A 56,737-nucleotide genomic window follows, 5' to 3' on the forward strand; every position below is an offset into this window, starting at 1 on the left:
ACGGGGTCTCCGACGGCTTCGGTGGTCCTGGGGGGCGCGGGGGGCCAGGTGCTCCCGGCGGTCCCGGTGGTACCGGTGGCCGTGGTCCTGGCGGACCTGGCGGGCCTGGTGGTCCTGGCGGGCCTGGTGGCCTGAGCGGTCCCGGTGGGCCCGGCGGTCAGAGCGGCTTGGGAATGCACGGCGCTTCCGGTGGCCCGGGTGGTCCCGGCGGTCCGAGCGGCCCGGGTGGTCCCGGCGGCCCGAGCGGCGCGGGTGGCCCGGGTGGACCTGGCGGACCCGCTGGCCTGAGCGGTTCCGGTGGGCCTGGTGATCCGAGCCGTCCTGGTGGGCCCGGTGGCCCCAGCGGTCCCGGTGGGCCCGGCGGACCGGGTGGCTCCGGCATCCCCGGCGGCCCGGGCAGCGCGGGTGCCCCGGGCGGACCTGGCGCCTCGCGCGGTCCCGGTGGGCCTGGTGGCCCCAGCGGTCCCGGTGGGCCCGGCGGACCGGGCGGCTCCGGCATCCCCGGCGGCCCGGGCAGCGCGGGTGCCTCGCGCGGTCCCGGTGGGCCCGGTGGCCCGGGCAGTTCCGGTGCTCCGGCCGGTGGCGCCGGCCGTCCCGGTGGCGGGATGAGCGACGACACCGCGATCCTCACCCCGCAGAAGCCGGCGCCCGAACCGCCCGGCTACGGCGGCGCCGGTGACAACGTCTCCGGGCACACCGTCACCAGCGGCATCCCCGTCGTCCCGTCCCACCAGAACTCGCCGTTCGGGCCGGGCGCGCACTCCGACGGCCCGCTGCCGCACCAGCCCCCGAAGCTGCCCGAGCCGGTCTCGCCGACCGCGCCCGCCGCCGCGAAGCCGAAGAAGAAGGGGCGCAACAAGCTGGTGCTCCTGGGCGCGGGTGTGGTGGGTATCGCCGGTATCGCGTACGGCGCCGGGCTGCTCATGAACCACTCCGACGTGCCCAAGGGCACCACCGTGCTCGGCGTCGACATCGGCGGCGGCACCCGCGACGAGGCGGTCAGGAAGCTCGATGACGCTTTCAAGGCTGATGCGGCCAAGCCGCTCCAGCTCTCGGTCGACGGCGACACCGTCGCACTCAGGCCGGACCAGGCCGGCCTCCAGTTCGACAGCCAGGCCACGGTGCGTGCCGCAGCGGGCAGTGACTACAACCCCGTGTCGGTGATCGGTTCGCTGTTCGGCGGCGAGCGCGTCGTCGAGCCCGAGATGCCCGTCGACGAGGAGAAGCTGCGGGCCGCCCTGGAGCGCGCAGCGGGCGGCACCGGCACGGCGGCCGAGGGTACGATCAAGTTCGAGTCGGGCAAGGCCACCCCCGTGTACGGCAAGGCGGGCAAGGGCATCGCCATCGCCCAGTCGACGCAGGCCGTCGAGGAGGCGTACCGCGCGCAGGTGGAGACCGGGAAGCCGGACCCCGTGCAGGTTCCCACCACGACCAAGGAGCCCACGGTCAGCAAGGCCGAGGTCGACCGGATGATGAAGGAGTTCGCCGAGCCGGCGATGTCGGGGCTCGTCACCGTCAGGGCCGGTTCCGCGGAGATCCAGTTCAGCCCGGAGAACTCGCTCTGGAAGTTCCTCGGAGTGAAGGCCGTCAACGGCAAGCTCGTGCCGCAGTACGACCTCGAAGCGCTCGAGGAGCTCTACGGCACGACGTTCGACGGCGTGACGATCCAACGGGGCAACGGGAAGAAGACGGCGGTCACGCCCCAGGACGTGGTCGGCGCGCTGAGGCCCGCGCTCCTCGGCAAGTCGGCGGCGGACCGCGTCGGCGAGATCGAGACGAATCCGAACTAGTTCGGACTAGTCCGAACTAGTCCGAACCAGACGGTTCGATGTCCACGGCGAGCCCGGTCGTCGCAACGTCGACCGGGCCGTCGTACGCCCCGGCGGCCGCCCGCACCGCGGTCGCCGGATCCGTTCCCGGCCACAGGTGGGTCAGGAGCAGCCGGGCCACGCCCGCCTCTGCCGCGTACCGCCCGGCCAGGACGGCGGTCAGCAGGTACGGGGCGTCCTCGTCCGGGACCTGGTGGGGGTACGTCGCCTCGGAGAGCAGGACGTCGGCGTCGCGGGCGAGGCGGACGATCTCCGGGCTCGGACCGGTGTCCCCGGTGTACGCCAGGACGCCGTCCGCCGTGGTCAGGCGCAGGCCCGCGTTCGTGACGTGGTGCGGGAGCGGCGCCGTCACGACGGTGAAGGGGCCGGCCGTGAGCACGGCGCCCGGCGCGAAGTCGCGGCGGCTGTACGCGGGCGCGAGCATGCCCGGCCGGTCGAGCGCCAGGACCGCGTCGAGGGCGCCGGAGGGCGCGTACAGGGGCAGCGCGGGCGGTGGATCGTCGGCGAGCGCCCGGGCGCGGAGCAGGGGGTTCAGGTCGGCGCAGTGGTCGGGGTGCCCGTGGGTGACCAGGACGGCGTCGACCGCGTCGGCGGTGATGTGATCGAGCAGGCGCGGGAGCGTCGCGTACCCCGGATCGACGAGCAGCCGGAAGCCGGAAGCCGGACTGCTCCACGAGGTAGCCGCTGCATCCCTGGTCGGCCGTGGGCCACGCACCGGTGCCGCCGAGCACAGTCAGTCTCATCCCGCCGCTGCCCCTCCGCAGCCGTGCCGACGGGCGGAGTCACCGTACCCAGCCGTGACGGCGGCGTCACCGTACGGGGTACGCGGATCTGATCAGTTGAGCATCGCGCGGGCCGCGCGGGCCTGTTGGCGTACCTGGTCCGCGGCCGGTTCGTCGACCGGGGCCACGACATCGGCGTACGCGTCGAGTTCCGTGGCGCCCGTGAGGAAGTCGCCGCGCTGGACGAGGAGTTGGGCGCGGTCGTAGCGGAGGCGGGCGGGGTGGGACGGGAGGAGCAGGGAGAGGTCCACGGCCCACAGGGCGACGTCGCCGCGTTCGGGGCGGGCGGCGGCCCAGGCGCGGATGTTGTTGAGGATGCGCAGGACGACGTCCAGCGGGTCGGCGGGGGTGAGCATCGAGGGGTCGAGGGGTGCGCCGGTGGCGCCCGCCACGAGCAGCTCCGTGTCGGTACCGGTCAGGACGCGGCCGCCGTCGAAGGGGTCGGCCAGGAGCTGTTCCTCCGGGGAGCCGAAGCCCACCACGAAGTGCCCGGGCAGGGCGACCCCGTACACGGGCGCTCCCGCCCTGCGGGCGACCTCCATCCACACCACCGAGAGCAGGATGGGCAGCCCGCGCCGCCGCCGCAGCACCGCGTGCAGGAGCGAGGACTCCAGCCGCTGGTAGTCACCGGGCGTACCGCGGAAGCGACAGCGCCCGCCGAGATGCTCGGCCAGTGCCGTGGCCCAGGAGCGCGGCCCACCCGGCCGGAACGGCAGCGCCCCGGCCAGCCGGTCCAGCTCGATCTGCGCGGCGTCGATGCCCGCCTCGTCCAGCGTCCCGTCCGCTTCGGCGCCGATGAGAAGGCACAGCAGCGACAGATCGGGCCGCTCGGCCCGCGCCTCGTCGGCGAACGACCGCCGCCAAGCGGCACTCAGTTCCGGCTCAGGAGGATGAGGGGGACCCATAACTGCCTCGTGCCCTTTCACGCCGATCGATACCGCTGCGTGGCCCTTACCGACAGTTTCACCGCCCTACCCGCCTCCGGCGCGCCCGCCGGCGGTGCTGTCCGGCGCCTCCGGCTCGCGGTAGTGGTGGTACGTGTGATGCGCCGCGAACCCCATCCCCCCGTACAGTGCCCGTGCCCCCGCGTTGGTCGTCTCCACCTGGAGCCACGCCGCCGAGGCGCCCTCGGCCAGGGCCTGGCGGGCCAGGGCGCCCATCACCATGGTGGCCAGGCCCTGGCGGCGCAGCGAAGCGTCGACCTCGACCGCGGCGAAGCCGGCCCAGCGGCCGTCCACCACACAGCGCCCGATCGCGGCGGGAACGCCTGGCTCGGCGCCCGGCTCGACGCCGCCGGGCACCGTCGCGAACCACACCGAAGGCCCGCTGCCCAGCACATCGAGGGCCACGTCGCTTATGCCCTTGCGCTGATATCGGTCCAGCCACGCCTCGTCCGCCGAGCGGGAGAGGACCACCGGGCGAGGGGGATCCGGAAGATCGCCGAGCGGCGCCAGCGCACCGGTCCACAGCTCGGCGCTCACCTCACGCGTCCACCCGCGCCCCTCCAGCTCCGCGCACAGCAGCTCCTGCGTGCCCTCGGCCCCGGTCGCGGTCTGGATGTAGGCGGGCAGGTCACGGGCCGCGTACCAGTCCCGTACGAGCGACAGCGCCTCGTCGAGCGGCAGGCCCGGATCACCGAGCGGCAGCACCGAATTGGCCCGCCGGGTGAATCCGGCGGCGGCCCGCAGCTCCCAGTCGCCGAGGCGAGCGCGCTCCACCGGCTGCCAGGCCCGTGCGGCGACCCGCGCCAGCTCCTCGTACGACGCCGAAGGGCCCCGGCGGCGAGCAGGCGCGGACGGCACCACCTTGCCCGCGACCAGCGAAGCCTCCGGAATACGGACACGCTCCCCGGACCGTCGTGTGACCAGCAGCACACCTTCGTCCCATGATGTGAGAACGCCAACCGTGTCGGTGAACTTCTCACCCTTCGGGGCGTCTTCGTCCAGCTGCCGTACCGAGACACGTTTGCCCACGTCAGCGGGGGTGATACGGACCTCGAGCCGTATGTGCGCGGAGAAATCCACAGCTCAGTCCAACCCTCCTGTTCGGATCATGCCCAAGAACGGAGATACTAGGTGCGGGCATCGACGACGCCGCGCTCCCGCGCGCCAGGCGGCGGAGCCTGAGGAGGCCCGCCAGCGCCCTATCGAGGAGGAACGACAGCGTGACCTACGTCATCGCGCAGCCTTGTGTCGACGTCAAGGACAAGGCGTGCATCGAGGAGTGCCCGGTCGACTGCATCTACGAGGGCTCCAGGTCCTTGTACATCCACCCGGACGAATGCGTCGACTGCGGAGCCTGTGAGCCGGTCTGCCCGGTCGAGGCGATCTTCTACGAGGACGACACTCCGGAAGAGTGGAAGGACTACTACAAGGCGAACGTCGAGTTCTTCGACGAACTCGGCTCGCCCGGCGGCGCCAGCAAGCTGGGTCTGATCGAGCGCGACCACCCCTTCATCGCAGCGCTGCCGCCGCAGAACCAGTAAGCGGTACGTACGAGAGTGTGCCGCCTCGGTCCCGTACGGCACTGCCGCCGCACGGGACCGAGGCGTTTGCCGTACGCGCTCCACGTACACGCGTACGAGAAAGTGAGCCAGAACCCGTGTCCGCAGTCTCCGACCGGCTTCCCGCCTTCCCCTGGGACAAGCTGGAGCCCTTCAAGGCAACGGCCGCCGCTCACCCGGGCGGCATCGTCGACCTGTCCGTCGGCACCCCGGTCGACCCCGTACCCGAGCTGATCCAGAAGGCTCTGGTCGCGGCCGCCGACTCACCCGGCTATCCCACGGTCTGGGGCACTCCGGAACTGCGGGACGCGCTCACGGGCTGGTGCGCGCGCAGGCTGGGCGCCCGCGGCCTCACCCACCGAGGCGTCCTGCCGGTCGTCGGCTCGAAGGAGCTGGTGGCCTGGCTGCCGACCCAGCTGGGCCTCGGGCCGGGTGACAAGGTGGCGTACCCGCGTCTCGCCTACCCGACGTACGAGGTCGGCGCCCGCCTGGCCCGCGCGGACCACGTGGCGTACGAAGACCCGACGGAGCTGGACCCCGAGGGCCTGAAGCTCCTGTGGCTCAACTCCCCGTCGAACCCGACCGGCCGCGTCCTGTCCAAGGCGGAGCTCACCCGCATCGTCGCCTGGGCGCGCGAGCACGGCGTCCTCGTCTTCGCCGACGAGTGCTACATCGAGCTCGGCTGGGAGGCCGCCCCGGTCTCGGTCCTGCATCCCGACGTGTGCGGCGGCTCGTACGAGGGGATCGTGTCGGTCCACTCGCTCTCGAAGCGGTCGAACCTCGCGGGTTACCGCGCCGCGTTCCTGGCGGGCGACGAGACGGTCCTCGGTGACCTCCTCCAGATCCGCAAGCACGGCGGCATGATGACGCCCGCGCCGACCCAGGCCGCGGTGGTCGCCGCCCTCGGTGACGACACCCACGTACGGGAACAGCGCGAGCGTTACGCGGCCCGCCGGGCGCCCCTCCGCGAGGCCCTGCTGCGCCACGGCTTCCGCATCGAGCACAGCGAGGCGAGCCTGTACCTCTGGGCGACCCGGGACGAGTCCTGCTGGGACACCGTGGCCCATCTGGCGGAACTGGGGATCCTGGTCGCGCCGGGCGACTTCTACGGGCCGGCGGGCGAGAGGTTCGTCCGCGTGGCGCTGACGGCGACGGACGAGCGGGTACGGGCGGCCGTGGAGCGTCTGTAGGTCTCGTACAGCGGCGAAATCGTACGTAGGGCCTGAGTCATACGTACGGCGAAGGGGTCCAGGTGGCGTGCACCTGGACCCCTTCGCCGTACGAGCGCTGTATCAGTTGAGCGGAAGAGTCTGCGCCGGCAGCGTGTCCGTGCCGGGGATGCCGCCCTTGGTGAGGCCGTCGGTCGGCAGGGTCCCGCCCGACTTCGCGGTGTCGCCGAGCACCTCGCCCGCGGAACCGGCGACATCCCCGGCGGCCTGCTGTGCGACGGGCGTCGTCTTCTTGACGACCTTGCCCGTGGTCTTGACGGCCTTGCCACCCGTCTTGCCCGCGGCCGGCACGGCCTTCTTGACGGCCTTGCTGCCCGCGTCGCCCGCGAGGTCGGTGGTCTTCTGCGCGGCACCGTCGACGGTGGTGCCCGCGCTGTCCAGGGCGGACATCCCGCCGAGGTCGGGGGCCGCCGGCAGTTGGGGCGCCGCGCTGGCGGAGCCGGCCGCACCGACCCCGGCAGCCGCTCCCGCTGCGACGAGCAGCGCGGTACGGGCGATCCGGCGGGTCAGGGGGAGGGACATGATGCTCCTTAGACGGGAGAGAAACGGTGAAGTGTGCGACCTTGCCCGGCAGTTGGCAGTCGTCGACTGGCTGTCGACCGACCGGCTGTTGATCGTCCCGGGCTCGGACGCAGTGACTACCGCTCGAAGTCCACGAAGGTTGCGGTGGCCCAACGTAAAGAGTTGGCAATGCGTCGCATTATCGGCTGCGGAGAAAACCGGGCAAAAAACGTCCGGTGAGAAAGTGTGCTGAATCCTTACGGCCCTTTGCTCCCATGGGAGTAGGCCGATTCGGGTGTGGCCGGACGAAAACCCGTGCGCGCCGTGGACATGGCGCGCACGAGCGTCCCTCCAACGGGTGAGGATTCGTACTACTGCCCAGTGACGATTCGGACTTCGCCTGTGGAGGCCCGGGAACCCGAGCCGTCCGCGCGCCACTCGCTCCCGGTGTTCCCGGCTATCCAGACCCGGCCCGCGTGGGAGACCTTCTGGATGTGCAGCGCGGAGGCGTTGGCCACGGCCCAGTGCGCCAGCTCCCAGCCGCGCTGCCGCTGCCCGCCCTCGGCGGCAGGGGTGTCCGGGACGGGGATGGTCACCGTGCGGGAGCGCGCGGGACCGCCCGCAGCCGTGGCGGAAGCCGACGGCGTGGCGCCCGCCTCGGCCCTCATCTCGCGCCCCGCGCCCGCCTCTTGGAACGCGTCCTGCCCGAAGTCCCGTACAAGTGCGGCGCGCACCGCGTCCGGACCGCCGGGCCGCACATCCGGGCGCCCCTCGCAGGTCAGTGTCGCCGCCGCGCGCCCCGTCAGGGCCGCGGCCAGCAGGGCGGCGTCCGGCTCGTGCTTCGCGTACGCCTCCGGAAAGCCGCTGCGCTGCACGCGCTGTGCGGCGACGGTCAGCGGCAGCCCCGAGTAGTCCGGCACCTTGGCCAAGTGCTCGTAGAACTCGCTCGCCGCGTATGTCGGGTCCATGATCTGCGTCTCGGTGCCCCAGCCCTGCGAGGGCCGCTGCTGGAACAGGCCCAGCGAGTCCCGGTCGCCGTGGTCGATGTTGCGCAGACCGGACTCCTGGAGCGCCGTCGCGAGCGCGATCGTGACGGCCCGCTCGGGCATGCCGCGGTTGGTGCCGACCACCGAGATCGTCGCTGCGTTCACCGCCTGCTCCGCCGTGAACTCGTACGACGCGCCGTTGCCCTTGCCCGAGGCGACCGTGCAGCGCGGCACTCCCGTGCCACCGGTGACGTATTGGACCGTGAGGTACGCCGCGAGGGCGAGCAGTATCGCGAGGGCCGTTCCGAAACGGGGGAGGCGGCGGCGACGGACGGGACTGACGGGTTCACGCACGAGTAACAAGGTAGCGAAGGCCCCAGAGCCCGGTGACGAGACTATGGACATTTGGTCAACAGGCTGCGGGGGATGGCTCAAAGCGGCTGCTGGGCAGGGAAAGCGGCTGCCAGGCAGGGGTTCGTACAGCTGCCGCGCGATGGCTCCTGTGGGCGGCAGGCCGGCCGCCCGGACCGCCGCGCTAGGGTCGACCGCATGGCCGACACCCCACTTGACCTCACTCTTGACGCCGCCCGGCTCACCGCGCAGCTCGTCGACTTCCCCTCGGAGAGCGGCAGCGAGAAGCCTCTGGCCGACGCCGTCGAGGCCGCGCTGCACGCCCTGCCGCATCTGACGGTCGACCGGTACGGCAACAACGTCGTCGCGCGTACGAACCTGGGGCGGGCCGAGCGCGTCATCCTCGCCGGGCACATCGACACGGTGCCGATCGCCGACAACGTCCCCTCGCGTCTCGACGAGGACGGCGTGCTGTGGGGCTGCGGCACCTGCGACATGAAGTCGGGCGTCGCCGTCCAGCTGCGCATCGCGGCCACGGTCCCCGAACCCAACCGGGACCTCACCTTCGTCTTCTACGACAACGAAGAGGTGGCCGCGCACCTGAACGGTCTGAAGCATGTGGCCGAAGCCCATCCCGACTGGCTGGAGGGCGACTTCGCGGTCCTGCTCGAGCCCTCGGACGGGCAGGTGGAGGGTGGCTGCCAGGGCACGCTGCGCGTCCTGCTGAAGACGCGCGGCGAGCGCGCCCACTCCGCGCGCAGCTGGATGGGCTCGAACGCCATCCACGCGGCCGCCCCGATCCTGGCCCGCCTGGCCTCGTACGAACCGCGCTACCCCGTGATCGACGGCCTGGAGTACCGCGAGGGCCTGAACGCCGTCGGGATCTCGGGCGGCGTGGCGGGCAATGTCATCCCCGACGAATGCGTCGTGACCGTCAACTTCCGCTACGCGCCCGACCGCAGCGAGGAGGAGGCCCTGGCCCACGTCCACGAGGTGTTCGCGGACTGCGGAGTCGAGGAGTTCGTGGTCGACGACCACAGCGGGGCGGCGCTGCCCGGTCTGTCCCACCCGGCGGCCGCCGCCTTCATCGAGGCGGTCGGCGGCACCCCGCAGCCCAAGTACGGCTGGACGGACGTCTCCCGCTTCAGCGCGCTCGGCGTCCCGGCCGTCAACTACGGTCCCGGCAATCCGCACTTGGCGCACAAGCGGGACGAACGGGTCGAAACGGAAAAGATCCTGGCGGGTGAGGAGCGGCTGCGGGCCTGGCTGACGTCCTGACCCGTACGCGGTGGCGGTTCATGGCGGACATGCCGGCGTCCCCCCTCCGTAACCCGCGTAGACCTACGCTGGGGTGGAACGACGGCAAGCGGAGGGAGCGGACATGGCTACTGGTGACCCGGAGGGCAAGAAGCAGCCGCCGGAGGAACAGCAGCTCGGCCCTGTGCTGCGCAGGCGTGGCCAGGTGCAGGCGAGTACGACGGACCAGCGGCTGCTGGATGCGGGCGGGCCCTCGGACTGGGTGCACACCGATCCCTGGCGAGTGCTGCGTATCCAGTCGGAGTTCATCGAGGGCTTCGGCACGCTCGCCGAACTCCCGCCCGCGATCAGTGTGTTCGGCTCGGCCCGTACGCCGGTGGGCTCGCCGGAGTACGAGGCTGGGGTCAAGCTCGGCCGCGGACTGGTGGAAGCCGGCTTCGCCGTCATCACGGGCGGTGGACCGGGCGCCATGGAGGCCGCCAACAAGGGTGCCTGTGAAGCCAAGGGGATCTCGGTCGGGCTCGGCATCGAGCTGCCCTTCGAGCAGGGGCTCAACCCGTACGTCGACATCGGGCTGAACTTCCGCTACTTCTTCGTGCGCAAGATGATGTTCGTCAAGTACGCGCAGGGTTTCGTGGTCCTGCCCGGCGGACTCGGCACCCTCGACGAACTCTTCGAGGCCCTCACGCTCGTCCAGACCCAGAAGGTCACGCGCTTTCCCATCGTCCTCTTCGGCACGGAGTACTGGGGCGGCCTCGTCGACTGGCTCAAGAACACCCTCATCGCCCAGGGCAAGGCCTCGGAACAGGACCTGCTGCTGTTCCACCTGACGGACGACGTGGACGAGGCGGTGGCGTTGGTGTCGAAGGAGGCGGGGGCGAAAACCCTCCCCCTGGCGTCACCCGCGCGGGCTACGCCAACCCCCGCCGGGCAACAGCCGGCGGCCGGTGGCCGGTGATCGACGCGACCATGTCCAGCACCTGGCGCGTCTCCGCGACCTCGTGGACGCGGTACACCCGCGCCCCCAGCCACGCCGAGACGGCCGTCGTGGCGAGGGTTCCGAGGACCCGTTCCTTGACCGGCTTGTCCAACGTCTCCCCGACGAAGTCCTTGTTGGAGAGCGAGACCAGCACGGGCCACCCCGTGGAGACCATCTCGCCCAGCCGACGCGTGGCCTCCAGACTGTGCCGCGTGCTCTTGCCGAAGTCGTGCCCGGGATCGATGAGCACGGACTCCCGCGGCACCCCGAGCGAGACCGCGCGCTCGGCCAGCCCAAGGGTGACCCGCAGGATGTCGGCCATGACATCCTCGTACTCGACCCGATGCGGCCGGGTACGAGGCCGCGTACCCCCCGCGTGCGTGCACACGAGCCCCACCCCGTACCGCCCGGCGACCTCCGCGAGCAGCGGATCGACCCCGCCCCACGCGTCGTTGAGCAGATCCGCGCCCGCCTCGCAGACCGCCTCACCGACCTCGTGCCGCCAGGTGTCGACGCTGATGATCACGTCGGGGAAGCGACGCCGCACCTCGGCGACGAAACCCACCGTGCGTCGCGCCTCCTCCTCGGCCGTCACCTCCTCACCGGGACCGGCCTTGACCCCGCCGATGTCGATGATGGCAGCACCCTCTGACACCGCCTCTTCCACGCGCGCGAGCGCGGGCTCGTCGCGGAACGTGGCCCCTTGGTCGTAGAAGGAGTCCGGGGTCCGGTTCACGATCGCCATGATCACCGGCTCGTGCGCGTCGAACTCACGCCTGCCCAGCCTGAGCATGCCCTGTGATCTCTCCTGTCGTTCTCGGCGGTTGTCGCAGTTCCGCCGCCTGCGACCCTAACTGTCAGAGTCGCATGGCACGATCGGAGCCTGACACTTTCCGAGCCGACGCGTCCCGCGTCGGCAAGAGTCGGCAACGGTCGACAACAGAGCGTGGGGGACCGCAGCGATGTTCATGTTCTTGTTCCTGGTCGTCGCCCTCGTCGTGGTGGTCGGCGCGGTGACCCTCGCCGTGGTGGGCGGCGGCGACAGCGCCGCCCTGCCCGAAGCCCCGCCCGAGCGCTTCGTGGACCCTCTGCCCCTGGACCGCCCGGTGCACCGCGGTGATGTGGAGACGCTGCGCTTCCCGATGGCCGTCCGCGGCTACCGCATGGTGGATGTGGACGACGCCCTGGGCCGCCTCGCCGCCGAACTGGCCGAGCGGGACAGCCGGATCGCCGACCTGGAGGCCGCGCTCGCCGGAGCCAGGGCGGCCCGGGACACCTCCCTGGAGAAGCACACCGAGGAGGACCACCGGTGAGCGACGCCCTGAAGGGCCCCGACGGTGCCTTGCGCTGCCCCTGGGCCCTGTCGACCGAGGACTACGTGACGTACCACGACCAGGAATGGGGCCGCCCCGTCCACGGCGACGACGCGCTGTACGAGCGGCTGTGCCTGGAGGCCTTCCAGTCGGGCCTGTCCTGGATCACGATCCTGCGCCGCCGCGAGGGCTTCCGCGCGGCCTTCGCCGACTTCAAGATCGCGGACGTGGCGGCCTTCACGGACAAGGACAAGGAGCGGCTGCTCGGCGACCCGGGCATCATCCGCAACCGCGCCAAGATCGAGGCGACGCTCGCCAACGCGCGCGTGCTCGCCGACTGGCCCTCCGGGGAGCTGGACGAACTGATCTGGTCCTTCGCCCCCGACCCGGCCACCCGCCCGGCCCCGACAACGCTGGCCGACGTCCCGGCGGTCACGGATGAGTCGACGGCCCTCTCCAAGACCCTGAAAAAGCGCGGCATCCGCTTCGTCGGGCCGACCACGGCGTACGCGCTGATGCAGGCGTGCGGTCTGGTCGACGACCACCTGGCGGACTGCGTGGCGCGCGGCCGCTGAGTCGCACGCCGCGCAGTCCGAGCCGCTATCGACCCAGGTACTTCGGCTTCTCCTTGTTGATGAACGCCTGCACCGCGATCATGTGGTCCTCGGAGGCACCCGCCCGGGACTGCAGCTCGTCCTCCTTCTCCAGGGCCTCGTCCAGGGAGTGCGACAGGGCGTAGGAGAGGGACTCCTTGAGGGCCGCGTACGCCAGGGTCGGGCCCTCGGCCAGCGTGCGGGCCACCTTCAGGCCCTCGGCGGCCAGCTCGGCGGCGGGCACGACACGGTTGGCGATACCGAGGTCGTACGCCTCCTGGGCGGTGATGTTGCGCGGGAAGAGCAGCAGGTCGGCGGCCCGGCCGGGACCGACGACGCGCGGCAGCGTCCAGGAGATCCCCGAGTCGGCGGTCAGCGCCACCCCGGCGAACGACGTGTTGAAGGAAGCCGAATCGGCAACGATGCGATAGTCCGCGGCGAGCGCGAAGCCGAAGCCGGCTCCGGCCGCGACCCCGTTGACCGCGGCCACCACCGGCTTCGCCGACCCGGTCAGGGCCCGCAGGGCCGGGTTGTAGTGCTCCCGCACCGTGCTCATGACGCCCCCGCCGTTCTGGTCGCCCCCCGACTCGCGCGCCGCGAGCAGCCCGCCGACGTGCTCCTTCAGGTCCTGGCCCACGCAGAACGCCCGGTCACCGGCGGCGGTGAGCAGCACGGCCCGTACCGAGTCGTCCGCCGCTGCCGCCTGCGCCGCGTCCCGGAAGGCGACCTTGGTCTCGGTGTTCATCGCGTTCATCGCCTCGGGGCGGTTCAGCGTGATCGTCGCGAGTCCGTCGCTCACCTCGTAGAGCACGGTGTCGGCCATGGTGGGTCCCCTCCGATTTCACGGCTTCGTCGTCGTCTGAGGACAGCATGGCGGAGATCATGAAGAGTGGCTGCGTTCAGACATGTGACCTGCGTCAAAGAATTCCGGCGCCAGAAAGTCGATGCGGTGGCGCAGTATCGCAGTCACATCGGCGAATTGAGTGGTTTTGCTCGAGCGCGTTGCGCAAGCGATGCCGACTGATGTTGGTCATCGGGTCCTGAGATGCGGGATAATGGCTTGGAAGCAATGTGTTCGATGCCGGTGACGCGTGTCCTAGAGGACGTGTGCCCTCCCAGGGGCCGTCGGCGACGATGAGCTGGTTTCAGGAAGGGGAACGAGCATGGCGGCCATGAAGCCGCGGACGGGCGATGGCCCGCTCGAGGTGACCAAGGAGGGGCGGGGCATCGTCATGCGCGTTCCGCTCGAAGGCGGCGGTCGGCTCGTCGTCGAGCTGACTCCTGACGAGGCCGACGCGCTCGGCGACGCCCTCAAGAAGGTCGTCGGCTGAGCGGAAGCGACCATACCCTTTCAGCTCCCCGGCACCCACAAAGTGGTGCCGGGGAGCTGTTTTGTCGAGGGCCACTGCAGCTTTAAAGGGCCAGTGCAACATTCGGTGCCTTACGGCGAGTGAGCCGAAGGGCGCGCCGGTGTCGAGAGTGCATGGGGGTCCCCCCGCTCGAGCGAAGCCGAGAGCGGGGGAGCGCGGAGTGCCCGACGAAGGAGGGTCGAGCACGGTCGTGCTCTCGACACCGGCTTTTGCGCCCCGGAGGCGAACCGAGCCCAAAAAATTAACGTTTGACCGCGCACAGCAGACCGTCGCCCACCGGCAATAGCGAGGGCACCAGGTCCTGGCTCTCGCGGACCGCGCGCAGCAGCTCGCGCTGGCGCAGCACCTCCGCCGGCTGCGGGCCGGAGTCCACGGTCCGGCCGTCCACGAAGACGCCCTCGAAGCAGACGAGACCACCCGGGCGCAGCAGGCGCAACGATTCAGCGAGATAGTCCATGCATTCCATACGGTCCCCGTCGCAGAAGACGAGGTCGTATCCGGAGTCCGCGAGCCGGGGCAGCACATCGAGGGCGCGGCCCGGAATGAAACGCGCGCGATTGCTCGCGAAGCCGGCGGCGCGGAAGGCCTGCCGGGCGAACTGCTGGCGTTCCGGCTCCAGGTCCACGGTGGTCAGTACCCCGTCCGGCCGCATGCCGTGCAGCAAATGAATTCCGGAGACTCCGGTTCCGGTCCCGATCTCGGCCACCGCCTTGGCCCCCACGGTGGCGGCGAGCAACCGCAGCGCGGCGCCCGTGCCGGGCGACACCGAGCGCAGCCCTGCCTCCCGGGCCCGGTCCCGGGCCCAGTGCAGCGCGTCGTCCTCGGCGACAAAGGCGTCGGCGAACGCCCAGCTCGTCTGCCGGTTGCCGGTAATGACCCTCTCCCGTCCCCGTGGTTGCCTGGGCGTGACTGTATCCGTTGGCGTCGGGAACCCGCAGATGGGACCGGGCGTTTAGAGGGGGTGGGGAACGACGCGGGGGTAGCAGATGGATCAGGACACCGAGCAAGTGCTGACGCAATCGCGGAAGCGCGTATCAATTTCTCGTAAAACCGCTTATCCGGAGCTAACGGGCGAGGTGGCTATGGTAGGGGCTCCACTGGACACCACCAGAGCCGACAGGGGAGGTGCGGCTGCGCCTGGGGATCGAGGAGGGGTGCTGAGGCGCCTGCTCAGATCGGTAGGTGAGCCGAAATCCGTGACCAACACCGCTGACAAGTACCGCGCTGCCGATTCCGCTCAGACCGCGACCTTCACGTCCGACGCGGACTCGCAGGCGTGGACTCCCCCCACTTGGGAGGAGATCGTCAGCATGCACAGCGGCCGGGTCTACCGGCTCGCGTACCGCCTGACGGGCAACCAGCACGACGCCGAGGACCTGACCCAGGAAGTCTTCGTCCGGGTCTTCCGCTCCCTGTCGACGTATACGCCGGGCACCTTCGAGGGCTGGCTGCACCGCATCACCACGAACCTCTTCCTGGACATGGTGCGCCGCAAGCAGCGCATCCGTTTCGACGCGCTCGGCGACGACGCCGCCGAGCGACTGCCCAGCCGCGAGCCGTCCCCGCAGCAGGTCTTCAACGACACGCACTTCGACGCGGACGTCCAGCAGGCACTCGACACGCTCGCACCGGAGTTCCGCGCCGCGGTCGTCCTCTGTGACATCGAGGGGCTTTCGTACGAGGAGATCGCCGCGACCCTGGGCGTCAAGCTCGGCACGGTCCGCAGCCGGATCCACCGCGGCCGCTCACAGCTCCGCAAGGCCCTCGCCCACCGGTCGCCCGAGGCCCGCGCCGAGCGCCGCGGCCTCGTGGTGACCGGAGTGCCCGCTCTGGGAGGAGGGGGCGCGACCGCGTGAGTGGATCACGTCCTACGCCGGCAGAGCAGCACCTGGGAGACCGACTCTCCGCCCTGGTGGACGGAGAGCTCGGTCATGAGGCGCGCGAGCGCGTCCTGGCCCACCTCGCCACGTGCGCGAAGTGCAAGGCCGAGGCCGATGAGCAGCGACGACTGAAGAACGTATTCGCGGAAGCGGCTCCACCACCACCCTCCGAGAGCTTCCTGGCCCGCCTTCAGGGGCTGCCCGGGGGAAGTGACTCCGACGGGGGCGGCTCCCGGCTGGGCGGAGGAGGGTTCGGATCCTCCGGAGCCTTCGGAGTGAAGCACGACCCGTTCGAGTACGTGCCGTCCGGCCCGCATGCCGCCGTGCTGCCCTCGGAGCAGCACGGGTTCCGTATCCATGACATCACCAGGCGGGAGGCCGACCGATCGGCCTCCCGCGGGCTGCGCTTCGCGTTCGTCGCGGCCGGCGCCGTATCGCTGGCCGCGGTGGCGCTCGGCGGGGTGTCGACCGGCGTGCCCGACACCGCGGACGCACGGGGCGGGTCCGGCTCGGGCAGCAATGTGACACCGATGCGTACGCAGGGCACGGGCGCGGCGACGCCCGAGCAGCGTCGCCGTGGCTTCGGGCCGCTGATCGCACAGGGGCAGCGTTCCTTCACCGAGGAGCAGGTCGCGCCGACCGAGGTGTCCGCGCCGCGGCTTCCCGGAGGGGCCCAGTCGGCCGGGCAGCAGGACTCGCGGTCACTGGACGCGCTGACGGCCCCCGTGGTGGCCGGCGCTGCCGCGATGTCCCCGCTCATACGTCCCCTCGACACAGCCCCGCCGGTCACGCTGACCGCATGGTCGACGGCGTCGCAGTTCGCGGCGCCCGGGCTGTCGACCTTGCCGCTGCCCGACTCGTCCGCCTGGCCTCCGCCTCCCTCCGCCCGCTGAACCCGACCTCTGCGCGGCGGCCCGTGAACCTGGTTGAATCCAGGGATGGGCCGCGCCCGCCGGAGGGACCCAGGGCGCGGAGTCGACAATCCGCGGCGACCGCCGACGCGCTGCGCCGCGGGCCAGGTGTGGGGAGAGCATGGACGAGGCGAAGCGCTCCGCTTCCGCGGGGGACGGGACGGGGGCGGCCGCGACTGACGGCGCCCCGGCCCCGGACGAGCACGCGGAGGACGCTCCGAGCGGGGTTCGCGGGGATGACACCCAGGGGGACTTCGAGCTGGAGCGGCCCGCGCGGGCTACGCCTGTCCGGGACAGCGCTGACGGCGGTTCGTACGGCGGGCTGTACGAGGCGGAGCCCACGCCTGGGGGTGGCCCGGTGTCCGGCGGTTCGGTGTCGGGCGACCCCATGCGGGATGGTCCGGTCTCGGCCGGCTCGGTGACGGACGCTCCGCTGCCCGACGGCTCGGCGCCCGGTAACTACGCGCCGGACGACATGCGCGGCGGCGCAAGCGGCGCGCCCGGTGACCGCGGACCCGCTGAGCGTGCTTCCGGTGAGCGGCCCAAGCCCCTGCACGATCCGGACCCGTACAGCACACCTCCGTACGGTGAACCCGGTCCCTACGCGCCCGCGCCGCCGGTGCAGCATCCGGCGACAACTCCCGCGCACGGTACGGCCGCTCCGGCGCCGACACCGACGCATGGCGCCCCCGCACCCGGGGTGACCCCGGGTCATGGTGTGCCGGGGCAGGCGGTGAGTCCGCCGCCGCAGGGCCCGGTGGGGGCCGCGGCTCCGGGGCACGGCACCGCCGCACCTGGGGTGACCCCGGGTCATGGTGTGCCGGGGCAGGCGGTGAGTCCGCCGCCGCAGGGCCCGGTTGGGGCCGCGGCTCCGATGCACGGCACCGCCGCACCTGGGGCGGGCCCCGCCCACAGCGCCCAGATGCCCGCACCCGCGGCGCCGGTGCCGCCCGCGGCCCCGGTCCCGCCCGGCCCTCACACGGCCCAGACCCAGGCCCACCAGCAAAGTCCGGTCCAAAGCCCCCAACCCCCAGCTCCAGCCCAAGTCCCTCAACCTCCAGCCCCTCAGCCCTCACCCCCCTGGCAGCACTACGACCCTTGGGCCGCCGCCCCCCTCCAGCAGAACGGGGCCGCCGTCGACAGCAAGAGCAGGCGGCGTAAGCGGATCAAGCGAATGCTGGTCCTCGGAGCCGTACTCATCGCCTTGGTGTCCGGAGGCGTGGGCGGTGCCATCGGGGCGTATCTGGAGCGGAACGGCGGGATCGATGACGTCGTGCTGCCGCAGGCCGGTACGGAGGCCAAGGGCCGGGCGCCGGACAGCGTGGCCGGGATCGCGGCCAGCGCGCTGCCCAGCGTGGTGACCCTGCATGTGCGCGGGTCGGAGGCACAGGGCACGGGCACCGGCTTCGTGCTCGACGAGCGAGGGCACATCCTCACCAACCACCACGTGGTGAAGCCCGCCGGAGCGAGCGGCGACATCTCCGTGACCTTCAGCGGTGGCCAGACCGCCAAGGCCGAACTCGTCGGCGCCGACACGGGTTACGACCTCGCCGTCGTGAAGGTCGGCGGTGTCAGCGGCCTCAAGCCCCTGCCGCTCGGCAACTCCGACAATGTCCAGGTCGGCGACCCCGTCGTGGCCATAGGGGCACCGTTCGACCTCGAGAACACCGTGACCTCCGGAATCATCAGCGCCAAGGAGCGGCCCATCACCGCGGGCGGGGAGTCGGGCGACGGAAGTGACGTCTCATACGTCGACGCCCTGCAGACCGACGCTCCGATAAACCCTGGCAATTCGGGCGGCCCTCTCGTCGACTCCAGGGCCCGCGTCATCGGCATCAACAGCGCCATCCGCTCCGCCGACAGCGGCTCCGACCTCGAGGGCGGCCAGTCCGGATCGATAGGTCTGGGTTTCGCCATCCCCATCAACCAGGGCAAGCGCGTGGCCGAGGAGCTGATCAACACCGGCAAGGCCACCCACCCCGTCATCGGCGTCACGCTCGACATGGAGTACGCGGGCGACGGCGCCCGCGTGGGCACCAAGGGCAGGGACGGTGGCCCGCCGGTCAACAAGGGCGGTCCCGGCGACCGGGCCGGTATCGAGGCGGGCGACGTCATCACCGAGGTCGACGGCCAGCGCGTCCGTTCCGGCGAGGAGCTCATCGTCAAGACCCGCGCCCACCGCCCCGGCGACCGCCTGGAGCTGACCCTGGAGCGCGACGGCAAGGAGAAGAAGGTCACCCTCGTCCTCGGCTCCGCCGTCGGAGACTGACAGAAACTGACAGGAATCGCACGACAGACTGACACGAACGGCACGAACGAGACGCCGGGACAGTACCGGACAGACAGGAACGGCGGGTACCGTGGACCCGGCCCGGACCACGGAAAGACCCGCCGCGGGCCGAGGACATCGCTAGGAGCTGCAAGGTGTTCAATGACATAGGACCGCTCGAGCTCGTGACGCTCGTTGTCCTTGCCGTGCTCGTCTTCGGCCCGGAGAAGCTCCCGAAGATGATCCAGGACGTCACGCGCACCATTCGCAAGATCCGTGAGTTCTCGGAGAGTGCCAAGGCGGACATCCGTGAGGAGCTCGGCCCGGAGTTCAAGGACTTCGAGTTCGAGGACCTCAACCCCAAGACGTTCATCCGCAAGCAGCTGGACAACGACGACCTGGGGCTCAAGGAGATCCGTAACGGCTTCGACCTGAAGAAGGAGATGGCCGAGGTCACGGACGCGGTACACGGCCGAGAGTCCGAATCCGCAGCGTCCGCCGCGTCTGTCGCGTCCTCCGCCTCCTCGGCTTCCTCCAGCGGCACCGTCGACATGACGAAGAAGCGCGAGAAGCCCGAGCCGGACGAGCGCCCCCCGTTCGACGCGGACGCGACCTGAGGCGTACGCGACCTGACGTCAACGCAACCTGACGTGTACGCGACCTGAGGCGTGCGCCCCCTGGGCCGTTTGCCCCCGGGCTTCAAGAAGCCTGCGCCACTGAGTTCTGCCTGCTCACAGCGGCCGGAAGCTGACGCGTACGCGACCCACCCGCCGACCGGTTTCACGGCTCGCCCCGGACCTGTGGCTATCCTGCCTAGTTGTTGTGCGGACCGGAGGGACGCCCGAAGGGGGGCGGGCCGTTTCGGTTCGACGAGAGCGAGGAGGCGTCCGGGCAATGGAGACGACAAGTCGGGTAGGCGCGAAGGCGCCGGACGCGGAGGGCGGACAACAGGTCCCCTCCGCCCGGAGCACGGTCGACGGCTACCTGCTGGCGCCCTTCCCGTGGTACGGCCTCGATGAGGCCTTCACGGGACCGCGCTGGCTGATGCAGGTCGGCACCGCAGCTGACGGTGCCGTCGAGCACGGCTCGATCGGGCACGGCGACGAGCCGTCCGTACGCAGTGAAGCCACGGAGGACACGGAGCGCTTCGCGGTGGTGGTCACCGTCGCGGCCAACCCCGTGCGGCGCAGCGCCGACGGCACCGGGCTCCTGGAGGCCACCTCGGTGTCCTCCGCGGCCTGGCTCGCGGGCGTGGGGCTGCTGACCCTGACGTGGCCCGGCCAGATGGATCACACCCTGCGCGACGACTGGCTGGACCAGCAGACCGAGACGGCGTGGGTCCTCGCGGACGACCTCAACGGCTCCGCCTGGTCGAAGCTGTCCCTCCCCGTGGACGGGGTCCCCGCCCCCTTCCACTACCGCGAGTCGGAGTTCGGCTGGGTCCTCGCGGGGTCCACGCAGCAGGGCGTCCACCTGGGCGCGTACGGCCGCGGCATGAGCGCGTACGGACTTGGCTTCTCGGTGGTCAAGGACGTCGCGGCGTACGCCTAGCCGGCGGGGCTGAGCCGAAGGGAGGGCGCCGTCGGGTGACGGCGCCCTCCCTTCGTCGTAGGACGTCAGTTGGCTGCCGGTTCGTCGTGGCTGGTCGCGCCCACGCGGCGGAGCCGCAAAATGATGCAGCCCCGCGCCCCTGACGGGGCGCCCCTTCAGGGCGCCCCGTCGCCGTACCGAAATCCCTAGAACTTGTTCCTCGGCGTGATCCCCAGCGACATGCCCGACAGACCCCGCTGGCGGCCGCCCAGCTTGCCCGCGATCGAGCGCAGGGCCGAGCCCGCCGGGGAGTCGGGGTCGGTCAGGACGACCGGCTTGCCCTCGTCGCTGCCCTCGCGGAGGCGGACGTCGATCGGGATGCTGCCCAGCACGGGGACCGTCGCGCCCGTCGTCCGCGTCAGGCCGTCGGCGACCGACTGGCCGCCGCCCGTGCCGAAGACGTCGACCATCTCGCCGCAGTGCGGACAGGGCAGGCCGGACATGTTCTCGACCACGCCCACGATCTTCTGGTGGGTCTGGACGGCGATGGAACCGGCCCGCTCGGCGACCTCCGCGGCGGCCTGCTGCGGGGTCGTCACGACCAGGATCTCGGCGTTCGGAACCAGCTGCGCGACCGAGATCGCGATGTCGCCCGTGCCCGGGGGCAGATCGAGCAGCAGGACGTCCAGGTCGCCCCAGTAGACGTCCGAGAGGAACTGCTGGAGCGCGCGGTGGAGCATCGGGCCGCGCCATACGACCGGCGTGTTGCCCGGAGTGAACATGCCGATCGAGATGACCTTCACGCCGTTCGCGGACGGCGGCATGATCATGTTCTCGACCTGGGTCGGAACGCCGTCGGCGCCCAGCATGCGGGGCACGGAGTGGCCGTAGATGTCGGCGTCCACGACACCGACCTTCAGGCCGTCCGCGGCCATCGCCGCCGCCAGGTTCACGGTCACGGACGACTTGCCGACGCCGCCCTTGCCGGAGGCCACCGCGTACACGCGTGTGAGCGAGCCCGGCTTGGCGAACGGGACCTCGCGCTCGGCCTGCCCGCCGCGCAGCGCGGACGCCAGCTCGCGGCGCTGCTCGTCGCTCATCACGTCCAGCGTGACGTCGACGCGCGTGACACCGTCGACCGCCGCGACCGCATTCGTCACGCTGTCCGTGATGGTCTGGCGCATCGGGCAGCCCGAGACGGTCAGGTACACGGTGACCGCGACCGCGCCATCCGCACCGATCTCCACCGATTTGACCATCCCCAGCTCGGTGATGGGTCGGTGGATCTCGGGGTCGTTCACCGTCGCCAGCGCTGCGCGCACCGCGTCTTCCGTAGCCATACGGACGATGGTACGGCGCTTTCACCCGCCCCCGGAAAGTCTGTCAGCGGTCGCCTACATCACGTCCGCGCGGATGTTCCGCCGGGAATACGACCCGTCCGTCCCGCTGGCGCTCCTCCAGCTCCTTGACCAGGTCCTGGAGCTCGGAGCGGATCCAGTCGCGGGTGGCGACCTCACCGAGACCGGTGCGCAGCGCGGCGATCTCGCGGGTCAGATACTCGGTGTCCGCGATCGACCGCTCGTTCTGCTTGCGGTCCTGTTCGAGATTGACCCGGTCCCGGTCGGCCTGCCGGTTCTGCGCGAGCAGGATCAGCGGGGCGGCGTACGAGGCCTGCAGCGAGAGCATCAGGGTCAGGAAGATGAACGGGAACTCGTCGAAACGCAGGTCGCCGGGCGCCATGACGTTCCACAGCACCCACAGGACGATGACGACGGTCATCCAGACGAGGAACCGTCCGGTGCCGATGAGCCGCGCGATCCGCTCCGACAGCCGTCCGAAGGCCTCCGGGTCCCACTCGGGCAGCAGCCTGCGGCGCGGCGGCAGCGGCTGGTCCAGCCGGATGCGCGGGCGCCCGGTGACGCCCATGGGCACCCGCTCGCGGGGGTCGCGCTCAGGAGCCATGAGCGGCCCCCTCGGCCCGTTCAGCGGCCTTCTCCGCCTCCTCGGCCGTCTTCTCGGCCGCCTCCTCCAGGTGGAACTCCGTCTCGCGCCAGTCCTCGGGCAGCATGTGGTCGAGTACGTCGTCCACGGTCACCACGCCGAGCAGCGACCTGCTCTCGTCGACCACGGGCGCCGCGACCATGTCGTACGCCGCGAAGAAGCCGGCCACGACCGACAGCGGTGTCTCCGGACCGAGGGGCTGGAGATCATCGGCGACGAGCGCGCTGACCAGCGTGTACGGGGGGTCGCGCAGGAGCCGCTGGAAGTGGACCGTGCCGAGGTACTTGCCGGTCGGCGTCTCGTCGGGCGGGCGGCAGACGTACACCTGGGCGGCCAGCGCGGGGGAGAGGTCGGGGTTGCGGACCCGGGCCAGTGCGTCGGCGACCGTCGCGTCCGGCTGCAGCACGATCGGTTCGGTGGTCATCAGACCGCCGGCCGTCCGCTCCTCGTACGCCATCAGCCGCCGTACGTCCGCCGCGTCGTCCGGGCGCATCAGCGCGAGCAGCCGCTCCTTGTCCTCCTCCGGCAGCTCGGCCAGCAGGTCGGCCGCGTCGTCGGGGTCCATCGCCTCCAGGACGTCGGCGGCGCGCTCCTCCTTGAGCTTGCCGAGGATCTCGATCTGGTCGTCCTCGGGCAGCTCTTCGAGGACGTCGGCGAGCCGGTCGTCGTCGAGGGCGGCGGCCACCTCCGCGCGTCGCTTGGACGAGAGGTGGTGCAGCACGTTCGCGAGGTCGGCGGGGCGCAGCTGCTCGAAGGTGGCAAGGAGGCTCTCGGCGCCCTGCCCCTGCTCCTCGAGCGAGAAGCCGGTCACGGCGGACCACTCGACGGTCAGCGTCTCTCCCTTGGACCGCCGGAACGTGCCGCCCTTCCCTTTCCGTACGAAGACCCGGTCGATCTCCCAGTCGCGGCGCGCCGGCCGCTGCTGGACCGACACATCCAGGACCGTCACCTCCTCGTCGCTCTCGACGAGTCGTACGCGTCGGTCGAGCAGTTCGCCGATGACGAGCCGTTCGGTGGGCCGCTGCTCGAAGCGCCGGACGTTCAGGACGCCGGTGGTGATGACCTGGCCCGACTCGATGCCGGTCACCCGGGTCATGGGCAGGAAGATGCGGCGGCGCGTGGACAGTTCGACGACGAGGCCGAGCAGCCGGGGCGGGCGGCGCCCGACCCGCAGCATGGCGACGAGATCGCGCACCCGGCCCACCTGGTCGCCGTTCGGGTCGAAGACGGCGACGCCGGAGAGATGCGAAACGAAGATCCGGGGAGCGCCTGCGGCCATGCCACACACCTCCTCCCTACTTAACGATCCCTTATCGATATATCCGCTTTTGCGGGCTTCAGGCTAGCCCGTCCCGACTGGGCACGCCCCGGCGGGGGTCCCGGCCGGACTGCCTCCGGAGTGCCGAGACGGCACGGGTACGCTGCCGTACGCCGTTGAGGACTCCCGCACGAGAGGCGCCCCCACCTGTGTCTGCAATTCCCCAGGGCCGTACCCACAGGGCCGCACTCATGAGCGCGATGTGCGCACTGGTCGTGACGGGGACAGGACTGACCGGGTGCGGCGGCGAGGACCCGAACGCGGGCACGAACGGGGTCGGCAAGCTCCCCGCCGACGAGATCCAGGCCAGGACCAACAAGGCGGCCCGGGGCGCGGACGCGGTCCATCTCTCCGGCTCGGTCGTCAGCAACGGGCGTACGTACAAGCTCGACATGCGCCTCAAGGCCGACGGCGGCACCGGTTCGGTCACCGCGCAGGGCACGACCTTCCGGCTGCTGCGGGTCGGCGAACACCTGTTCCTGAAGGCCGACGCGGACTTCTGGGACCACGAGGACGGGCAGGGCGACAAGGGCGACGGCGGCCACGCGGACACGGAGGCCGCCGACAAGCTCGACGGCATGTACGTGAAGGTCCCGCAGGGCGACCCCGCCTACAAGCGCTTCAGCGGCTTCACCGACAAGGACGTACTCCTCGACGGCCTCCTCACCCTCCACGGCACCCTGGCCACGGACGGCCACCACGAGCGGTTCGGCATCCGCACGATCCGCATCACCGGCGACAAGGGTTCCGGCGGCACCCTGGACGTCTCCCTGGAGGGCAAGCCCTATCCCCTGGTACTGGCCCGAGCGGGCGGAGCGGGAACGCTCCGCCTGACCGAGTGGGGCAAGGACTTCACCCTGGAGGAACCGGCGAAGAACGAGATGGTGGACTACGGACAGCAGCTACCGACGTCGTAAGGACGCACGAGCGCCCCGCAAGGGGCAGCGCCCGGAAGGGGCGCCGGGCTGTATCAATGTGCGACTCCGAGCGCCCCTTTAGGGGCGCGGGGAACTGCGCGACCAGCCACAACGAACCCGCAGCTTCGAACCGGCCCCCAGCGGAGCGCTACCGCTTCTTGCGGAACAGCAGCCGATGAAGCCCTGCCGGAATCGGCTGCCGAGTCGTCGCGGACGTCGCCAACGGCGGCGCCGCGAGCGAGCCGTCAGGCAACGGCGCCGTACCCCCCGTCGGCTCCAGGCGGAGCACCCGGCACTCCCGCGCCCAGCGACCGGTCATGGCCTCGCCATCGGGCGCGTTCAGCCGCTTGCCCTTCAGCTCGGCGACCCCGGCGTCCCACTCGGGGGAACCGGGCGCCAGTTCCACGACCTTCGCCGACCAGGAGACGAGCCGCCCGCCCTTGTCCTTGCTGCGTACGGTGACCACCGCGTCGCCGCCGTCGGCCAGTCCAGGCAACGGCTGCTCACCGGGCCCGTCGCCGACCAGGCACACCGCCCCGTCGTGCCACACGTGCCACAGGGCGCGGTCCGGCACCGCTGCGCCGCCGCCCCGCACCCAGATGAGCGCGGACTTCTTGGTGGCCTCCTCGACGAGGGCCTGGTCGAGCAGTTCTTCCGTCATGGGAGCAAGGGTATCCAGCCCGCTCACAGCCAGCCGTTGCGCTTCAGCGTGCGGTGGATCGCGAAGCAGATGGTCACGGTCAGCCCCATCACCAGCGGGTACCCGAACCTCCAGTGCAGCTCCGGCATGTAGTCGAAGTTCATGCCGTACACCCCGCACACCATCGTCGGTACGGCGATGATCGCCGCCCAGGACGTGATCTTGCGCATGTCCTCGTTCTGCGCGACGGAGGCCTGCGCGAGATTGGCCTGGAGGATCGAGTTGAGGAGCTCGTCGAAGCCGAGAACCTGCTCCTGGACGCGGGCGAGGTGGTCGGCGACATCGCGGAAGTACTTCTGGATGTCGGGGTCCACGAGCCGCATCGGCTTCTCGCTCAGGTCCTGCATCGGCCGCAGCAGCGGCGACACCGCCCGCTTGAACTCCAGTACCTCACGCTTGAGCTGGTAGATCCGCGCCGAGTCGACACCGCGCGAGGTCCCGCCCTTGCGCCCCGGCGAGAACACCGCCGTCTCAACCTCGTCGATGTCGTCCTGCACGGCGTCCGCGACCGCGATGTACCCGTCGACGACATGGTCGGCGATGGAGTGGAGCACGGCCGACGGCCCTTTGGCGAGCAGTTCGGGGTCGTCCTGCAGCCGGTGCCGCAACGCCCGCAGCGAGCCCTGTCCGCCGTGCCGCACGGTGATGAAGAAGTCCCGGCCGGTGAAGCACATCACCTCGCCGGTCTCCACGATCTCGCTGGTGTCGGTGAGTTCGTCGTGCTCCACGTAGTGGATGGTTTTGAAGACGGTGAACAGCGTGTCGTCGTAGCGCTCCAGCTTGGGCCGCTGGTGGGCGTGGACCGCGTCCTCGACGGCGAGCGGGTGCAGCCCGAACTCACCGGCGATGACGGAGAATTCGTCCTCCGTCGGCTCGTGCAGCCCGATCCAGGCGAAACCGCCGTCACGGCGCACCTGGAGCATCGCCTCATGGGGCGTGAGGGCGGCGGGGAACGGGACGCGGGCGCCGTCGCGGTAGATGGCGCAGTCCACGACGGCCGAATTCGTTCCGGCCGCGCGGGTGGTGTCGTACGTGCCGCCGTCCTTGCGCAGCGAGGGGCGGACCGCGGCGCGCAGGTCTCGGATCATCGACATGGCAGGCTCCTTCGCGAACGAGAGCCGCCCGGCAACGGTTGAAGCTACCCGGAATGGGGACGTCCTGACTGCGGATGTTTGGCACGTCCACAAAGCGGGGAGCACCGCACCGTCGCGGTGGCAGCTTCGCTACTGATACAGATCAGAAAACTCAGACAGATCAGGCAAAACGAAGTGCTCTTCCGTCGTGCACCGACACGCATGACGCGAGTGCGGGAGGCGGCAGCCAGTAGAGCTCGGGTTTTGAGGAACTCAGCAGCCGGAAGAGCGGGTGGTACTGCACGGTCGACTTCGATCCATGGAGCCCCACCTCCTCCGGCCGGTCCCCCGTAGGGGAGGTCCATCCCCCTCAGGGGAGTGTCTTGCGTCGGGACTCGAGAGCGACGCTTCTGCGTGCTGCCCCGACCAGCGGCCAAGACTATCAGCCGACCGGCGTGTCAAGTCGTCGCTTTGCCTTTTGTCGGCCCGGGGATCGGTGGTAACCCCCCGAAAAGACGCAGCTTATGCTCGCCGTATGGCTGATGTTCTTCCTTTGGTGGAGGCCCGGTTGCGTACCGCGCTGGGCGAACCGGACGCGCGCGCCGCGGTCACCTTTCTCGGCACGGACCGCATCGAGGTGCTCCGCTTCAGCGGCGGAGCCGCCGGGGAAGAGGTCATCCGCTACGCCACGCTCGGCATGTCCGCCCAGCCGATGGCCGACCCGACGGCGGCCCTCGCCGATCCGCTCAAGGGTCCGCGCGCCGAGCTGGTCCTCTCCGTACGCGCGGGCGTCGCCGACACCGACAAGGTGCTCCGCCCGCTCGCCGTACTGGCCGCCTCTCCGCAGGTCGAGGGCCTGGTCGTGGCTCCCGGCGCCTCGCTCGACGTCGGTGAACCCCTGTGGCCCGGCGCTCCCTTCACCTCCGTGCTCGTCGCCGAGCCGGGTGGCCTGGTCGAGGACCTGGACCTGGACGCCCCCCTCGATCCCGTACGTTTTCTGCCACTGCTCCCGATGACGCCGAACGAGGCGGCGTGGAAGCGGGTGCACGGCGCGCAGGCCCTCCAGGAGCGCTGGCTCACCGGCGGAACGGACCTGCGCGACCCCTCGCGCAAGTCCGTGTCCCTGGACTGACCCTCAACCGTTCGCCGGAACCGGCCAGTTGGGAATGTCACACTCGCTCAGCCGGCAACTCGCTCAGTCGGGAATCCACTCGGCCGGGAATCCACTCAGTTGGCAACTCGCCCAGCCGGCAACTCGCTCAGTTGGCGAAGACGCTGACGCCGTCCTCGGTCGCGTGCCGCGGCTCCAGCTCCTCGGCTTCGTGAGTCAACGCGTTCCGGCGTACGAGGACGACGAGCGCACCGAGCACGGCCGTGACCGCCGCGACCACGAACGGCATGTGCATGTCGCTCCACTCCTCGATCTTCGGCGCGAAGTACGGGGCCGCCGCGGCCGCGAACCAGCGCACGAAGTTGTAGCCGGCGCTCGCCACCGGGCGCGGTGCGTCCGAGACGCCGAGGGCGAGTTCGGTGTAGACGGTGTTGTTCACGCCGATGAGGGCGCCGGACAGGATCGTGCAGACGACGGCGGTGGTGTGGCTGCCGTAGCCGAGGACGAGGACGTCGGCCGCGAGCAGCACCAGCGAGCCGCCGAGCACCTTCAGTGAGCCGAACCGCTCCTGCAGGCGCGGCGCCACGACCACCGAGAACACCGCGAGCAGCACACCCCAGGCGAAGAAGACCGCCCCGGACCGGTACGGGCTCATGTCCAGCACGAACGGTGTGAAGGCCAGCACGGTGAAGAACGTGTAGTTGTAGAAGAACGCCGAGGCGGCGGCCGAGGCGAGCCCGCCGTGACCGAGCGCCTTGACCGGGTCGAGCAGCGACGTCTGCCGCGCGGGCTTCGGCTGTTCCCTGAGGAACGCCGTGATGCACAGGAACCCGACGGCCATCAGGAACGCGGTGCCGAAGAACGGATAGCGCCAGTTCGCGTCCCCGAGCAGCGCGCCCAGCAGCGGCCCGCAGGCCATGCCCAGGCCGAGGGCGGACTCGTACAGCAGGATCGCCGCGGCGCTCCCACCGGCCGCCGAGCCGACGATGACGGCGAGGGCCGTCGACACGAACAGCGCGTTGCCGAGGCCCCAGCCCGCCCGGAAGCCGACGAGTTCGCCGACCGATCCGGACGTGCCGGAGAGCGCGGCGAAGACCACGACGAGGGCGAGGCCGAGGAGCAGGGTCCTGCGGCCGCCGATCCGGCTGGAGACGAAGCCGGTGATCAGCATGGCGATGGCGGTGATCAGGAAGTACGAGGTGAAGAGCAGGGAGACCTGACTCGCCGTGGCGTCCAGGCCCTTGGCGATGGACGGCAGGATCGGATCGACGAGCCCGATCCCCATGAAGGCGACGACGGACGCCCCGGCGGTCGCCCAGACCGCCTTCGGCTGACGCAGGATGCCCGTGGCTCCCGTGGCTCCCGCATCGAACGGGTCCCCGTCGGCGGGACCTCCTGTGGTGCTCATGGCTGCTCCTTCATCGTTGACGGATACACATAATAAGTTAGCGAATCTAATTAGTGCAAGCTACATCTAATTTTTCCCGGTCATGGGCACGCCGGACGGGTGATCGTCCTTGACGCGGCGACAGCCCTGGAGGACCGTTGGGGCCTATGAGGGGCGAACCCAGTTGCCCGAAGTGTGGTGGCCGGGTCAGGGCTCCCGGACTCTTTGCCGACTCCTGGCAGTGTGATGTGCACGGTCCCGTGCACCCGCTGCAGCCCGTGATCCCGCCCAGCGTCGAGGCCCTCAGCGTCGTGGTGCACCGTGCGCGCGTACCGGTGTGGATGCCCTGGCCGCTGCCGGTCGGCTGGCTGTTCACGGGCGCGGCCTTCGCGGGCGACGACCGCAGTGGCGGCCGTGCCACGGCCGTGGCGTGCTCGGGACCGGGCCCGCTCGGCGGCGTGGGAGAGCTGGTGCTCATCGCCGAGGAACTCGGCGTCGGCCTCGGCGCGCGGTACGCGGGCGTCGACGGCCCCGACCCGGGCCCGTACATGAACGTCGAGAAGCCGGCCCAGGCGAAGGTCCTCGCGGCGGGCCGTCCGACCCCGCTCTGGCTCGTCTCCGGCTCCCCCGACGACCGCGCCGTCTTCGCCGGCGAGGCCCGTGGGCTGTGGCTGTGGGCGGTCGTCTGGCCCGAGCAGTCGGGGCTGCTGATGTATGACGAGCTGGTACTGACCGACCTGCGGGACGCGGGCGCGGAGGTGGACCTGCTGCCGTGCGGGGCTCTGTCACCGCGCATTCTTGAGCCGTGAGAAGATCGGCTCTGCTTCGCTTGTGTGAAAACCGGCGAGGCACCGTAACCATTGATTGAGTAACCACCGCGGCGAGCAACCACGTCCGCGAGAGCGGCGCCGGTTTAGGCGCAAGGAGGGGTGCACGTGCGCATCGATCTGCACACCCACTCCACCGCTTCCGACGGTACGGACACCCCGGCCGAGTTGGTGCGCAATGCCGCCGCGGCCGGTCTGGACGTCGTCGCGCTGACCGACCACGACACCACCCGTGGATACGCCGAGGCCATCGCCGCGGTCCCGGACGGTCTCACCCTCGTCACCGGTGCCGAACTCTCCTGCCGCCTCGACGGCGTGGGCCTGCACATGCTGGCGTACCTCTTCGATCCTGACGAGCCCGACCTGCTGCGCGAGCGCGAGCTCGTACGCGACGACCGGGTGCCGCGGGCCCACGGGATGATCCGTAAGCTCCAGGAGCTGGGCGTGCCGGTGACCTGGGAGCAGGTGGCGCGGATCGCGGGCGACGGGTCCGTGGGGCGGCCGCACATCGCGACCGCGCTGGTCGAGCTGGGCGTCGTGCCCAGCGTCTCCGACGCCTTCACGCCCGAATGGCTCGCCGACGGCGGCCGCGCGTACGTCGAGAAGCACGAGTCGGATCCCTTCGAGGCGATCCGGCTGGTCAAGGCCGCGGGCGGCGTCACCGTCTTCGCGCATCCCGCCGCGGCCAAGCGGGGACAGGTCGTGCCGGAGTCCGCGATCGCCGAGCTCGCGGCGGCCGGGCTCGACGGGATCGAGGTCGACCACATGGACCACGAGCCGGCCACCCGGGGCCGGCTCCGGGGCCTTGCGGCCGAGTTGGGGCTGCTGGCGACCGGGTCCAGCGACTATCACGGCAGCCGCAAGACGTGTGTGCTCGGGGAGTTCACCACGGACCCCGAGATCTACGGGGAGATCACGCGGCGGGCCACGGGGGCGTTTCCGGTGCCGGGCGCGGGCGGGGCAGCGGGAGTCTGACCCTCTCCCGTCCCGGGGGCTCTGCCCCTCTCTGTCGCACCCCTTCCCACACCAAGGCTCACCGTGTTCGACCTCGCCGTCTTCGGCTCGCTCTTCCTGACCCTCTTCGTCATCATGGATCCCCCTGGGATCACCCCGATCTTCCTCGCGCTGACGGCCGGACGGCCCGCGAAGGTGCAGAAGCGGATGGCGTTCCAGGCCGTCTGCGTGGCCGGCGGCGTGATCACGGTGTTCGGGCTGCTCGGGCATCAGATCCTGAACTACCTGCATGTGTCCGTGCCCGCCCTGATGATCGCGGGCGGTCTGCTGCTTCTGCTGATCGCCCTCGATCTGCTCACCGGCAAGACCGACGAGCCCAAGCAGACGAAGGACGTCAACGCCGCCCTCGTACCCCTGGGCATACCGCTCCTCGCGGGACCGGGCGCGATCGTGTCCGTCATCCTCGCGGTGCAGAAGGCCGACGGCGTCGCGGCGCAGGTGTCCGTGTGGACGGCGATCGTCGCCATCCATGTCGTGCTGTGGCTGGTGATGCGGTACTCGCTGCTGATCATCCGCGTCATCAAGGACGGCGGCGTGGTCCTGGTGACCCGGCTCGCGGGCATGATGCTCTCCGCGATCGCCGTGCAGCAGATCATCAACGGAGTCACGCAGGTGATCAAGGGGAGCTGAAAAGCACCTGCAAGGGGAGCTGAAAAGCGCCTGGTCAAGGCCTGGCCCGAGCACGCAGAACCCCGTACGGCATCGTTACCGTACGGGGTTCTGAAGTGCTGTCGGGCGTCCGCGTGTTATGAGGCCGGAGCTTCGGCCGGGCGGATCAGGATGCGCTGGCCGATGGCGGCGGCCTGCTGCACGATCCGGTTGACGGAGGCGGCGTCCACGACGGTGCTGTCCACGGCGGTGCCGTCGACGTCGTCGAGGCGCATGATTTCGAAGCGCATATGGCTTCTCCCTTCGTCTGGTCATCCTCCTGGAGGAGAACTACTGGTGGGTGGTTCGCGGGGCTTCTGTGCCCTGCGTTCCCCATTGAGTCAACGGGATGCTCGTTACAAACATTCCCTACGCTAAATAAATTTTTCGAAAGCCTAATTACTAGCTGGTAGTGGACCGCTTGTGTTCACACAGTGACGTCCTGCGACAATGAGGCGCATATGAATGACGACTCCGCGGGCATCGACGCACTGGCCGCCCTCAGTGCGCGTGTCGACCGCACGAACGAGCTGCTCCAGCGCATGCTCGCCGAGGTGGCGAAGACGCCGTCCACCCATGCGATCTTCGTCGACGCCGGATATCTGTACGCGGCCGCGGGGCGGCTCGTGGCCGGCACGGAGGACCGCCGGGCCTTCGATCTGGACGCCGAGGGCCTCATCGAGGCGCTCATCGACAGGGCGCGCACGATCTTCGCGGACAGCAGGCTGCTGCGCGTCTACTGGTACGACGGGGCACGCCGCCGCATCCACACGGCGGAGCAGCAGTCCATCGCCGAGCTCCCCGACGTCAAGGTCCGGCTGGGCAACCTCAACGCCAGCAACCAGCAGAAGGGCGTCGACTCCCTGATCCGCAGCGACCTGGAGTCACTGGCCAGACATCGCGCCATCAGCGACGCGGCGCTCATCGGGGGCGACGAGGACCTGGTCTCCGCGGTCGAGGCGGCGCAGGGGTACGGGGCGCGGGTCCACCTCTGGGGCATCGAGGCGCCGGAGGGGCGCAACCAGGCGGAGCCCCTGCTCTGGGAGGTCGACAGCCAGCGGACCTTCGACCTCGAGTTCTTCAAGCCGTACCTCTCACGGCGGACCGCCGCCTCGTACGACGCCTCGGCCGCGGCGCGGCCCACGCGGGAGGACGTGCGGTTCGTGGGGGCACAGATCGCCGCGAAGTGGCTGGGGGCGCGGGGCCGGGAGGCACTGGCGGACCTGCTGCCCGGGCATCCGTATCTGCCCGGTCCTGTCGACCAGGATCTGCTGGTGGAGGCGGAGGGGCTGCTGCAGTACTCGCTGCGGGGTCAGGCGGATCTGCGGCGGGCGCTGCGGGACGGGTTCTGGGGGCACTTGCAGGCGCAGTACTGAGTCTTTTACTTGGATCTTTGACTTGTGCTTTGGTCTTTTACTTGGGTCTTTTACTTGGTTTCGGTCTGGCTCCAGAAGGCGGCCAGGGCTTCGGCCGTTTCCAGCGGGCGGTCCGAGTTGGGGGAGTGCTCGGCTCCCCGTACGACCGTGCGGTGGGCCTTGAGGCGTACGGCCATGTCGTCCAGGAGGGGCACCGGCCAGGTGTCGTCGGCTTCGCCCGACATGACGTGAAAGGGGAGCGGTACGGCGGCCAGGGCGGCGACGCGGTCGGGTTCCGCGCACAACTGGCGGCCCGCGGCGTTGAGTTGAGCGGGGCTGTTGCCGAGCCAGCGCTGCCGTAGCTCTTCGAGGTCGTCGAGTCCGGCGTCCAGATCCTTCTGGCCGGCCGCGTCCTCCGGGGGCTCCAGCGCCTGGATCGCGTCCCACACCTGCGCCATGTTCATCACGGAGAGCGCGTCCCGCAGCAGCTTGACGCGCTGCTGCTGTGAGGGGGAGATCTCGGCCGGCCCCGATGACATGAGGGTGAGCGAGCGGAACGGGGTGGGGTCCAGCAGTACGGCGGCCCTGGCGACGAGTCCGCCGAACGAGTGGCCGACGAGGTGGACGCGTTCCCGCGGAGTCCCGGTGAGCGTGGTGGTGTCGGTGAGCGCATCGACCTGGGCGAGTACGTCCCGCGCCAGCTCGTCCTGTGCGTACGGGGTTTCGTCGTCTCTCGGTCCCGGCGTCTCGTACTGGCCCCGGCCGTCCACGGCGACGGTCCGGTATCCGGCCGCCGCCAGCGGTTCGTGCATCGCGATGAAGTCCTCCTTGCTGCCGGTGAACCCTGGCAGCAGGAGCGCGGTTCCCTTTGCTTCGACGCCGGGTGCCACGGGGGCGTACCGGGTGCTGCCCTGGCGGCACGGTGGGAACGGCAACGGCAACGGCCCGGCCCCAAGTGCTGGGGCCGGGCCGTCGGGAGAAGCTCAGCTATCAGCTCTCCGTTGCCTCGGTGGCTGCCGCCGTCTTCCGCGTGCGGCGGCGGGGCTTGGCCTCCGGCGCTTCCGCGTCGGAGGGCGCGACCGCTGCCTTGCGGGTGCGGCGGGGTTTGGCCGGGGCCTCGTCCGTGACCGTGACCGGCTCGGTCGCCTGGACCGGGATGGCCTCCGCCGTCTTGCGGGTGCGACGACGCGGCTTCGCCTCGGCTGTTTCCACGGCGGCCTCGGTGGCGTCGGCGGCCTTGGCGGCAGCCGCGGTCTTCCGTGTGCGACGCGGCTTGGTCTCCGTCGCCGCCTCGACCGCCGTGCCTTCCGCCGTGTCCACGGCCGTTTCGGCCGCCTTGCGGGTACGGCGACGCGGCGTGGCCGCGGGCTCCTCCGTCGCCTGGGCCGGGATGTCGGCCTCGGCGACTGCGGCAACCTTGCGCGTACGACGACGGGGCTTCGCCTCGGTCGCCTCAGCGGTGTCCACCACAGCCTCGGCCGTCGCCTTGCGGGTCCGGCGCGGCTTGGTCTCCGTCGCAGCCACCTCGACCGCTGTGCTGTCCGCCGTGTCCACGGCCGCCTCGGCGGCCTTACGGGTACGGCGGCGCGGCTTGGTCTCGGCGGGTGCGGCCACCTCGGTCGCCTCGACCGACGCCTCTGTCGCGTCCTCGACGACTGTGGCCGCTGACTGCGCGGTCTCCGTCGTCTTGCGCGTACGGCGGCGGCGTGGCTTCGGCTCGGCCGACTCCAGCGGTTCCGTGGCCTCGGCGGCCTCGGTGACTTCCGGCGTGGTTCCCTCGGCCGTGGCGACGGCCGCCTCGGCCGCCTCCCCGGCACGCGTCCGGCGGCGGCGCCGCGGTGTGCGCTGCTCGGTGGCCGGGGCCTCCGCTATGGCCGGGGCCTCCGCGGTGGCCGTCGGGTCCGTGGCGTCGACCGGCGCACCGTTGCGCATACGGCGGCGACGACGCGGCGTACGCGCCGGGCGCTCGCGTTCGCGGTCATGCTCGCGCTCCGGGGCCGGGGCCGAGGAGCGGCCGCCGCGGCCGCGCGGGCCACGCCCGCCGGTCTCGCCGAGGTCCTCGACCTCTTCGGCCGCGAGCCCGGCGCGGGTGCGCTCGGAGCGCGGCAGGACGCCCTTCGTGCCCGCCGGGATGTTCAGCTCCTCGAAGAGGTGCGGGGACGTGGAGTACGTCTCCGGCGGGTCGCTGAGGCCGAGGTTCAGGGCCTTGTTGATCAGCTGCCAGCGCGGGATGTCGTCCCAGTCGACGAGAGTGATCGCGATGCCCTTGGCACCCGCGCGGCCCGTACGGCCGATGCGGTGCAGGTACGTCTTCTCGTCCTCGGGGGACTGGTAGTTGATGACGTGCGTCACGCCCTCGACGTCGATGCCGCGCGCGGCCACGTCGGTGCAGACGAGCACATCCACCTTGCCGTTGCGGAACGCCCGCAGCGCCTGCTCACGTGCGCCCTGGCCGAGGTCGCCATGGACCGCGCCGGAGGCGAAGCCGCGCTGCTGCAGCTGGTCGGCGAGGTCCGCCGCCGTCCGCTTGGTGCGGCAGAAGACCATCACGAGACCGCGGCCGTCGGCCTGCAGTATCCGCGAGACCATCTCCGGCTTGTCCATGTTGTGCGCGCGGTAGGCGAACTGTGCGGTGTTACGGACCGTCTGGCCCTCGTCGTCCGGCGCCGTGGCGCGGATGTGCGTGGGCTGCGACATGTAGCGGCGCGCGAGACCGATGACGGCACCCGGCATGGTCGCCGAGAACAGCATCGTCTGACGGCGGGCCGGCAGCATGTTGATGATCTTCTCGACGTCGGGCAGGAAGCCCAGGTCGAGCATCTCGTCGGCCTCGTCGAGGACCAGCGCGCGGACGTGCTTCAGGTTGAGCTTCTTCTGGCCCGCGAGGTCCAGCAGACGGCCCGGGGTGCCGACGACGACGTCGACGCCCTTCTTGAGGGCCTCGACCTGCGGCTCGTACGCCCGGCCGCCGTAGATGGCGAGAACGCGTACGTTACGGACCTTGCCGGCGGTGAGCAGGTCGTTCGTCACCTGGGTGCACAGCTCGCGCGTGGGGACCACGACGAGTGCCTGCGGGGCGTCGGTGAGCTGCTCGGGCTGGGCGCGGCCCGCCTCGACGTCGGCGGGAACGGTGACGCGCTCGAGGAGCGGAAGGCCGAAGCCCAGCGTCTTGCCGGTGCCGGTCTTGGCCTGGCCGATGACGTCGGTGCCCGTGAGGGCGACGGGGAGCGTCATCTCTTGGATGGGGAAGGGATTGATGATGCCGACGGCTTCGAGGGCCTCGGCTGTCTCGGAAAGGATTCCGAGCTCTCGGAAAGTTGTAGTCAGGGTGCTGCCTCTTCTGTGTGCGCGGCACGAGGCGAGCGCGGGGGTCGTTGAACCGTGCCGGGGACGTAGGCCGCTTGAAGGGCGGGCCTTGGGTGGCACGGGACCACTGCCGAACGCTCGAGCGCTCTTGCCGCTGAGGGTTCCCTCCGGACGCCGTACGCACTGTGTCGTACGGACGAGGAGAGCTGTCGGGTCGGAGCCGATCGGGCCACCGACCGGGCATCCTCATTCGTATGGCCCGTTGAGATACGTAGATCAGCTCAGCGGGCGCATTACCACCATACCCCGGAATCGCGCACATGCGATGGTCGATTTGGTCACGTAGTGGTCGTCACACTGATTGACCAGGGCCTTCCGTGTTGCTGTGAGCGGGCTATTGTGCGCTTCATGACGACGCCCGACAACACCGCCGACACTGCCGCCGACACCTCCGCCGGACACACCGGAGTCGCCGCCCAGGACTGGACGAAGGCCTCCGTCGACCCTCAGTACAGCGCCGCGGTCGTCGACCTGCTCGGAGCGCTGGCGTACGGGGAGCTGGCGGCGTTCGAACGGCTCGCGGAGGACGCCAAGCTGGCGCCGACGCTCGCCGACAAGGCGGAGCTGGCGAAGATGGCGTCGGCGGAGTTCCACCACTTCGAGCAGTTGCGGGACCGGCTCGCCGCGATCGGGGCGGAGCCGACGGAGGCGATGGAGCCGTTCGTCGCGGCGCTCGACGGCTTCCACCGGCAGACGGCGCCGTCGGACTGGCTGGAGGGCCTTGTCAAGGCGTACGTCGGCGACTCGATCGCCAGCGACTTCTACCGCGAGGTCGCCGCGCGGCTCGACTCCGATACGCGGGGGCTTGTGCTTGGCGTCCTCGACGACACGGGGCACGCGAGCTTCGCCGTCGAGAAGGTGCGCGCCGCGATCGAGGCGGACCCGCGCGTGGGCGGACGCCTCGCACTGTGGGCGCGACGGCTGATGGGCGAGGCCCTGTCCCAGTCCCAGCGCGTGGTCGCCGACCGTGACGCCCTGTCCACGATGCTCGTCGGCGGCGTCGCGGACGGCTTCGACCTCGCGGAGGTCGGCCGGATGTTCTCGCGCATCACCGAAGCTCACACGAAGCGGATGGCTGCGCTTGGGCTGGCCGCCTGAGCTTTTGGGTGGGGCGGTTCGTTGTCTGCGGGTGCGTGGGGGCTGGGCGCGCCCACGCGGCGGAGCCGCACAATGTCTCAGCCCCGCGCCCCTTAAGCGGCGCCCCTCAAGGGGCGCGCCTCAGTGGGCGTCGGGTGGATCGGAGTCGTCAGGACCCCTGTTCACACCGTCGCCGAGTGGCGGCGGAGTCTTCCCGCGGGGCGCAGGAGCAGGGACAGCGAGGCCGCGGAGAGGGCAACCGCGCCGAGCATGACCGGCAGGAAGTGGCCGGAGCCCAGCGCGCTGTGCATGAGGAAGGCACCGAAGAGACCTCCGGCGACACCTGTCGGCAGGACCAGGCGGCGGGCCGGAAGACGGTGCGGCAGGCGGTACACCGCCAACCAGGCCAGTGCCAGACCGAGCATCACGGAGCCGAACGCTTCCAAGAACATGGTGGGGTCCCTCCCGCACGGCTGTGTGCACTCCAGTCGTAGCCCGTCCTACCCGTGACCTGCGGAACGCAATCCTCCCCTGTGGGGGATCTGTGCTCCATCTGTGGAGATCGCGGGACGTGAAACAGACCGCATGACAACAGACGGCATGACAGGGGCCCGGTGGCTTCAAGCCACCGGGCCCCTGGCGCGACGTAAACCCGCGAACGGACGCGAAACCCGCGAACGGATGACTACGACGTACGCCTACAGCGCGCCGAAGCCGACCTTGCGCGGAGCCTGCTCGCCGATCTCCACGTACGCCAGACGGTCGGCCGGAACCAGGACCTTGCGGCCGTGGTCGTCCACGAGGCTCAGCAGCTGCGACTTGCCGGCCAGCGCTTCGGACACCGCCCGCTCGACCTCCTCGGCGGTCTGACCGCTCTCCAGAACGATCTCGCGAGGCGCGTGCTGCACGCCGATCTTGACCTCCACGGCTATGTCCCTCCGACGGTCACTGATGTGCGCGTTCGTCCGCGCCGTACGCAGCACACATTAGCCCGGTGAGGGGACGTACACGCTCCGTCCAAGAACGCCAGGAGCGAACAGCGGACGGGAACAAAGGCGCCGTCAGGGGTGCTCGCGACGCCGTCAGTGGTGCTCGCTGCCGTGCAGCGGGAAACCGGCGATGCCGCGCCAGGCCAGTGAGGCCAGCAGCTGCACCGCCTGTTCGCGCGGCACACTGCGGTCGCTGTGCAGCCAGGAGCGCGCCACCACCTGAGCCAGCCCGCCCAGCCCCGAGGCGAGCAGCATCGACTCGTCCTTGGACAGGCCGGTGTCCTCCGCGATGACCTCGGAGATCGCCTCCGCGCACTCGAATGTGACCTTGTCCACGCGCTCACGCACCGCGGGCTCGTTCGTCAGGTCCGACTCGAAGACCAGCCGGAAGGCGCCGCCGTCGTCCTCGACGTACGCGAAGTACGCGTCCATCGTGGCCCGTACGCGCTGCTTGTTGTCGGTGGTCGAGGCGAGGGCGCCCCGTACCGCCTGGAGCAGGGACTCGCAGTGCTGGTCCAGCAGGGCCAGGTAGAGATCGAGCTTGCCCGGGAAGTGCTGGTAGAGAACCGGCTTGCTGACTCCCGCGCGCTCGGCGATGTCGTCCATAGCGGCCGCGTGATATCCCTGCGCGACGAACACTTCCTGGGCCGCGCCAAGGAGCTGGTTGCGTCGGGCACGGCGCGGCAGGCGTGTGCCCCGCGGGCGTGCCGCCTCTGTCTGCTCGATGGCTGTCACGCCGCCTCCCAAAATTGTCCACATGCGGTGTGCGCCGCGCGGCCATCGTACTTTTCAGTAACCCTGGTGTGCGCGGTGCGAGCGGAGAATTTCACGGACCGGACGCCGGTGAAAGCCGCACAAAGTGCCCCGAACAGGGGCATGGCGGGCAGGCCGGGCTGCCGATTCGCGCCCCCGAGCGGTCACCGGTCATCGTGCCGTATCCGGGTCATCGATAGTCGTCCTCGTCGAGTTCGACGATTCTGGCCTGCTCCGCGCGGTCGGCCTCGTTCGCGTTGTCCGGGTCCGAGCCCGTCAGGGGTTCGTCCCGGCGAGGTGCGAGATCCGCGTGCTGTTCGGCGGCGTCGGCCTCGGGGGCCTCCACGTCGAACTCGGGGGATTCGGGTTCCTCGAGAATCTCGGGGTCGGTGGGGTCGACGGTCATGTGTCCTCTTCCCGAGCGGTCCGAGTGCTGTCTTGCGCACGTACTTGCACACGTACGAGTGCCCTCGTGTACGAAGCGTATGAGAGAGCAGATCGAGCCGCTACGCGATGCCAGGTCGAGCGGCCACGCGATGCCAGGTCGAGCCGCTGCGCAATGTCATGGGCATCCGGGAGCGATCCGGACGGGACGTGTGACGGCGGTTCGTCGCGCTTGTCACGGAATCCGGGCTTGTCACGGGAATCCGGCCGGTACTTGTGATGGCGAACACACGATCCCACACGTGATCGTCTCGTAACATTGCGGCATGTCTTCGACCGAACTGCCGTCCGTGCTGGCCACCTCTGTCGCGCCGAAAGTCGGTTCCGTCAGGGTGGCGGCGGGTGAGCGGCTGCGATCGGTCGGGCTGCCCGGGATCACGCTGACGGTCAGGTCGAGACCGCCGGCCCGCGAGGGGCTGGCGCCCGCGCTGTACGTGCACGGGTTGGGCGGTTCCTCGCAGAACTGGTCGGCGCTGATGCCGCTCCTGGACGGCCTCCTGGACAGTGAGGCCCTCGATCTGCCGGGCTTCGGCGACTCGCCGCCACCGGACGACGGCAACTACTCGGTGACCGGGCACGCGCGCGCGGTCATCCGTTATCTCGACTCGGCCGGCCGCGGACCGGTGCATCTCATCGGGAACTCGATGGGCGGTGCGGTCACGACGCGCGTCGCGGCCGTACGGCCCGATCTCGTCCGGACGCTCACGCTGGTGTCGCCCGCGCTGCCGGAGATCTTCGTGCAGCGCTCGGCGGTGCCGACGGCGCTGCTGGCCCTGCCCGGAGTCGCGAGCGCCTTCACGCGGTTCACCAAGGACTGGTCCGCCGAGCAGCGCGTACGGGGCGTCATGGCGCTCTGTTACGGGGATCCCGCGATGGTGACGCCCGAGGGGTTCCGCAACGCCGTCGAGGAGATGGAGCGGCGGCTCGCCCTCCCGTACTTCTGGGACGCCATGGCGCGGTCGGCGCGCGGCATCGTGAACGCGTACACGCTGGGCGGCCAGCACGGGCTGTGGCGTCAGGCCGAGCGGGTGCTCTCCCCGACGCTGCTCATCTACGGCGGCCGCGACCAGCTCGTGTCGTTCCGCAAGGCACAGCGGGCGGCGCGCGCCTTCCGCGACTCCCGGCTGCTGACGCTCCCGGATGCGGGGCATGTCGCGATGATGGAGTACCCCGAGACCGTGGCCACCGCCATCCGCGAACTCCTCGCGGAAACGGGCGAGTCGGCCGACACCAGTACCACGAAGAGCGCGGGGAGCTGAGGCGGCGCGTGGGACGTCACAGCCGACGCGGGTCGGCCCCCAAGGGCGACACCGCCGACACCGCCGGCATACCCGTGGTTCCGGGAGATCGTCCGGAACCGAGCGCGGGACAACGCCGGGTTCCCTCGCGCCCCCAACCGCAGCCGCAACCACCCCCGATGGGGCGCGGCCCCGGCACTCCGGCGCGCGGGGTACCGCGGCTGCCCGAGGGGTGGACGCCGCGTCCGGCTCCGGGCGGGGGGACGCCTCCGCAGGGGGTTCCCGGATTCGCTGACGGCACGCCGGCTCAGGGCATGCCTCGGCTGCCGCATGGGACACCGGCGGGTGGGGTTCCGCGGTTTCCCGATGGGACGCCGGCTCAGGTCATGCCTCGGCTGCCGGATGGGACACCGGCGGGTGGGGTTCCGCGGTTTCCTGATGGCACTCCGGCTCGTGGTGTTCCTCGGCTGCCGGATGGCACGCCCGCGCGTGGGGTTCCCCGGTTTTCTGACGGAACCCCAGCTCAGGGCATTTCTCGGCTTCCTGACGGTACGCCCGCTCATGGCGTCCCGCGGTTCCCCGACGGCACCCCCGCCCACGGTGTCCCCCGGGTCCGTGGCGGGCATCCCGAGCAGCGTGAACACGGCGGTGGCTGGGGGGTGTTCACGGGTGCGCCGGGGTACGGCTCGCCTCAGGGGGCCGCGCCGGGGCACGGCGCGCCTCAGGGGCCGACGCCGGGATATGGCGCGCCTCAGGGGCCGGCGCCAGGCATGCCCGGCGTGCCGCAGGGTGGCGCTCCGGGGCGGCCGGGGCCCACGGTTCCCCGGCAGCGGCAGGCGCCGCCGTCCCCGTCGGGCCCTCGCCAGGCCTACGTCGACGCCTTCGACGAGGACGACGACCTCTTCGCGCCCCGCTCAGCCGCCCAGGCGCTGCGCGCGGACCCGTACGCCTCTGTCACCGACTGGGACCCCGACGCCGAGGACGTTCAGCACAAGACGGCCCCGGAGGCCGAACGGCCGGAGAAGGCCAAGGGCGGCAAGGGCTGGACCTTCACCGGGATCGCGGCCGCCGCTGTCACCACCGTGCTCGCCGTCGTCGTGGCCGGTCAGGTCACCGACGGGCGCGAGGACGCCTCCGTGCGCCCGCAGACGGCGGGTGGCGCGGACCGGGAGGCCAAGGACTCCGTGGGGCGCGGCGACAACCGGCCGGTGCCCCCGTCCGAGGCGGACGCGGCCCCGCTGACGTACGGCCAACTGATGGCGGAGAAGTACCCGCTGGACGCGAAGCTCAAGGGTGGCGGGGAATTCGAGGCGATCCGCGGATTCGACCAGGCGCCCGGTACAGGACAGAAATTCACCTACCGCGTCGACGTCGAAAAAGGCCTCGGTCTCGACGGCGGGCTCTTCGCGCAGGCCGTGCACAAAACCCTGAACGACGAACGGAGTTGGGCCCACGGCGGCGGCCGTACCTTCGAGCGGATCTCCACCGGGAAGCCCGACTTCGTCATCACGCTGGCGAGCCCCGGCACCACCGCGTTCTGGTGCGCCAAGTCGGGCCTCGACACCACCGAGGACAACGTCTCCTGCGACTCCGCGGCCACCGACCGCGTGATGATCAACGCGTATCGCTGGGCGCAGGGTTCCCGGACGTACGGCGACAAGATGTACGCGTACCGGCAGATGCTGATCAACCACGAGATCGGTCACCGGCTCGGCTTCCCCCATGTGACCTGCGACAAGGACGGCGAACTCGCGCCCGTCATGCAACAGCAGACCAAGTTCCTCGAACACGACGGAATCCGCTGCCGGGCCAACCCCTGGCCGTTTCCCGGGAATTGACGAATTGACGGGCATTGAGCCGCGGCGCACAGGGATACGGCGCACAGGGATCGCGATGCGCTCCGGGCACGTTCAAGAACTGGCCGTAGCATGACGATGCGTACTCGACCGGTCTCTTAGCGCGACGAAACGCGATCCGCGCGGGAAAGTTACGACCGTTCACCCCTTTTGGTGGCGCGATGGACAACCGTCCATCGCGCCACGGCTATGTCCGCGTACGTTCGTTCCGCTGTGAGCCGCCGGGTCAACGGCGGCTCCCCATACGGGAGATCAGGGGTGCACTCGTGCGCATCGGACTGCTTACGGAGGGTGGCTATCCGTATGTGAGCGGTGACGCCATGCTCTGGTGCGACCGGCTCGTACGCGGGCTCGGGCAGCACGACTTCGACATCTACGCGCTCAGCCGGAGCGAGCGGCAGGAGGGCGAGGGCTGGAGCCGGCTCCCGCCCCAGGTCGGCCGCGTACGCACCGCGCCGTTGTGGACCACGGACGACGACGGCGTCGGGTACGGACGACGGCCGCGGCGGCGGTTCGCCGAGCTCTATGGGGAGTTGGCGGCGGCTGTCTGTGCGGGGGGCGCCGCCGCATCGGACAGCTCCGAGGACGGCTCGGCGAGTGTGGCGGACCGTTTCGGCAATGCGCTGTACGGGCTGGCCGAACTCGCCCGGGACGAGGGCGGCGGCCTCATCGGCGCCCTGCGCTCCGAAACCGCCGTGCGTGCCCTGGAGAGCGCCTGCCGCGCGCCCGGCGCACTGCACGCCGCGCGGGGCGCACGCGTGCCCGACCTGCTGACCGTCGCCGCCCGTCTGGAGCGCACCCTGCGGCCCCTGTCGCTCGACTGGTACGAGGAGACGGACGGGCTCGGCTCCGTCGACCTGTGCCACGCCACGTCCGGGGGTGCGGCGGCCCTGCCCGGGCTGCTGGCACGGCACTTCCACGGCGTGCCGCTGCTGGTCACGGAGTACGGCGTGCGACTGCGGGCGCACTACCTGGGTTCGCGTGAGGAGTCCGGTCCTGCGCGGGCGCTGCTCGCGGCGTTCCACGGCAGGCTCGCGGCCGAGGTGTACCGGCAGGCCGCGCTCATCACTCCCGGCAACACGCACGCCCGCCGCTGGCAGGAGCGCTGCGGCGCCGACCGAGCCAAGCTCCGTACCGTCTATCCGGGCATGGAGGCGTCCCGCTTCGGGGGCGTGGGCGAGCGAGCGGAGTGCGCCGATCCGGACACTCTGGTCTGGGTCGGGCGGATCGAACCGGCCAAGGACCTGATCGCGCTGCTGCACGCCTTCGCGGAGGTCCGCAATGCGCGGCCGAAGGCGCGGCTGCGGATCGTCGCTCCGCCCGCCGAAGAGCCGGACGGCGCGGCGTATGCGGCCCAGTGCAAGGCGCTGGCCGCGCAGCTCTTCCCGGACGAGGCAGAGGGCGTGTATGCGGTCGGCGACAACCCGGTGTCGTTCGAGGAGATCGGCGGGCCGGAGGTGCCGAACCTCGCGGAGGCGTACGCGGCCGGGGCCGTGGTCGTCCTGTCGAGCGTTGCCGAAGGCTTCCCGATCAGCCTCGTCGAGGCGATGTTCTGCGGACGCGCCACGGTGTCCACGGACGTCGGCGCGGTCGTGGAGGTCATCGGCGGTACAGGTCTTGTGGTGCCGCCGCGCAATCCGCGGGCGCTCGCCGAAGCGTGCGTCGCCCTGCTGGGCGACCCCGAGCGGCGTGCACTTCTCGGCGCTGCGGCACGCGCGCGTGCCCTCGAACTGTTCACCGTTGAGCAGAACGTTGCGGCATTTCACGGCATTTACCTGGAGATCGTCTCGCACTGTCCTGTACGGCGAGGCGCCGCCGACGGCACCGGTGAACCGCTGCCCTTCGCCGTACCGGCCGAGGCCCATGTGCCGGGGCGGTGGGCCGAGTCCCGGACGTCCGGGGCGTCTGGTGCCTCCGGTGCCTCCGGTATCCCTGGTGCGTCCGGTACGTCCCGGGCTCGGTACGTACCGGCGAGCGGCCCGCGGTGGGCGGCGGGGGCGCCGGTGGGTTCGGGAGCGGCGGTGGGTTCGGGGGCGGCGGATGCCGGTTCTGCGTCGGTTCGGAAGTCCGCTTCGGCTCAGGAGCCTGCCCTGGCTCAGAAGTTCGCCTCGGATCAGAAGCCGGTGCCCGCCCGGGAGGGGACGCGATGAGCGGGCGGCGACGGGACGTGGATCCGCCTGGGGCGCCGGGGAGCCCCGGAGGGTGGGACGCGCGCTCGGAGGAGCGGCTGGCGGCCGATGGAGTCCCGGATGTACCGGATATGCCGGATGTGCTGGATGCGCCGGACGAGTCCACCAGCCGAGTCACCGTGGACCCTGTGAAGGCCCTGATGCACCGTCACCGAGAGCTGTGTGAGCGGGCCGTGGATCCGTTGGAGATCGCGGCGGGCCTCGAGTCGCACGGGTTGACCGACCGGACCGTGGCCCGCTTCCGGCACCGGGACGTGTTCTCGCTGGCCGAGGAGATGTACGCGCGCGTGCCCCGCGACGGCGAGACGGCGCCGGGGGCGGCGGCCGTCGTCGTCCCCAGGGTGCGCGCCTGGGCCGTCCTCGCCCTGCTGCCGGGCGCCCTGTGCGCGGCGGCCGTGACCGGGCTGCGGCTCACCGAGGGATGGCCGCGCCTCGCGGTCGCCGCGGTGGGCGTGCTCGCCGTCGCGCTGGGCTTACGTATGGCCCTCCGCAGCGGCCCCCTGCACGCCACGCGCGCGTGGCACACGACAACGGGCACGCGCGCGTGGACGTGCTGGCTCCTCGCGTACGCGGTTCTCGGCGACGGACTGCTCGGCGCCGCCATCGCGGGCGGCCCGGACGGCCTGCCGAACGGTGACCTCGACGGTCCCTGGCCGGTGGCCCTCGCGTCCGGCCTGGCCCTTGCTCTGGCCTGCGCCCCGGCGGCCTGGTGTGCCCACCTCTTCGCCGTACGCTCCCGGCGCAGGCTGGCCGCCAGCCGTGCCCTGGAGGAGTTCGCCGCCTCCGTACGGCCCCTGCTCCTGGGCACGTTCGGGCTGTTCCTCTGTGCCCTGGGCGGACTGTTCGCCTTGTGCGGGGCGCTGCTGGGCGAACCCGCCGATTCCGCCGAGCCAGCCGGGTACACCGGGTACGCCGGGTACACCGAAACCGGCACCCTCGGCGCGCTCCTGCTGCTCGCCCGGCTGCTCACCGTGCACGGCTTCACGCACGCCCCGGCCGTCATCCTCGCCGCCGCCGGCGCGATCGAGGCGACGGCCCTTGCGAGTGTCTTCGCGGGCCGCCTGCCCGGCTGCTCGCTCCTGGCCATGCCCGTCGAGACCGCGGTCGGCGCCTGGGGGCCTGGCGTCGTGCCGGCCCTCGTGTGCGGGGCCGCGGCGCTCGTACTCCTGGTCCACGCGACCAGGACCCTCACCCGGGCCTCGGCCCACGCGGCACACGGTGGGACGCCGTGAACCGCACCCCACGCTCGGCACCCGGCCCCCGCGCCGAGCACGACCCTCCCGCGGAGCCGACACCGCGGACCTCCCTGACGACCCACGCAACACCCTCGAAGGAGAAACACGAGATGATCACCCTCCGTATCGGAGAATCCACCCCGGGAGCCGCCCGATGAGGGTGTTGCTGATCGGAGCCAACGGATATCTGGGCCGGTACGTCGCCGACCGCCTCCTCGCCGACCCGGCCGTGCAGCTCACCGCGCTCGGCCGGGGCGACGACGCGGACGTACGCTTCGACCTCGCCAGCGGCAGCCCGGGCGCACTGACCCGCTTCCTGGACGCGGTGCACCCCGGCGTCGTCATCAACTGCGCCGGCGCCACCCGCGGCGGAGCCCGCGAGCTGACCCGGCACAACACCGTCGCCGTCGCCACCGTCTGCGAGGCCCTGCGCCGCAGCGGCTGCGGCGCGCGCCTCGTCCAGATCGGCTGCGGCGCGGAATACGGCCCCAGCCAGCCCGGCTCCTGCACGGCCGAGGACGCCGTGCCGCGCCCCGGCGGCCCGTACGGCGTCAGCAAGCTCGCCGGCACGGAACTCGTCCTGGGCTCGGGCCTGGACGCCGTCGTCCTGCGGGTCTTCTCGCCCGCCGGACCCGGCACCCCCGCCGGCTCGCCCCTCGGCCGCCTCGCCGAAGCCATGCGCCGCGCCATGCAGTCCGGCGACGGCGAACTCAAGATGGGCGGACTCGGCGTCCAGCGCGACTTCATCGACGTACGCGATGTCGCACGCGCCGTCCACGCCGCCTCCCTCTCCGCCGCGCAGGGCGTCATCAACATCGGCTCCGGACGTGCCGTACGCCTCCGGGACGCCGCCGCCGTCCTCGCGCGCGTGGCGGGTTACGGCGGCGCCCTGCACGAACTCGACGGCCCGCCCGGACTCGTCAGGCCATCCATCGGTCACCCCCGCTCCGAACCCGAGCACACGGCCCCAGCCGCGTACCCCTATCCCGACGGCTGCGGCAGCTGGCAGCAGGCCGACGTGCGCACCGCACGCGACCGGCTCGGCTGGCGGCCCCGGATCCACCTCGAAGAGTCGCTCGCCGATATCTGGATGGAGGCGGCATGTCGTATCTGACCAGCACCGCAACGGGCACCGCGAGCACCGATGTACGTCTCGGCTTCGGTGTCCCCGGCTATGCGCACCCCCTCGTCGCCCCGGTCGAATGGGGCGAACTCACCCGCCCCGGCACCCCCTTGCACTGGGTCGTCCTCAACGTCGCCGACGGTCCCGGCATTCGCCCCGACCCGCACTGCCTCGCCGCGGCGGGGCGACTGCGCAATGCGGGTGTGCGTGTGCTGGGGCACCTGGATGTGACGTATGGCGAACGCAACTTCGGTGAGCTGATCTCGGACGCGCACCGTTATCTCGACTGGTACCGGGTCGACGGCTTCCTTCTGGACCGCTGTCCCACGGACCGGACAGCGCTCCCCGAGGTGAGCCGTACGGCCACGACCCTGCGAGCGCTCCTCGGCGAGGGGCACATCGTCCTCGGACACGGCTCCCACCCGTACCCCGGATATGCCGAAACCGCCGACCAGTTGGTGACCTTCTCCGGTCCCTGGAGCGAATACCGCTGGTCGCAGGTGGCGGAATGGACCGCCGCATACCCGCCCGAACGCTTCTGTCACTTCGTGCACAGCGTGCCCCGCGGCCATCTCGACGAGGCGCTGCGCATCGCCCGCTGGCAGGGCGCCTCGACGATCTACTTCACCGACCGAACCGACCGCGACGGCCGCACCGACCCCTGGGAGACCATGCCCGGCTACTGGGACGAAATCGTCTCGCGGGTCGGAACGGGTGTCTCGGAATGAAGATGGGCGTGGCACTGTTACGTCAAGAACAACCGTAGTGATTGACCGACCAACGGAGTCCCCGTGTCGCTGCCACCCCTGGTCGAGCCAGCTTCTGAGCTCACCGTAGACGAGGTCCGCAGGTACTCCCGCCACCTGATCATCCCCGACGTCGGGATGGACGGGCAGAAGCGGCTGAAGAACGCCAAGGTGCTCTGTGTGGGCGCCGGCGGCCTGGGCTCGCCGGCCCTCATGTACCTGGCCGCGGCGGGCGTCGGCACGCTCGGCATCGTGGAGTTCGACGAGGTCGACGAGTCGAACCTGCAGCGCCAGATCATCCACAGCCAGGCGGACATCGGCCGCTCCAAGGCCGAGTCGGCCCGCGACAGCGTGGTCGGCATCAACCCGTACGTGAACGTGATCCTTCACGAAGAGCGGCTCGAGGCCGAGAACGTGATGGACATCTTCAGCCAGTACGACCTGATCGTCGACGGCACGGACAACTTCGCGACCCGCTACCTGGTCAACGACGCCTGCGTGCTCCTCAACAAGCCGTACGTATGGGGCTCGATCTACCGCTTCGACGGCCAGGCCTCCGTCTTCTGGTCCGAGCACGGTCCCTGCTACCGCTGCCTCTACCCGGAGCCCCCGCCGCCGGGCATGGTCCCCTCCTGCGCCGAGGGCGGCGTCCTCGGTGTGCTGTGCGCGTCCATCGGCTCCATTCAGGTCACTGAGGCGATCAAGGTCCTCACGGGCACGGGCGAGCCGCTGGTCGGCCGACTGATGATCTACGACGCCCTCGAGATGCAGTACCGCCAGGTCAAGGTCCGCAAGGACCCCAACTGCGCGGTCTGCGGCGAGAACCCCACCGTCACCGAGCTCATCGACTACGAGGCCTTCTGCGGCGTCGTCTCCGAGGAGGCCCAGGAGGCGGCCGCCGGCTCGACGATCACTCCCAAGCAGCTCAAGGAGTGGATCGACAACGACGAGAAGATCGAGATCATCGACGTCCGCGAGATCAACGAGTACGAGATCGTCTCGATCCCCGGCGCCAAGCTGATCCCGAAGAACGAGTTCCTCATGGGCACCGCCCTGGAGACCCTTCCGCAGGACAAGAAGATCGTCCTGCATTGCAAGACGGGTGTCCGCAGTGCGGAAGTCCTCGCCGTGCTCAAGTCCGCCGGTTTCGCGGACGCGGTGCACGTCGGTGGCGGCGTGATCGGCTGGGTCAACCAGATCGAGCCCGAGAAGCCGGTGTACTAGGCGCAGGCTTTGCGGGGAGGGGCTCGGCACCGGGTGTGCCGGGCCCCTTTCTGTTGAGCAGGTCCATGCGGCACGGGTTGAGCAAGTCCCTGTGGCGCGGGCAGGTTTCCGTGTCGGCCGATGGTCTGCCGCCCGCTCGAGCGAGAGCGGGTGGCAGACCGCTCGAGCTACGACTCGCAGACCTTCCCGTCCTCCGGCACCGACCCCTCCAGCAGGTACGCGTTCACCGTGTCGTCGACGCAGGAACTCCCGCTCCCGTACGCACCATGCCCCTCGCCCTTCCAGGTGAGCTCGATACCGACGCCCTTGCCCAGCTCGTCCGCCATCTTGCGGGCGCCCTCGTACGGCGTCGCCGGATCGCCAGTGTTGCCGACGACCAGAACGGGCTCCGCTCCGGGCGCGCTGACCTCCGGCGTCTCGTACTGACCGGCCACCGGCCAGTTGTGGCACCAGCCGGCCGTGTCCCAGCCCATGAACTCGCCGAAGACGGGCGATATCTTCCGGAACTCGGGGAGCAGCTTCTTCGTCTCCTCCAGCGTCGGCCGCTCCTTGCCGTCCAAGCACGATATGACCCGTTGTGAATGCGTCGTCGTGCCGTAGCGCCCCGTCGCGTCACGTTCGTTGTAGCTGTCCGCGAGCGTCAGCAGCTCCGAACCGTCGCCCTTCTCCGCGGAATCCAGCGCGCTGGTGAGGCTGGACCAGGTCTGCTCGCTGTAGAGCGGCAGGACGATGCCGGTGAGTGCCAGCGTCTGCGTGAGCTTGCGTCCGCCCGATGTCGGCAGCGGTTCGGCATCGATCTTCTTCAGCAGGTCGGCGATCTTCTGGGAGCCCTCCTGCGGGTCCTGTCCGGTGGACTTGAGGTAGTTGTCCAGCGCGCGCTGGAAGCCGCGCGTCTGGTTCTTGGCGTGGCCGATCGTGCCGGCGCTCGGGTCGACGACGGCGTCCAGCACCAGGCGGCCCACGTTCTTGGGGAACAAGTGGGCGTACACACCGCCCAGTTCGGTGCCGTACGAGATGCCGAAGTAGTGCATCTTCCGGTCACCGAGCACATGGCGCATCAGGTCCATGTCGCGGGCCGTGTCGGTCGTCGAGACATGTGCCAAGAGCTTGCCGGCCGACTCCTCGCAGCCCTTGCCGAAGTCGGCGGCGTCCTTGAAGTACGACGTCTCCTCGGCCGCGGTGTCCGGCGTGGAGTCGACCGACTCGGCCGCCTGGATCTCCTTGTCGCTGCGGCAGCGCACACCGTCGCTGGCCGCGACCCCGCGCGGGTCGAAGCTCACCAGGTCGTACCGCTCGCGGAGTTCGGACGTCAGAGTCGCGTACGACGGCATCATGGAGACGCCCGAGCCGCCCGGGCCACCAAAGTTGAACAGCAGCGAGCCGATGCGTGAGCCCTCGCCGGTGGACTTGCCGCGGATGAGCGCTATCTCGATCGTCTCGCCCTTCGGCTTCGCCCAGTCCAGCGGCGTCTTGAGCGTCGCGCACTGCCAGTCGTCGCCCGGCGCGGGTCCGTCCGAAGAGGCCTCGCAGTCGCCCCAGTCGAGCTTCTGCGACGTGAGCGAGGCGGGCAGCTTCGCCGTTGAACCGGTCGGTGGAGCCGCGGAAGGCGTGTCGCCGGCCTTGCCGTCGTCGCTCCCCTCGTCGGACGAGCCGCCACCGCAGCCCGCCGCAAGCCCGGTGACCAGCACCGCGGCCGCGGCCAGCGCCGTGGATCGTACGAAACGCGCCATATGCCCCTTACCCCCTCGCGAGTCATCCGCACGAGCCGCGAATGACGGTCAGGCCATAGTAGGCAGACGGGACGTCAAGCCATGGTCGCCTGTGGATAACGCTGTGACCTGCGGATTTAAGAGCAGACCAGCTCTGCCGGCGGGACCTTGCCGTCCAGCAGATAGCCGTTCACCGCGTTAAGCACGCACTTGTTCCCGCTGCGGTACGCACCATGCCCCTGGCCTTTGTACGTCAGCTCGACGCCGACGCCTTCGCCCAGCGCGTCCACCATCTTTCGGGCGCCCTCGTACGGCGTGGCAGGGTCGCCGGTGTTGCCGATCACCACGATCGGTGCCGACCCGGGCGCGCTCACGTCGGGGTGGTCGGCGGCTCCTGCCACGGGCCACTCGGTGCAGCCGAGCAGACCCCACGCCAGATAGTCGCCGAACAGGGGAGAGGCCTGGCGGAACTCCGGAAGCTTCGCGTCCACGTCGGCGGTGGTGTAACGCGGCTTGTAGTCCGCGCAGTTGATGGAGATGTTGGCTGCGGTGATGTTGCTGTATTCACCGTCCTCGTTGCGTCCGTTCATGGCGTCGGACAACACCATCAGGACGGTGCCGTCACCGTCGTACGCCTGCTGGAGCCCCTCGGTGAGGTACTGCCAGAAGTCCTGGGAGTAGAGCGCCTGCACGATGCCGCTGGCGGCGGCGGTCTGAGTCAGCTCGCGCGGGAAGATGCCCGGGATCGGCTTGCTGTCGAGGCTCTTGAGCAGTTGGGCGATCCGGTTCTTGACGTCCTGTGCGTTGCCGCCGACCGGGCAGTCCTCCGCCTGCGAGGTGCAGTCCTCGGCGAAGTTGTCGAGCGCGAGCTGGAAGCCCCTGGCCTGTCCGAGCGAACCCTGCTCCGGACTCCGTGTCGGGTCCACGACGGCGTCGAAGACAGTTCGTCCCACTCTCTTGGGGAACAAGTGGGCGTAGACACCGCCCAGTTCGGTGCCGTACGAGAAGCCGAAGTAGTGCAGCCTGCCTTCGCCGAGGACCTGCCGCATCAGGTCCAGATCGCGAGCCGCATCAGTGGTGCGCAGGTGCGGGAGGACCTTCCCGGAGTTCTTCTCGCAGGCCGAGTTGAACTCTTTCGTCTCGTCCAGGAGCGATTTCCGCTCGGCGGAGTCGTCGGGTGTGGCGTCCTGCTGGAAGTACTCGTCGAGCTGTTCGTCACTCTCGCACTCCACGCCCGCGCTCCGGCCGACCCCGCGTGGGTCGAAGCTGACCAGGTCGTAGCGGGTGCGCAGTTGCGCGAAGTCCTCGGCGAACGGGGGAAGCGTGGTCACTCCCGAGACGCCAGGGCCGCCGAAGTTGAAGACCAGCGAGCCGATGCGCTTCTCCTTGGCGCCGCTCGCCCGAGCCCGGATCAGCGCGAGCCCGATGGTGTCCCCCTTCGGCTTGTCCCAGTCGAGGGGCACCTTCAGAGTCGCGCACTGCCACACGTCGCCGTCGGGCAGGGGCGACGGGGCATCTCCGCCTCCCTGGGATTCGGACGGCGCCGGACAGTCCTTCCAGCTCAGCCGCTGCGCCGACAGATCCTCGTCCTTGTCGTCGGAGTCGCTGTCGCATCCGGCGACGGTCGCGGACAGCACAAGGGCGGCGGCCAGGGCAGTGGCGTGCAGCTGGGCGGCATTCGGCATGTTCCCATCCTGCGGTCGTGCCGGAGGGGGCGCTCGGGGCGCGGGCCGTGCGGGTGAGGGGGATTTGTCCGTGGGGACGCAGGCGGGACTAGAGCGCACCCTTGCGTGTCAGATGGTTGAAGAAGAGCCACCCCGGCAGCACCGGCAGCCACAGCGTGAGAAGCCGGTAGAGCAGCACCGCGGGTGCCGCGACCTCCTTGGGGAGACCGACGGCGATCAGACCGACCGTGAGTGTCGCCTCGACCGCGCCCACGCCGCCGGGGGTCGGGGCCGCCGAGCCCAGCGCGTTGCCGGCGAGGAAGACGACCGCGACGCTGGCGATGCTGAGCGTGGGCATGTCTTCGCTGCCGAACGCCCTGATCGACGCGTCCAGGCACATCACGAAGCAGGCCGTCAGCAGCAGCATGCCGCCGATGCCCGTGATGAGCTTCTGCGGACGCTGGAGCACGTCGAGCATGCGCGGCACGACACCCGCGAAAAGCGACCGCACGCGCGTGACGACGAATTTCCGCAGGAACGGAATCGACGTCATCACCAGCACCAGTACCGCGACCGTCAGCAGGCCCGCGATCACCGTGCGGGACGGCGACAGCGACGGCGTCTTCTCCGTCCCCGTCAGATAACCGAAGGAGAGCAGCAGCAGAATGTGGCTGCCCAGACCGAACAGCTGCGAGGCCCCGACGCTCGCCACCGCGAGCCCCGGCCGCACCCCCGCGCGCTGCAGGAAACGCGTGTTGAGGGCGACACCGCCCACCGCCGCGGGCGCCACGATCTTCACGAAGGACCCGGCGACCTGCGCCCCCACGGCCCGCAGGAACGGCACCCGCTCGGGCACGAAGCCCAGCAGGCTCATGGCCGCCGCGAAGTAGCTCAGCGCCGAGAAGAGCACGGCTGCGGCCACCCAGCCCCACTCGGCGTTGTCGAAGAGCGTGCCGAACTCGATGTGCGTGAGCTGCGACAGCAGGAAGTACCCGCCGATGGCACCGGCGATGAAACTGATCAGCGTGCGCGGCCGGATGCGCTCCAGGCGGGCCGGCTCGACCGGCGCCTGCGGCCTGATCAGCAGCACCTGGTGGCGGATCTGGGTGAGCAGATCCTCCTCGCGTGCCTCCTCCAGGGCCTCGTCGATCGCCCGCTTCTCGGAGCGCTTCTCGGCCCGTACGGCCTTCTTGTCGGGCTTTTCGAGTACGGGCCTGGTGTCTTCCTCGGCCTCCTCGGTGCGCGTGGGCCTGGCATGCCGAGAGGCCTCCAGTACGGCCTCCCGCTCGCGCTGCGCCCGCTCCCGGGCCAGTTTCCGCAGCGTCGCGCGCGTGGCGCGCGTCAGCGCGATGGGCTGCAGCATCGGCAGACAGTCGGCGACCGTGTCGGGGCCGAGCACCTCGAGCGCCGACGCCACCGCGCGCTCCGCGCCGACCCGCAGGGCCAGCGTGGTCACCAACTGGGCGATGTCCATGCGCAGCAGCAGTTCACCGGCCGCGATCTCGCCGCCGCGCAGATCGGTGAGGATCACCGTGCCGGAACGATCCACCAGAATCGCGTCGCCCGCCAGCCTGCGGTGCGCGATGCGCCGCGACTGCAACGCCTGCACCTGGTGCCAGGTGTCGCGCAGCAACTCGTCGGTGATCTCCTCGTCCGGCAGCGAGTCGAGCGTGCGCCCGCCCGTGTGCTCGTAGACGAGCATCACGGCGTCCGGGCCCAGCTCGGAGGTCGCGATCAGCTTGGGCGCGTTGGCCCCGGCCGCGATGGCCGCGTACGCCAGGAGCGCCTCCTGCTCCAGCGCCTGGCGCAGCGACTGGAGGCTGCGCCGCGTGGTGATGCCTCGCAGGGTCAGACGCCGCCACACGCGGTAGAAGAAGCCCTGTGCCTGCTGCTCGCGGTCGACCACCGTGACGTCCAGCGGTCGGCCGTCCTCAAGCGTCACGAAGTACCGGCGCCCGCGGTCCCCGCTCTCCGCGGTCTCCGGTGTCTCCTCGCGGGCCGCGCTCACCGGGTGGAAGCCGACGTGCCGCAGGCCCGCCATCAGCGTCCGCCCGGTGGGCCGCACGTTCGGCGAGCCGACCGCGTAGAGCGTCCCGTAGGCCACGCTCCAGCCGATCAGCACCGTGAGGATGATCGAGAACGGTGTCGTGTAGCCGGTGACCAGCATGGAGAAGGCGTCGAGCAGCAGCACCACCCACAGCACCGCACGCCAGCGTGGCCGCCGTGCCATGCCGACGGCCGTCATGTACGCGATGACGGGTGCGAGGTAGCCGTGCACCGGGTCGGTGAGGGCGTGGATGTCGCCCGGCGAGGGCTGGGTGAGCGCCTTCTGGATTGAGTCCGGTGCGGCCCTGGCGACCCACAGGTCGGTGGCGAGGGTCACACCGTGCGCGAGGACCGCGGCCAGGACGCCGTCGGCGATGCGCAGACCGTCCCGCTTGATCAGCCGCTCGATCGCGAAGGCCACCGGCACCAGCAGGATCGCGATGCTCGACGCGAGCCCCGCGATCTTGATCAGCAGGTCGGGCGCCTCGTCGGTGCCCTTGTTGATGTCCTGGGCGAGTCCCGACGTCGTTCCGTGCGCGAACGCGGCGATCGCCAGCAGTACGACGACCGCGAGGATGCCCACCAGGAGGCGCATCAGATCGGAAGGACGGTGCACGCGCGCGGGAAGCAGTGGTTCGTCGCCCTCGACCGCTTCGGAGTGGGCGTCCTCGACGTCTTCGGGGTGGGCGTCGTCTGCTTCGGAGCGGGGCGTGTCGGCGTCCGGGGCGCTCTTCTTCTTGTACGTGTCCGAGGTGGGCTCGTCCGAGTCGTCGCCGGTGTCCGGGCGCGACGAAACCTCAGAGGTGCCCTCCGCGTCTTCGGGGTGCACACCCTGCTGTTTCATCGTCTCTTCTTGGTCTCGTATCACCAGTCACCGCCCGCATGATGGTGGCATGCCCCACCGACACAGAGGGGCATCAGGGGGCAATGCGGGGGCGCACAGTCTGCCCGACGTGCCGCTCCGGGGCGAGGGATACGCACGGTCGCCGACCCGTCACGTTGTCGGTGGGGTGGGGCAGGATGGGGCGGATGAGCGAGGAGAGCTTTCCGGCGGACGCCCTGCCGGAGTACGCGGAGCGGGTCCTTGAGGTCGCCGAGCTGATCCCGCCCGGGCGCGTCATGACGTACGGGGACGTCGCCGAATGGCTGGAGGAAGGTGGACCGCGCCAGGTCGGCCGCGTGATGGCCCTCTACGGAGGAGCCGTTCCGTGGTGGCGCGTCATACGGGCGGACGGCGTACTGCTCCCGGGCCACGAACTGGAGGCTCTCGGCCACTACCGGGCGGAGGGCACGCCTCTGAAGGAGGCGAGCAGGGCCTCCGAGGGCCATCTGCCGCGCGTCGACATGAAGCGAGCCCGATGGGACGGCGGGCAGCGAGCGGAACGTCACACTTGACAGCTTCCGCCATCGGACGCCCGAAGGGGGGATCGGTCGGCCGTGCGGGGGAAATTGGGCACGTCTGTGGCATGCCGTACGTTCGTGGCGTGGGGGACTCATGCGTCGTGAGGGATTCGAGGGAACAAGCGGAAGCTCTCCTTCCACACCACTCACCGGCGTAGCGTCGACGGGACGCATCTCCTTCACCACGAGGCCACCGCCCTCCACGCGGGGCAGTTCCCCCACCCGTCGCCCGACCACCACCCCTCAACGACGGCGCTCCGCGCCGGCAGTGACACATTGCACACCCACCAGGACCGGCGAACCACGTGAGCTCCTCTTCTTCCACCAGGCGCCTGTCGCACCTCCAGGGGCGACAGGGGAACCGTGGCGCTTACCGACTGGTGCGTACCCCGCCGGTCCGGGTAGATCCCCCTCTGCTGGACGCAGGGCAGCGCGCGGTGGTTGACCACAAGGGGGGCCCGCTGCTCGTCCTCGCAGGTCCGGGTACCGGCAAGACGACCACACTCGTGGAGTCCGTGGCGGCCCGGATCGCGCGCGGCACGGACCCCGAGCGGGTCCTGGTGCTGACGTTCAGCCGCAAGGCCGCCGTGGAGCTGCGTGACCGCATGGCGCTGCGCATAGGGGCGGCCCGCGCACCCCAGGCGACCACTTTCCATTCGTTCTGCTACGCCCTGGTCCGGGCCCACCAGGACAGCGGCCTGTTCGTGGAGCCCCTGCGGCTGCTCTCCGGCCCCGAGCAGGACGTGGCCGTGCGCGAACTGCTCGCGGGCCAGCCCGGCCTGCAGCGGCTCGGCCTGGCCCATGTGCGCTGGCCGGACGAGCTGCGCGCCTGCCTGACGACGCGCGGCTTCGCCGACGAGGTCCGCGCGGTGCTCGCCCGCAGTCGCGAACTGGGGCTCGACCCGGACGCCCTGGACTCCTTCGCCTCCCGTATCGGCCGCCCCGACTGGCGCGCCGCGGCCACCTTCCTCGCCGAGTACCTCGACGTTCTCGACATGCAAGGAGTGATCGATTACGCGGAACTGGTGCACCGCGCGGTGCTG

Annotated in this window: 53 protein-coding genes (1 of these 53 cut by a window edge); 29 read left to right on the forward strand and 24 right to left on the reverse strand. The window is 70.6% G+C overall.

The genetic code is table 11. The features are described from left to right. On the forward strand, positions 1–1,790 hold a 1,790-nt coding region (locus G5C60_RS13135), incomplete at its 5' end, for a hypothetical protein (RefSeq protein ID WP_420907365.1). Between the two features lie 16 nt (positions 1,791–1,806). On the opposite strand, the gene G5C60_RS13140 is transcribed toward G5C60_RS13135, so the two are convergent. The 3 genes from G5C60_RS13140 to G5C60_RS13150 form a co-directional block, all read right to left on the reverse strand. Beyond that, positions 1,807–2,544: an MBL fold metallo-hydrolase gene (locus G5C60_RS13140; protein WP_338145803.1), complete on the reverse strand. Its 738-nt coding sequence runs from the start codon at positions 2,542–2,544 to the stop codon at positions 1,807–1,809. A gap of 120 nt (positions 2,545–2,664) precedes the next feature. Next, the gene (locus tag G5C60_RS13145; protein ID WP_165258428.1) at positions 2,665–3,516 is read right to left on the reverse strand and encodes a transglutaminase family protein; all 852 of its coding nucleotides are present in this window, start codon (positions 3,514–3,516) and stop codon (positions 2,665–2,667) included. A 66-nt stretch (positions 3,517–3,582) separates the two neighbouring features. After that, positions 3,583–4,635 carry a GNAT family N-acetyltransferase gene (locus G5C60_RS13150; RefSeq protein ID WP_165258430.1) on the reverse strand — a complete coding sequence of 351 codons (1,053 nt, stop codon included), beginning with the start codon at positions 4,633–4,635 and terminating at the stop codon, positions 3,583–3,585. A 140-nt stretch (positions 4,636–4,775) separates the two neighbouring features. Between G5C60_RS13150 and fdxA the strand changes: the two genes are divergently transcribed. Beyond that, the gene (fdxA, locus tag G5C60_RS13155; RefSeq protein ID WP_018089397.1) at positions 4,776–5,096 is read left to right on the forward strand and encodes a ferredoxin; all 321 of its coding nucleotides are present in this window, start codon (positions 4,776–4,778) and stop codon (positions 5,094–5,096) included. 116 nt (positions 5,097–5,212) lie between these two features. Further along, positions 5,213–6,304: a bifunctional succinyldiaminopimelate transaminase/glutamate-prephenate aminotransferase gene (locus tag G5C60_RS13160; protein WP_165258432.1), complete on the forward strand. Its 1,092-nt coding sequence runs from the start codon at positions 5,213–5,215 to the stop codon at positions 6,302–6,304. Positions 6,305–6,406: 102 nt separating this feature from the next. Here G5C60_RS13160 and G5C60_RS13165 read toward each other — a convergent pair whose 3' ends face one another. Beyond that, complete coding sequence (locus G5C60_RS13165; protein ID WP_165258434.1) at positions 6,407–6,865, reverse strand: ATP-binding protein; 459 nt, start codon at positions 6,863–6,865, stop codon at positions 6,407–6,409. A gap of 350 nt (positions 6,866–7,215) precedes the next feature. Next, the gene (locus tag G5C60_RS13170; RefSeq protein WP_338145804.1) at positions 7,216–8,184 is read right to left on the reverse strand and encodes a VldE C-terminal domain-containing protein; all 969 of its coding nucleotides are present in this window, start codon (positions 8,182–8,184) and stop codon (positions 7,216–7,218) included. Positions 8,185–8,379: 195 nt separating this feature from the next. Here G5C60_RS13170 and dapE point away from each other — a divergent pair, with 195 nt between their 5' ends. Both dapE and G5C60_RS13180 read left to right on the forward strand, forming a co-directional pair. Next, positions 8,380–9,459 carry a succinyl-diaminopimelate desuccinylase gene (gene dapE / locus G5C60_RS13175; RefSeq protein ID WP_165258436.1) on the forward strand — a complete coding sequence of 360 codons (1,080 nt, stop codon included), beginning with the start codon at positions 8,380–8,382 and terminating at the stop codon, positions 9,457–9,459. Positions 9,460–9,562: 103 nt separating this feature from the next. Next, positions 9,563–10,396, forward strand: coding sequence for an LOG family protein (locus tag G5C60_RS13180; protein WP_241266759.1), 834 nt, complete (start codon positions 9,563–9,565; stop codon positions 10,394–10,396). Here the strand turns inward: G5C60_RS13180 and folP are convergent. Then, the gene (folP, locus tag G5C60_RS13185; protein ID WP_165258438.1) at positions 10,350–11,210 is read right to left on the reverse strand and encodes a dihydropteroate synthase; all 861 of its coding nucleotides are present in this window, start codon (positions 11,208–11,210) and stop codon (positions 10,350–10,352) included. The genes G5C60_RS13180 and folP overlap by 47 nt on opposite strands. 169 nt (positions 11,211–11,379) lie before the next feature. Between folP and G5C60_RS13190 the strand changes: the two genes are divergently transcribed. Continuing rightward, positions 11,380–11,730 carry a DivIVA domain-containing protein gene (locus tag G5C60_RS13190; protein ID WP_165258440.1) on the forward strand — a complete coding sequence of 117 codons (351 nt, stop codon included), beginning with the start codon at positions 11,380–11,382 and terminating at the stop codon, positions 11,728–11,730. Further along, on the forward strand, positions 11,727–12,305 hold the full coding sequence (locus G5C60_RS13195) for a DNA-3-methyladenine glycosylase I (RefSeq protein ID WP_165258442.1): 579 nt from the start codon (positions 11,727–11,729) through the stop codon (positions 12,303–12,305). The genes G5C60_RS13190 and G5C60_RS13195 overlap by 4 nt, the downstream gene beginning before the upstream one ends. 25 nt (positions 12,306–12,330) lie before the next feature. Here the strand turns inward: G5C60_RS13195 and chcB are convergent, their stop codons facing one another. Further along, the gene (gene chcB, locus G5C60_RS13200; RefSeq protein ID WP_165258444.1) at positions 12,331–13,146 is read right to left on the reverse strand and encodes a 2-cyclohexenylcarbonyl CoA isomerase; all 816 of its coding nucleotides are present in this window, start codon (positions 13,144–13,146) and stop codon (positions 12,331–12,333) included. Positions 13,147–13,486: 340 nt separating this feature from the next. Between chcB and G5C60_RS13205 the strand changes: the two genes are divergently transcribed. After that, positions 13,487–13,654 (forward strand): DUF3117 domain-containing protein, encoded by a 168-nt coding sequence (locus tag G5C60_RS13205; RefSeq protein ID WP_003966491.1) that lies wholly within the window; start codon positions 13,487–13,489, stop codon positions 13,652–13,654. 280 nt (positions 13,655–13,934) lie between these two features. Here the strand turns inward: G5C60_RS13205 and G5C60_RS13210 are convergent, their stop codons facing one another. After that, entirely contained in the window at positions 13,935–14,633 is a 699-nt protein-coding gene (locus G5C60_RS13210; RefSeq protein WP_165258510.1) for a class I SAM-dependent methyltransferase, read from the reverse strand. Between the two features lie 142 nt (positions 14,634–14,775). Between G5C60_RS13210 and sigE the strand changes: the two genes are divergently transcribed. The 5 genes from sigE (at position 14,776) to G5C60_RS13235 (ending at position 20,304) form a co-directional block, all read left to right on the forward strand. Further along, positions 14,776–15,549 carry an RNA polymerase sigma factor SigE gene (sigE, locus tag G5C60_RS13215; RefSeq protein ID WP_206439454.1) on the forward strand — a complete coding sequence of 258 codons (774 nt, stop codon included), beginning with the start codon at positions 14,776–14,778 and terminating at the stop codon, positions 15,547–15,549. Further along, entirely contained in the window at positions 15,546–16,466 is a 921-nt protein-coding gene (locus G5C60_RS13220) for a zf-HC2 domain-containing protein (RefSeq protein ID WP_165258448.1), read from the forward strand. The genes sigE and G5C60_RS13220 overlap by 4 nt, the downstream gene beginning before the upstream one ends. Before the next feature lie 139 nt (positions 16,467–16,605). Then, positions 16,606–18,753: a trypsin-like peptidase domain-containing protein gene (locus G5C60_RS13225; RefSeq protein WP_420907366.1), complete on the forward strand. Its 2,148-nt coding sequence runs from the start codon at positions 16,606–16,608 to the stop codon at positions 18,751–18,753. Positions 18,754–18,908: 155 nt separating this feature from the next. Continuing rightward, a complete protein-coding gene (locus tag G5C60_RS13230; RefSeq protein ID WP_165258450.1) occupies positions 18,909–19,370 on the forward strand; it encodes a sec-independent translocase in 462 nt (153 codons plus the stop codon). A gap of 277 nt (positions 19,371–19,647) precedes the next feature. Then, complete coding sequence (locus G5C60_RS13235; protein ID WP_165258452.1) at positions 19,648–20,304, forward strand: hypothetical protein; 657 nt, start codon at positions 19,648–19,650, stop codon at positions 20,302–20,304. A 185-nt stretch (positions 20,305–20,489) separates the two neighbouring features. Here the strand turns inward: G5C60_RS13235 and G5C60_RS13240 are convergent, their stop codons facing one another. The 3 genes from G5C60_RS13240 to G5C60_RS13250 are packed head-to-tail and all read right to left on the reverse strand — an operon-like array spanning position 20,490 to position 23,563. After that, on the reverse strand, positions 20,490–21,623 hold the full coding sequence (locus G5C60_RS13240; protein ID WP_165258454.1) for an Mrp/NBP35 family ATP-binding protein: 1,134 nt from the start codon (positions 21,621–21,623) through the stop codon (positions 20,490–20,492). 43 nt (positions 21,624–21,666) lie between these two features. Beyond that, complete coding sequence (locus G5C60_RS13245) at positions 21,667–22,245, reverse strand: DUF1003 domain-containing protein (RefSeq protein WP_165258456.1); 579 nt, start codon at positions 22,243–22,245, stop codon at positions 21,667–21,669. After that, positions 22,235–23,563, reverse strand: coding sequence for a magnesium transporter MgtE N-terminal domain-containing protein (locus G5C60_RS13250; RefSeq protein ID WP_165258458.1), 1,329 nt, complete (start codon positions 23,561–23,563; stop codon positions 22,235–22,237). Before G5C60_RS13250 ends, G5C60_RS13245 begins: the two co-directional genes overlap by 11 nt. Before the next feature lie 188 nt (positions 23,564–23,751). Here G5C60_RS13250 and G5C60_RS13255 point away from each other — a divergent pair, with 188 nt between their 5' ends. Beyond that, positions 23,752–24,519 (forward strand): hypothetical protein, encoded by a 768-nt coding sequence (locus G5C60_RS13255; RefSeq protein WP_338145805.1) that lies wholly within the window; start codon positions 23,752–23,754, stop codon positions 24,517–24,519. A gap of 148 nt (positions 24,520–24,667) precedes the next feature. On the opposite strand, the gene G5C60_RS13260 is transcribed toward G5C60_RS13255, so the two are convergent. Both G5C60_RS13260 and G5C60_RS13265 read right to left on the reverse strand, forming a co-directional pair. After that, positions 24,668–25,180, reverse strand: coding sequence for a hypothetical protein (locus tag G5C60_RS13260; protein ID WP_165258460.1), 513 nt, complete (start codon positions 25,178–25,180; stop codon positions 24,668–24,670). 23 nt (positions 25,181–25,203) lie between these two features. After that, positions 25,204–26,313: a magnesium and cobalt transport protein CorA gene (locus G5C60_RS13265; protein WP_165258462.1), complete on the reverse strand. Its 1,110-nt coding sequence runs from the start codon at positions 26,311–26,313 to the stop codon at positions 25,204–25,206. 514 nt (positions 26,314–26,827) lie between these two features. Here G5C60_RS13265 and G5C60_RS13270 point away from each other — a divergent pair. After that, positions 26,828–27,424, forward strand: a complete 597-nt coding sequence (locus G5C60_RS13270; RefSeq protein ID WP_165258464.1) for a suppressor of fused domain protein — start codon at positions 26,828–26,830, stop codon at positions 27,422–27,424. A 127-nt stretch (positions 27,425–27,551) separates the two neighbouring features. On the opposite strand, the gene G5C60_RS13275 is transcribed toward G5C60_RS13270, so the two are convergent. After that, complete coding sequence (locus tag G5C60_RS13275) at positions 27,552–28,811, reverse strand: MFS transporter (protein WP_165258466.1); 1,260 nt, start codon at positions 28,809–28,811, stop codon at positions 27,552–27,554. Positions 28,812–28,957: 146 nt separating this feature from the next. Between G5C60_RS13275 and G5C60_RS13280 the strand changes: the two genes are divergently transcribed. The 3 genes from G5C60_RS13280 (at position 28,958) to G5C60_RS13290 (ending at position 31,261) form a co-directional block, all read left to right on the forward strand. Continuing rightward, positions 28,958–29,599: a DUF6758 family protein gene (locus G5C60_RS13280; protein WP_165258468.1), complete on the forward strand. Its 642-nt coding sequence runs from the start codon at positions 28,958–28,960 to the stop codon at positions 29,597–29,599. A 126-nt stretch (positions 29,600–29,725) separates the two neighbouring features. Beyond that, a complete protein-coding gene (locus tag G5C60_RS13285; protein WP_165258470.1) occupies positions 29,726–30,592 on the forward strand; it encodes a PHP domain-containing protein in 867 nt (288 codons plus the stop codon). 63 nt (positions 30,593–30,655) lie between these two features. Beyond that, complete coding sequence (locus G5C60_RS13290) at positions 30,656–31,261, forward strand: MarC family protein (RefSeq protein ID WP_165258472.1); 606 nt, start codon at positions 30,656–30,658, stop codon at positions 31,259–31,261. Between the two features lie 116 nt (positions 31,262–31,377). Here G5C60_RS13290 and G5C60_RS13295 read toward each other — a convergent pair whose 3' ends face one another. Then, the gene (locus tag G5C60_RS13295; protein ID WP_165258474.1) at positions 31,378–31,530 is read right to left on the reverse strand and encodes a hypothetical protein; all 153 of its coding nucleotides are present in this window, start codon (positions 31,528–31,530) and stop codon (positions 31,378–31,380) included. A 210-nt stretch (positions 31,531–31,740) separates the two neighbouring features. On the opposite strand from G5C60_RS13295, the gene G5C60_RS13300 reads away from it, so the two are divergent. Then, positions 31,741–32,655 (forward strand): NYN domain-containing protein, encoded by a 915-nt coding sequence (locus G5C60_RS13300; RefSeq protein WP_165258476.1) that lies wholly within the window; start codon positions 31,741–31,743, stop codon positions 32,653–32,655. A 50-nt stretch (positions 32,656–32,705) separates the two neighbouring features. On the opposite strand, the gene G5C60_RS13305 is transcribed toward G5C60_RS13300, so the two are convergent. After that, positions 32,706–33,569 carry an alpha/beta fold hydrolase gene (locus tag G5C60_RS13305; protein WP_277611288.1) on the reverse strand — a complete coding sequence of 288 codons (864 nt, stop codon included), beginning with the start codon at positions 33,567–33,569 and terminating at the stop codon, positions 32,706–32,708. Between the two features lie 55 nt (positions 33,570–33,624). Next, positions 33,625–35,868: a DEAD/DEAH box helicase gene (locus tag G5C60_RS13310; protein WP_206439456.1), complete on the reverse strand. Its 2,244-nt coding sequence runs from the start codon at positions 35,866–35,868 to the stop codon at positions 33,625–33,627. Between the two features lie 471 nt (positions 35,869–36,339). On the opposite strand from G5C60_RS13310, the gene G5C60_RS13315 reads away from it, so the two are divergent. Continuing rightward, positions 36,340–37,098: a ferritin-like fold-containing protein gene (locus tag G5C60_RS13315; protein WP_420907367.1), complete on the forward strand. Its 759-nt coding sequence runs from the start codon at positions 36,340–36,342 to the stop codon at positions 37,096–37,098. A gap of 161 nt (positions 37,099–37,259) precedes the next feature. Here G5C60_RS13315 and G5C60_RS13320 read toward each other — a convergent pair whose 3' ends face one another. The 4 genes from G5C60_RS13320 to G5C60_RS13335 form a co-directional block, all read right to left on the reverse strand. Further along, positions 37,260–37,529: a hypothetical protein gene (locus tag G5C60_RS13320; protein WP_165258484.1), complete on the reverse strand. Its 270-nt coding sequence runs from the start codon at positions 37,527–37,529 to the stop codon at positions 37,260–37,262. 246 nt (positions 37,530–37,775) lie between these two features. Continuing rightward, positions 37,776–38,003: a DUF3107 family protein gene (locus G5C60_RS51930; RefSeq protein WP_165258486.1), complete on the reverse strand. Its 228-nt coding sequence runs from the start codon at positions 38,001–38,003 to the stop codon at positions 37,776–37,778. Positions 38,004–38,159: 156 nt separating this feature from the next. Next, the gene (locus tag G5C60_RS13330) at positions 38,160–38,801 is read right to left on the reverse strand and encodes a TetR family transcriptional regulator (protein WP_165258488.1); all 642 of its coding nucleotides are present in this window, start codon (positions 38,799–38,801) and stop codon (positions 38,160–38,162) included. Between the two features lie 208 nt (positions 38,802–39,009). Then, entirely contained in the window at positions 39,010–39,225 is a 216-nt protein-coding gene (locus G5C60_RS13335) for a hypothetical protein (RefSeq protein ID WP_165258490.1), read from the reverse strand. A 304-nt stretch (positions 39,226–39,529) separates the two neighbouring features. On the opposite strand from G5C60_RS13335, the gene G5C60_RS13340 reads away from it, so the two are divergent. From G5C60_RS13340 to moeZ, 7 genes are all read left to right on the forward strand, one after another. Then, positions 39,530–40,522 (forward strand): alpha/beta hydrolase, encoded by a 993-nt coding sequence (locus tag G5C60_RS13340; protein ID WP_165258491.1) that lies wholly within the window; start codon positions 39,530–39,532, stop codon positions 40,520–40,522. A gap of 8 nt (positions 40,523–40,530) precedes the next feature. After that, positions 40,531–42,339 (forward strand): DUF3152 domain-containing protein, encoded by a 1,809-nt coding sequence (locus G5C60_RS13345; RefSeq protein WP_165258492.1) that lies wholly within the window; start codon positions 40,531–40,533, stop codon positions 42,337–42,339. A gap of 284 nt (positions 42,340–42,623) precedes the next feature. Next, positions 42,624–44,507, forward strand: a complete 1,884-nt coding sequence (locus G5C60_RS13350; RefSeq protein WP_165258493.1) for a DUF3492 domain-containing protein — start codon at positions 42,624–42,626, stop codon at positions 44,505–44,507. Positions 44,508–44,686: 179 nt separating this feature from the next. Continuing rightward, entirely contained in the window at positions 44,687–45,778 is a 1,092-nt protein-coding gene (locus tag G5C60_RS13355) for a hypothetical protein (RefSeq protein ID WP_420907368.1), read from the forward strand. A 157-nt stretch (positions 45,779–45,935) separates the two neighbouring features. Next, on the forward strand, positions 45,936–46,895 hold the full coding sequence (locus tag G5C60_RS13360; RefSeq protein ID WP_165258495.1) for an NAD-dependent epimerase/dehydratase family protein: 960 nt from the start codon (positions 45,936–45,938) through the stop codon (positions 46,893–46,895). Further along, positions 46,883–47,632, forward strand: coding sequence for a spherulation-specific family 4 protein (locus tag G5C60_RS13365; protein ID WP_165258496.1), 750 nt, complete (start codon positions 46,883–46,885; stop codon positions 47,630–47,632). The genes G5C60_RS13360 and G5C60_RS13365 overlap by 13 nt, the downstream gene beginning before the upstream one ends. A gap of 63 nt (positions 47,633–47,695) precedes the next feature. After that, positions 47,696–48,874 (forward strand): adenylyltransferase/sulfurtransferase MoeZ, encoded by a 1,179-nt coding sequence (gene moeZ / locus G5C60_RS13370; protein ID WP_165258497.1) that lies wholly within the window; start codon positions 47,696–47,698, stop codon positions 48,872–48,874. Between the two features lie 167 nt (positions 48,875–49,041). Here the strand turns inward: moeZ and G5C60_RS13375 are convergent, their stop codons facing one another. The 3 genes from G5C60_RS13375 to G5C60_RS13385 form a co-directional block, all read right to left on the reverse strand. Beyond that, entirely contained in the window at positions 49,042–50,604 is a 1,563-nt protein-coding gene (locus tag G5C60_RS13375) for an alpha/beta hydrolase (RefSeq protein WP_165258498.1), read from the reverse strand. 116 nt (positions 50,605–50,720) lie between these two features. Next, positions 50,721–52,268 (reverse strand): alpha/beta hydrolase, encoded by a 1,548-nt coding sequence (locus tag G5C60_RS13380; protein ID WP_165258500.1) that lies wholly within the window; start codon positions 52,266–52,268, stop codon positions 50,721–50,723. 88 nt (positions 52,269–52,356) lie between these two features. Then, the gene (locus G5C60_RS13385) at positions 52,357–55,137 is read right to left on the reverse strand and encodes a lysylphosphatidylglycerol synthase domain-containing protein (protein WP_165258502.1); all 2,781 of its coding nucleotides are present in this window, start codon (positions 55,135–55,137) and stop codon (positions 52,357–52,359) included. A 185-nt stretch (positions 55,138–55,322) separates the two neighbouring features. On the opposite strand from G5C60_RS13385, the gene G5C60_RS13390 reads away from it, so the two are divergent. Further along, a complete protein-coding gene (locus G5C60_RS13390) occupies positions 55,323–55,688 on the forward strand; it encodes an MGMT family protein (RefSeq protein WP_165258504.1) in 366 nt (121 codons plus the stop codon). 311 nt (positions 55,689–55,999) lie between these two features. Then, positions 56,000–56,737 carry the 5' end (the start) of a UvrD-helicase domain-containing protein gene (locus tag G5C60_RS13395; RefSeq protein WP_165258506.1) on the forward strand. The gene runs 2,742 nt beyond the window's last position, so only the first 738 of its 3,480 coding nucleotides appear in the window; the start codon lies at positions 56,000–56,002; its stop codon lies beyond the right edge, outside the window.

The sequence above is a fragment of the Streptomyces scabichelini genome, assembly GCF_011045015.1.
Lineage (GTDB): Bacteria > Actinomycetota > Actinomycetes > Streptomycetales > Streptomycetaceae > Streptomyces > Streptomyces scabichelini.

Excerpts from the sequence above, each read along its gene's own strand:
- G5C60_RS13320 (WP_165258484.1), bottom strand. The coding sequence starts at position 37,529 with ATGTTCTTGGAAGCGTTCGGCTCCGTGATGCTCGGTCTGGCACTGGCC.
- G5C60_RS13225 (WP_420907366.1), top strand. The coding sequence starts at position 16,606 with ATGGACGAGGCGAAGCGCTCCGCTTCCGCGGGGGACGGGACGGGGGCG.
- G5C60_RS13375 (WP_165258498.1), bottom strand. The coding sequence starts at position 50,604 with ATGGCGCGTTTCGTACGATCCACGGCGCTGGCCGCGGCCGCGGTGCTG.
- G5C60_RS13360 (WP_165258495.1), top strand. The coding sequence starts at position 45,936 with ATGAGGGTGTTGCTGATCGGAGCCAACGGATATCTGGGCCGGTACGTC.
- G5C60_RS13310 (WP_206439456.1), bottom strand. The coding sequence starts at position 35,868 with ATGACGCTCCCCGTCGCCCTCACGGGCACCGACGTCATCGGCCAGGCC.
- G5C60_RS13335 (WP_165258490.1), bottom strand. The coding sequence starts at position 39,225 with ATGACCGTCGACCCCACCGACCCCGAGATTCTCGAGGAACCCGAATCC.
- G5C60_RS13245 (WP_165258456.1), bottom strand. The coding sequence starts at position 22,245 with ATGGCTCCTGAGCGCGACCCCCGCGAGCGGGTGCCCATGGGCGTCACC.
- G5C60_RS13260 (WP_165258460.1), bottom strand. The coding sequence starts at position 25,180 with ATGACGGAAGAACTGCTCGACCAGGCCCTCGTCGAGGAGGCCACCAAG.
- G5C60_RS13295 (WP_165258474.1), bottom strand. The coding sequence starts at position 31,530 with ATGCGCTTCGAAATCATGCGCCTCGACGACGTCGACGGCACCGCCGTG.
- folP (WP_165258438.1), bottom strand. The coding sequence starts at position 11,210 with ATGCTCAGGCTGGGCAGGCGTGAGTTCGACGCGCACGAGCCGGTGATC.
- G5C60_RS13280 (WP_165258468.1), top strand. The coding sequence starts at position 28,958 with ATGAGGGGCGAACCCAGTTGCCCGAAGTGTGGTGGCCGGGTCAGGGCT.
- G5C60_RS13145 (WP_165258428.1), bottom strand. The coding sequence starts at position 3,516 with ATGGGTCCCCCTCATCCTCCTGAGCCGGAACTGAGTGCCGCTTGGCGG.
- G5C60_RS13265 (WP_165258462.1), bottom strand. The coding sequence starts at position 26,313 with ATGTCGATGATCCGAGACCTGCGCGCCGCGGTCCGCCCCTCGCTGCGC.
- G5C60_RS13240 (WP_165258454.1), bottom strand. The coding sequence starts at position 21,623 with ATGGCTACGGAAGACGCGGTGCGCGCAGCGCTGGCGACGGTGAACGAC.
- G5C60_RS13340 (WP_165258491.1), top strand. The coding sequence starts at position 39,530 with ATGTCTTCGACCGAACTGCCGTCCGTGCTGGCCACCTCTGTCGCGCCG.
- sigE (WP_206439454.1), top strand. The coding sequence starts at position 14,776 with ATGGTAGGGGCTCCACTGGACACCACCAGAGCCGACAGGGGAGGTGCG.
- G5C60_RS13190 (WP_165258440.1), top strand. The coding sequence starts at position 11,380 with ATGTTCATGTTCTTGTTCCTGGTCGTCGCCCTCGTCGTGGTGGTCGGC.
- G5C60_RS13365 (WP_165258496.1), top strand. The coding sequence starts at position 46,883 with ATGTCGTATCTGACCAGCACCGCAACGGGCACCGCGAGCACCGATGTA.
- G5C60_RS13205 (WP_003966491.1), top strand. The coding sequence starts at position 13,487 with ATGGCGGCCATGAAGCCGCGGACGGGCGATGGCCCGCTCGAGGTGACC.
- G5C60_RS13390 (WP_165258504.1), top strand. The coding sequence starts at position 55,323 with ATGAGCGAGGAGAGCTTTCCGGCGGACGCCCTGCCGGAGTACGCGGAG.
- G5C60_RS13235 (WP_165258452.1), top strand. The coding sequence starts at position 19,648 with ATGGAGACGACAAGTCGGGTAGGCGCGAAGGCGCCGGACGCGGAGGGC.
- chcB (WP_165258444.1), bottom strand. The coding sequence starts at position 13,146 with ATGGCCGACACCGTGCTCTACGAGGTGAGCGACGGACTCGCGACGATC.
- G5C60_RS13300 (WP_165258476.1), top strand. The coding sequence starts at position 31,741 with ATGAATGACGACTCCGCGGGCATCGACGCACTGGCCGCCCTCAGTGCG.
- G5C60_RS13250 (WP_165258458.1), bottom strand. The coding sequence starts at position 23,563 with ATGGCCGCAGGCGCTCCCCGGATCTTCGTTTCGCATCTCTCCGGCGTC.
- G5C60_RS13165 (WP_165258434.1), bottom strand. The coding sequence starts at position 6,865 with ATGTCCCTCCCCCTGACCCGCCGGATCGCCCGTACCGCGCTGCTCGTC.
- dapE (WP_165258436.1), top strand. The coding sequence starts at position 8,380 with ATGGCCGACACCCCACTTGACCTCACTCTTGACGCCGCCCGGCTCACC.
- G5C60_RS13380 (WP_165258500.1), bottom strand. The coding sequence starts at position 52,268 with ATGCCGAATGCCGCCCAGCTGCACGCCACTGCCCTGGCCGCCGCCCTT.
- G5C60_RS13180 (WP_241266759.1), top strand. The coding sequence starts at position 9,563 with ATGGCTACTGGTGACCCGGAGGGCAAGAAGCAGCCGCCGGAGGAACAG.
- G5C60_RS13275 (WP_165258466.1), bottom strand. The coding sequence starts at position 28,811 with ATGAGCACCACAGGAGGTCCCGCCGACGGGGACCCGTTCGATGCGGGA.
- G5C60_RS13270 (WP_165258464.1), top strand. The coding sequence starts at position 26,828 with ATGGCTGATGTTCTTCCTTTGGTGGAGGCCCGGTTGCGTACCGCGCTG.
- G5C60_RS13385 (WP_165258502.1), bottom strand. The coding sequence starts at position 55,137 with ATGAAACAGCAGGGTGTGCACCCCGAAGACGCGGAGGGCACCTCTGAG.
- G5C60_RS13355 (WP_420907368.1), top strand. The coding sequence starts at position 44,687 with ATGCACCGTCACCGAGAGCTGTGTGAGCGGGCCGTGGATCCGTTGGAG.